The sequence below is a fragment of the Streptomyces sp. NPDC033136 genome, from assembly GCF_055578235.1.
The window spans coordinates 110117-165694 of the sequence record NZ_JBVIPD010000007.1 but is presented as its reverse complement, the minus strand read 5'-3'; the positions used below and the strand labels follow the sequence as shown (position 1 = coordinate 165694).

Genomic DNA, 55578 nt, shown 5'->3' with positions numbered 1-55578 from the left:
TGTCGAAGGCCACTGCCACGGCGTCCTCGCACAGCGGCTGCACGGCGGCGATCCGCAGGGGGTGGAAGACCGGACGTCGGCGGGCACGCGCGCGTGCCGCCGGGGCGGGGGCCGGCTCCATCAGGTCCTCCATCAGATCTCCTTGACGTACTCGAACGGCTCGCGGCAGGCGAGGCAGCGCCACAGGGCCTTGCAGGACGTGGCGGCGAAGCGGGAGGTCTCCTCGGTGTCCGCGCTGCCGCAGCGGGGGCAGGACACGCGGCGGCGGGTCGGCTCGAGCACGAGCGGCACCGGGCCGGTGGCGCGCGCGGGCGCGGCCCCGGGCGGGGCGATGCCGTGCTCGGCGAGCTTGCGGCGGCCGGCCGGGGTGATCCAGTCACTGGTCCAGGGCGGGTCGAGGACGGTGCGGATCTCCACACGCGCGTACCCCGCCTCGCGCAGCCGGGCGGCCACGCCGGCGCGCATCTCCGCCATGGCCGGGCAGCCCGAGTAGGTCGGGGTGAGGCTCGCGACCACCGTCCCGTCCGGGGTCAGGGACACCTCGCGCAGCACCCCGAGGTCGGCCAGCGTGAGCATGGGCAGCTCGGGGTCGGGCACCTGCTCGGCGATCCGCCGGGCGCGCCGCGCGTCCAGGAGCGTCGTCACCATGTCGCCTCCCGCGTGGGCGGTTCATGGCCGTACACCGGCTCGGCGGCGCGCCGCGCTCCTCGTACCCGCATGGATGTCGTCACCATGTCGCCTCCGGGTGGGCCCGGGCCACGCCCTGCAACTCGGCGAGCAGCGGGGCGAGATGCCCGGTGTGGTCGCCGGTGCGGCCCGAGCCGGGCAGGGGGCGGTAGACGGGCATGGGCAGCCCGGCCGCCTCGGTGACCTGGCGCAGGACGGCGACCACCTCGTCGCGGACGTCGTACGCCGTGAACAGCTCGCCCAGGTAGGGCGCCACCTGCTCCTGCGCCTTGCGCATCCGGCGGTGCGACTCCTCGGTGCCGTCGCCGAGGCGCACGGCCCATTCGGCCGCGTACTGTCGGTGGTACGCCAGCTCCTTGACTCCCTTGGCGGCGATCGCCGCGAGCACCGGGTCGCGGTGGGCCGTGAGCCGCTCGAAGTGGGCGAGGCGCCAGCTGGAGAACACCAGCAGCCGGACGACCGAGAACGCGAAATCCCCGTTGGGGAGTTCGGCCAGGCGTACGTTGCGGAAGTCGCCGGCGTCGCGGAAGTAGGCGTAGGCGTCCTCGTCGCGGCCGGTGCCGTCGACCTGGCCCGCGCGGGCGTAGAGCAGGCGGGCCTGGCCCAGCAGGTCGAGTCCGATGTTGGCCAGCGCCACCTCCTCCTCCAGCTCGGGGGCGCGGGTGGTCCACTCGGCGAGCCGCTGGGCCGAGACCAGGGCGTCGTCGGCCAGGGCGACGCAGAGGCGGGCCAGTTCACCGGCGTCGACGCCCTCGGGCACGGCGGTGTCGACGCCGTGCAGCGGGTCCTCGAAGCCGGTGCCGTAGGCCCAGCGGGTGTCGTCCTCGTGTCCCTCGGCGAGGGTCATGTAGACGTGGTCGTCACTCATGCCCTCTCCTTCAGATGTGCGGGACGTCGTCGGGGATGTCGTAGAAGGTCGGGTGCCGGTAGACCTTGTCGGCGCTGGGCGCGAAGAAGGGGTCCTTCTCGTCGCGGGTGGAGGCGGCGATGTGCTCGGAGCGGACGACCCAGATCGAGACGCCCTCGTTGCGGCGGGTGTAGAGGTCGCGGGCGTGGGTGAGCGCCATGCGGTCGTCGGCGGCGTGCAGCGAGCCCACGTGGACGTGGTTCAGGCCGCGTTTGCCCCGTACGAACACCTCGTACAGCGGCCAGTCCTGCTTGCCGGCGGTCATGCCACCGCTCCCTTCCGCTCGCGGGACGCCTGCTTGGCCGCGTGGGCGGTGGCCGCCTCGCGCACCCAGGCGCCCTCCTCGTGGGCCGTGCGGCGCCGCGTCATCCGCTGGGCGTTGCACGGGCCGTCGCCCTTGATGACCCGCATCAGCTCGTCCCAGTCGGGGGTTCCGAAGTCGTGACGGCCCCGCTCCTCGTTCCAGCGCAGCTCCGGATCCGGGAGCGTCACGCCGAGCTTCCCGGCCTGCGGGACGGTCATGTCGACGAAACGCTGGCGCAGTTCGTCGTTGCTGTGCCGCTTGATCTTCCAGGCCATGGACCGCGCGGAGTTGGGCGAGGCGTCGTCGGGCGGGCCGAACATCATCAGCGACGGCCACCACCAGCGGTTCACGGCGTCCTGCACCATCTCGCGCTGCGCCGGGGTGCCGCGCATCATCGTCATCAGCAGCTCGTAGCCCTGCCGCTGGTGGAACGACTCCTCCTTGCAGATCCGCACCATGGCGCGCGCGTACGGCCCGTACGACGAGCGGCACAGCGGCACCTGGTTGCAGATCGCGGCGCCGTCCACGAACCAGCCGATCACCCCGACGTCCGCGAAGCTCACCGTCGGGTAGTTGAAGATCGACGAGTACTTCTGGCGGCCCTCGATCAGCCGGTCGGTCAGATCGGCGCGGTCGGCGCCCAGCGTCTCGGCCGCCGAGTACAGGTACAGCCCGTGCCCGGCCTCGTCCTGGACCTTCGCGAAGAGGATGGCCTTGCGGCGCAGCGAGGGGGCGCGGGTGATCCACTCGCCCTCCGGCTGCATGCCGATGATCTCCGAGTGCGCGTGCTGCGCGATCTGCCGGACCAGTGTCTTCCGGTAGTCCTCGGGCATCCAGTCGCGCGGTTCGATCCGCTGGTCCCGCGCGATCGTCGCGTCGAAGTGCTGCTGGAGAACCGGCTCGCCGCCGTCCGCCCCCGGGGGGCTGGAGTGTGTCGTGTCCATCCGTCCCACTTCCCAACCGACCATTCGTTCGGTCCATGGTATGACAAGCCGGCACGCCGCGGTAGCCCCCGGCCTGACCGAGGAGGCCCTGCCGGTCGTCCGCTACCGCACCCGCGACCTGACCCGGCTGCCGCCCGGCACGGCCCGGCCCGCATCGGCATCTCCGCCGACGTGACGGTCGTCGAACCGGAGCCCCTGGAGCGCTCCGTGGGCAAGATCCGCAGGGTCAGGGACCTGTGCGAGGCGTGGTCCGGGCCGGCCGCGGCGGCTCTCATGAGCAGTACTTCGCCTCGGGCGTCCGAGCGGGAGCGGCGGGGCCGGGACCGCCCGCCTCGAAAGCCCGCGCCCGGTCCGCGGCCGGCTTGCGGATCAGGAGCAGGGCCGCGTCGTCGTGCAGCCGGCCGCCCACGTGGGCGAGCAGTTCGTCGTGCAGGGTGTCGAGGGTGCGGCCAGGCTCGCGGGAGACGTGGCGCTCCAGCCGTTCGGCGAGCGGGTAGAAGGCCCGCCCGCCGTCGCGGGCCTCGGTGACCCCGTCGGTGTAGAGCAGCAGCTGGTCGCCGTCGGCGAAGGGCAGCGTCTGCAGCCCGGGCGGGTGACCCGCGAGGGCGCGCAGTCCGAGCGGCGGGGCCGGATGCGGGGGTTCCACCGCGGTGACGGTCCCGGAGGCGCGCACCAGCAGCGGGGGTGCGTGCCCGCAGTTCACGACCTCCAGGTGCCCGGGCCGCGGGTATCCGGCGACCACGGCGGTGACGAAGTCGTCGTGCCCGAGGTTACGGGCGAGGCTCCGCTCGATCCGCTCGACCACGGCGAGGAGATCGGGCTCGTCGTGGGCGGCTTCCCGGAAGACACCGAGCACCAGCGCCGCGGTCCCCACGGCGGGCAGCCCCTTGCCGCGCACGTCGCCGACGATCAGCCGGACCCCGTGCCGGGTGGGGATCAGTGCGTACAGGTCCCCGCCGATCCGGGCCTCGGCCGCCGCCGCGCTGTAGCGGACGGCCACCTGGAACGGCCCCACGACCGCCGGTACGGGCCTGAGCAGCGCGTGCTGGGCGGTCTCCGCGACCGAGCGGACGGCGGCGAGCACCCGTTCCCTTCGCCCGCGCAGGACGCTGGCCAGGCCACTCGCGAGGGTGACCGTCGCCAGGGCCGCCAGCACGGCGGTCAGCTCCCCTCCCGGCATCCCGTCCCGGACCCCGAGTACGGCGCCGAGCACCGCGGTGAGGAAGCCGACCCAGAAGACACCGCGCGGCCCGTTGGTCGTGGCCGCCAGGGCGGGACCTGCCACAAGCAGGGGCAGCCAGATCATCCCGGCTCCGTCGGCGAGGTCGGCGAGCACGACGACGCAGACGACCAGCAGGGGCAGGACGGGCGTACCGGCGGCCAGCTGCGCGAGGGCGCGTCTGCGGGCCGGCGTCCTGGAACCGGCCGCGCGGCTGCCGGGCGGCCGTACCGGCCGGTGGCCGTCACCAAGGTCTCGCTGGCTCATGTTCTCGTCGACGTCCTCACCTGTGAGCGGGGGCGCGATGCTCGGGGCACTCCCACGTAATGTCCGTTTCATCCAGAGAACGGGGTGAGCCGGGGCACGGGCAAGGAGAGGATTTTCAGATAGTGAGCGAGAGGCCCCTCGTCACACGGCTCGCGGTCGGGAGCAGTCGCTCCCGGATCTCCCGCAGCCTGGGGAGCCGGTTCGCCGGCAGGGAGACACCGAGGGAGCCGAGCGTGTCGCCGCTGTAGACCGGGACGGCCACGCAGACCGTGCCGAGGGAGTACTCCTCCAGGTCCGTGACGGCCGGGGCCATGGGTGAGGTGTCCAGCCGCCGGAGCAGCTCCGGCCGGCTGGTGATGGTCCGCGGGGTGAGGTCGGCGAGGTGGTGGCGGGAGAGGTACTCCTGACGGGCCTCCTCGCCCATTTCCCGCAGCACGGACTTGCCCAGCGCGGTGGCGTGCCCCGCGTCCTCGAAGCCCACCCAGAGATCGACGCGAGGCGTTCCGGGGCCGTCGACGATCTCGGCGACCCGGATCTCGCCCTCCTCGTAGAAGGTGAGGTACGCGGCGGTCGCGAGCTCGTCCCGGAGCGCGGCGAGGGTGGGCCGCACGCGGTTGAGGAGGGCCTGCGCCCGCCCCGCGGACTGCAGGGTCTGGAGCTTGTCACCGAGGACGAAGACGCCCTCGTCCAGCTTTCGCACGTACCCGTCGTGCGTCAGGGTCCGCAGCAGGTGGTAGGCGGTGGCCAGGGGCAGCCCCGTCTCGCGCGCCAGCTGCTTGGCCGGCGCGCCGTTCTCGTGCGCGCTCACCGCCTCCAGCAGCCGCATGGCCCGCTGGACAGAGCTGATGAGCGTAGGGCCGTCTCGCGCACCCATGGGAACAGCGTGCGCCAGGCGTGCGGCTGCGGGCAAGGTCCCGGGGCGGCCCCTCCGGCCCGGGCGCCCGTCGCTCGACGCCTCGACTCACGTCACCGGTGTCTCCCCGTGCCGGATGGCCTCGCGCACCCCGCGTTCCACAGCCGTCCGGGTCGGTGACCGGTCCGGTACACCGTCTCGGCGGAGTCCGCGTGGTGGCCGCCCTCGGCGTGCGGCGGTGATCACCGCAGGACCGTGACGTCGCATACGTTCGCGAACAACGCCCCTACCGGCCGTAAGCGGCAGAGAGGGGCGAAACGCCGCCGTGGTCCTTCTCGGCCCTCCCCCGACCGGCGAACATGCCGTGTCATGGACATCTTGCTCGTCGCCAGCGCGTTCAACAGCCTGTCCCAGCGTGTGTACGCCGAACTCTCGGACGAAGGGCACCGGGTGGACGTCGTGCTCGCCTCCCACGGCGCCGACGCGGTCCGGGCCGCCGTACAGGAGGTCCACCCGGAACTGATCGTCGCGCCGATGCTGAAGTCGGCCCTGCCGGAGGACGTGTGGCGGGAGTACACCTGCCTGATCGTGCACCCGGGGCCGCCCGGTGACCGGGGCCCGTCGTCGCTGGACTGGGCGATCGCCGAGGAGGCGTCCGAGTGGGGTGTGACGGTGCTCCAGGCGGAGGCGGCGATGGACGCGGGTGACATCTGGGCCGACGGGCCGTTTGCGGTGCCGCCGGCCGGCAAGAGCGACGTGTACCGCAACGAGGTGGCCGATGCCGCCACGGCCGCCGTGCTGCTGGCCGTGCGGCGCTACGCCGACGGGGCGTTCAAGCCGCGGCCGCAGAGCGACCCGGAGGTCCGCGTCATGTGGCGGGACTTCTTCCGCCAGGAGCAGAGGCGGATCGACTGGGAGAACGACGACACGGAAACGGTCCTGCGTAAGCTCCGCGGGGCCGACTCGCAGCCGGGGGTCCTGGACGAGATCTGCGGCCGGGAGGTGTTCCTGCACGGCGGGCATCCCGAGGACCGGCTGCGCGGGCGGCCCGGGGAACTGCTCGCGACCCGGTCCGGCGCGCTCTGCCGGGCCACACGGGACGGGGCGGTGTGGATTCCGGAGCTGCGCCCGCGCAAGAACTCCGGCGATCCGTCACCGTTCCGCCGCCCGGCCGCCTCGGTTCTCGCCGGCTTCCCGGCGCCACCCGGCAGCGGCCCGGGCATGCAGGGTTCGAGCGACCGCCCGTACTGGCTGCCGGAGATCGCGGTCGCGCTCGAACTGCCCGCGGAGCGCACCACCTGGACCGACATCCGCTACCGGCAGCGGGGGGACATCGGCTTCCTGTCCTTCTCGTTCCCGGGCGGGGCGATGAGCACCGTCCACTGCCGCAGGCTGCTCGCCGCGTACCGGTACGCGCTCACCCGGCGCACCTCGGTGCTGGTGCTCGGCGGTGCCCGCGACTTCTTCTCCAACGGCATCCACCTCAACGTCATCGAGGCGTCGAGCGACCCGGCGGGCGAGTCCTGGTCCAACCTCGTCGCCATGGACGACCTGGTCGAGGCCGTGCTGCGAACGACCGACCGGGTGGTGGTGGCGGCCCTCGGCGGCAACGCGGCGGCCGGCGGTGTCATGCTCGCCCTGGCCGCCGACGAGGTCTGGTGCCGCACGGGCAGCGTCCTCAACCCGCACTACCGGAAGATGGGCCTGTACGGCTCGGAGTTCTGGACGTACTCGCTGCCCCGCCGCGTGGGAGCCGAGACGGCCGAGCGGCTGACGAGCGAGGCGCTGCCGGTGAGCGCGGCGACCGCCGAGCGGATCGGGCTGGTGGACCGTCTGGTGCCGGTCCCCTCCCGGGATCTCGCCCCGGAGGTCGAGCGCCTGGCCGCCGAGGTGGCCGGCGACCCGGATCTCGCCCGCCGGATCACCGCCAAGGCCACGGCCCGGCACGCGGACGAGCTGCAGCGGCCTCTCGCCGAATACCGGCGGGCCGAACTCGCCCGCATGCGCGCCGTCTTCTTCGACCCGCAGGCTTCGTACCACGCGCTGCGGTCCGCCTTCGTCCGCAAGGTCCCGAGCGGCTCCGCCCGGCCGCTGGCCGAAGGCGGCGCGCGATGAGCGCGCGGCTGCTCGTGGCGGGCGTCGGGAACATCTTTCTCGCGGACGACGCCTTCGGCCCCGAGGTGATCCGCGCCCTGGACCGCCACCCGCTCCCGCCGCAGGTGCGGGTGAAGGACTTCGGCATCCGGGGGATGGACCTCGCGTACGCGCTGCTCGACGGCTACGACACGGCCGTCCTGGTCGACGCGGCGGTTCGGGGGCACGAGCCGGGCACCCTGTCGCTGATCGAACCGGATCCACCCGGCGGCTCCGCCGCGGCCGCTCCTCCCGAGGCGCACGGCATGGACCCGGCGAAGGTCCTCGCCCTGGCCGCCCATCTGGGCGAGGAACCGCTCCCCCGCGTCCTCGTCCTGGCCTGTGAGCCCGAGCTGCGGGCGCCCGCGGACGAGGACATCGCGCCGGGCGTCAGCGCGACGGTGCGCGAGGCGGTCGGGCGGGCCGTCGCGGCGCTGCACACCATGGTGCCGGTGCTGCTCGCCGACCCCGCGGCCACTCCCCCGTTGAGCCGCCCGGACGAATCCGCCGCCCTGTCGTCGGCCGGGCTGCCGGGCACGGTGAGCGGCGGCACGGAGGATCGGTAGCGGACCGATTTCCCTACCGACTGCGAGGGGCTGCGCGCATGTGCGATTCCGTGGACGAGGCCACTCAGGCCGTCCTGGCGAAGAACGACGGTCTGGCCGCGGGCCTGCGCGAGGAGCTGGCCCGGCGCGGGGTGAGTGTGGTGAACCTGCTGTCCAGCCCGGGCAGCGGCAAGACCGAACTGCTCGGGCGGGTGCTGGCCAGGGCGGTGGAGCGGAACCTTCCGGTGGCCGCGCTCACCGCCGACCTGGCGACCGAGAACGACGCCGACCGGCTGGCCCGTTCCGGAGCGCCGGTGAAGCAGTTGCTGACCGACGGGCTGTGCCACCTGGAGGCACGGCAGCTGCGCGGGCACGTGGAGAGCTGGCTGCCCGAGGACACCTCGCTGCTGTTCGTGGAGAACGTGGGCAACCTGGTCTGCCCGGCGTCCTACGACCTCGGCGAGCGTCTGCGGATCGTGCTCATGGCGGTGACGGAGGGCGAGGACAAGCCGCTGAAGTACCCGACGGCCTTCGGTTCCGCCCATCTGGTGGTGCTGACCAAGACCGACCTGTCCGGACCCGCCGGGTTCGACGAGACCGCCTTCGACGGCCATGTCCAGCGGGTCAACCCAGGGGTGGAGGTGCTGCGCTCCTGCGCCCGCAGCGGCGCCGGCGTCGACGCCCTGCTGGAGCGGGTGCTCGCCGTGCGGGACGGGGCCCCGGTGCACCGGCCTCCGCTGGCGCCCCGCCCGCACACCCACACCCACGAGGGCGCCGAAGCCGGCCTCGTCTCGTGACCGCGCCCCCCGCCCAGGCGGTGCGCCGCCGCGTCACCGTGCGCGGCACCGTGCAGGGCGTGGGCTTCCGCCCCTTCGTACACCGCCTGGCCACCGACCTGGCCCTCGCGGGCTTCGTCAGCAACACGGCGAACGGGGTCCTCATCGAGGTGGAGGGCCCGCCGGAGGGCGTCGCCGGGTTCTGCGACCGGCTGGCGGCTGAGGCTCCGCCGCTGGCCACCGTCACCGGCGTCGGGGTCGAGGACCTGCCCGTCACCGGCGCCGACGGCGTCTTCGGTATCCGTTCCACCGACCGCTCCCCCGGCCGCACCCTCCTCCCGCCCGACACGGCGACCTGCGCGGACTGCCTGCGGGAACTGACCGATCCGGCGGACCGCCGGCACCGGCACCCGTTCGTCACGTGCACCCACTGCGGGCCCCGCTTCACCATCGCCACGGGCATGCCGTACGACCGGGCGGTGACGACCATGGCCGGCTTCCCGATGTGTGCCGACTGCGCCCGGGAGTACGGCGATCCTCTAGACCGGCGCTTCCACGCCCAGCCCGTGGCCTGCCCGCGCTGCGGCCCCCGGCTGCGCCTGCTGCCGGCGCCGGGGAGCGAGGTCCGCCCGGCGTGTGACGCAGGTGCCCTCGCGGCGGCGCGGGCGCTGCTGGCCGCCGGGCGGGTCGTCGCCGTCAAGGGCCTCGGCGGATACCACCTGGCGTGCGACGCCACCGACGCGCGGGCCGTCGGCACCCTGCGCACGCGCAAGGCCCGCGGCGGCAAACCGTTCGCGGTGATGTGCGCGGACCTGGACACCGTACGGCGGATCGCCGAGCTGTCCGCACCCGAACAGGCCGCCCTCACCGGCCCCCGGCGCCCCATCGTCCTGCTCCGCCGGCGTGCCGGGGCGACGGGTCTCGCGCCCGGCGTGTGCCGCGGCAGCCCGCACCTCGGCGTCATGCTCCCCTACACCCCGGTGCACACGCTGCTGTTCGGCCTGCCCGGTGATCCGCCCGGTCCGCGCGTGCTGGTCATGACCAGCGGCAACCGCTCCGGGGAACCCATCGTCACGGACGACGACGAGGCGCTGACCCGCCTGGCCGGTCTCGCCGACGCCTGGCTCGCCCACGACCGGCCCATCGCCTCGCCCTGCGACGACTCCCTGCTGCGGGTGCGCCCCGACGGCACCGCACAGGTGCTGCGCCGCTCCCGGGGGTACGTGCCCCGCCCGCTGCGCCTGCCGGTCCCGGTGCGTCCGGCGCTCGCCGTGGGCGGCGACCTGAAGAACGCTTTGTGTCTCGGCGAGGGTGACCAGGCCTGGTTCGGCCCGCACATCGGCGACATGGGCGATCTGGCCACGCTGGAGGCGGCCCGGCGGGCAGCGGCACAGATGCGGTGCCTGACCGGCGTCAGCCCCGAACTCGTCGCCGCCGACCGGCACCCCGGGTACCACTCGGCGCGCTGGGCCGCCCGGCTGACCGGGCACGCCCCCGCACTCGTCCAGCACCACCACGCACACCTCGCCTCGGCGATGGCCGAACACGGCCTGGAGGGCACCACCCCCGTGATCGGGGTCGCCTTCGACGGCACGGGCTACGGCGACGACGGCACGGTCTGGGGCGGCGAGATCCTGCTCGCCGACTACCGCGGTTTCCGGCGCTACGCCCACCTCGCCCCCGCCCCGCTGCCCGGCGGCGACGCGGGAGTGGCCAACCCGTGCCGTCTGGCCCTGGCCCGGCTGTGGGCCGCGGGCCTGCCGTGGGACGCCGACCTGCCTTGCGTGGCCGCCTGCACGTCCGAGGAACTAACGGTTCTGGAGCGGCAGTTGCCGAGCGGGCTGGCCTGTGTGGCGACCTCCAGCATGGGCCGTCTCTTCGACGCCGTGTCGTCCCTGGCGGGTGTGTGCCATCGCGCGGGCTACGAGGCCCAGGCCGCCCTGGAGCTGGAGGCGGCGGCCGCTTCGGCGTGGGACGCCGACGGCTCGGCGTACGCCTTCGCCGGTGATCTGGACCCGGCACCCGTGCTGGCCGCGCTGGCAGCCGATCTGCGGCGCGGCACCCCGGCCCCCGTGCTCGCCGCCCGCTTCCACCGTGCGGTGGCGCGGGCCGTCGCGGGGATCTGCCGGCGGGCGCGCCAGGACACCGGCCTGGCCACCGTCGCCCTCAGCGGCGGGGTCTTCGCCAACGCGCTGCTGGAGGAGGAGTGCGTACGGCTGCTGGCCTCAGACGGCTTCGCGGTGCTACGCCACGGCGAAGTCCCGCCGAACGACGGCGGGCTGGCCCTCGGCCAGCTGGTGGTCGCGGCGCACCTACGACAGGAGGAGTGACCCATGTGTTTGGCAGTGCCCGGCAAGGTCGTGGCCATCGACGACAGCGCGGATCCGCTCACCGGGCTGATCGACTTCGGCGGCGTGCAGAAACAGGCGTGCCTGGCGTACGTGCCCGAGGTGCGGGTGGGTGAGTACGTCATCGTGCACGTCGGCTTCGCGCTGCAGCGCCTCGACGAGGAGTCCGCCCTGGCCTCGCTGAAGCTGTTCGAGGAACTGGGGCTGCTGGAGGAGGAGTTCGGCGACGCCTGGGAGCAGGCGGCGAAGGAGGCGGGAACGGCGTGAAGTACATCGACGAGTTCAACGACCCCGATCTGGCCCGGCGGCTGCTGGACGAGATCCGTGCCACCGCGACCCGGCCGTGGGCCCTGATGGAGGTGTGCGGCGGGCAGACCCACTCGATCATCCGGCACGGCATCGACCAACTGCTTCCCGAGCAGGTGGAGCTGATCCACGGCCCCGGCTGCCCCGTGTGTGTCACGCCGCTGGAGGTCATCGACAAGGCGCTGGAGATCGCCGCACGGCCCGGGGTGATCTTCTGCTCCTTCGGCGACATGCTGCGCGTGCCGGGCACCGACCGCGACCTGTTCCGGGTCAAGGGCGAGGGCGGCGACGTCCGCGTGGTGTACTCGCCGCTCGACGCCCTGGAGCTGGCCCGCCGCCACCCGGACCGGGAGGTGGTGTTCTTCGCGATCGGCTTCGAGACCACGGCCCCGGCCAACGCGATGGCCGTGCACCAGGCGAGGCGCCTCGGCCTGACCAACTTCAGCCTGCTGGTGTCGCATGTGCGGGTGCCCCCGGCCATCGAGGCGATCATGACGGCGCCCGAGTGCCGCGTGCAGGGCTTCCTGGCCGCCGGGCACGTGTGCAGCGTGATGGGCATGGCGGAGTACCCGCAGCTGGCCGAGCGGTTCGGTGTGCCGATGGTGGTGACCGGGTTCGAGCCGCTGGACATCCTGGAGGGCATCCGCCGGGCGGTCCGCCAGCTGGAGCACGGTGAGCACCGGGTGGAGAACGCCTACCCCCGTGCCGTGCGCGAGGACGGCAACCCGGCCGCGATGCGCATGATCGAGGAGGTGTTCGAGGTGACCGACCGGTCCTGGCGGGGCATCGGGCGGATCCCGGCCAGCGGCTGGAAACTGACCGACGCCTTCCGCCCGTACGACGCCGAGCACCGCTTCGACGTCAGCGGGATCCGTACCGAGGAGCCGGCCGAGTGCCGCAGCGGTGAGGTGCTCCAGGGGCTGATCAAGCCGACCGAGTGCGCCGCGTTCGGCACCACCTGCACCCCGCGCACCCCGCTCGGCGCCACCATGGTCTCCAGCGAGGGCGCCTGCGCGGCCTACTACCTGTACCGCCGCATGAACGCCCCGGCGCCGCAGGCCGGCGGGGCCGCACAGGAGGAGGTGGCTCCCGTTGGCTGAGCAGCTCGCCGATGTGGTCGACCCTGCCAACTGGGCCTGCCCCGCCCCGCTGCGCGACCAGGGTGTCGTGGTGATGGGCCACGGCGGGGGCGGGGCGCTGTCGGCGGAGCTGATGGAGCAGATCTTCACTCCCGCCTACGGCAACGCCACCCTGGCCGGTCTCGCCGACTCGGCCGTCCTCGAACTGGGCGGCGCGCGGCTCGCCTTCTCCACCGACTCCTACGTCGTGCGGCCGCTGTTCTTCCCCGGCGGCAGCCTGGGCGACCTCGCGGTCAACGGCACGGTCAACGACCTGGCGATGAGCGGTGCGCGGCCCGCGTACCTCTCCGCCGCCTTCGTGCTGGAGGAAGGCGTCGGGCTGGCGGTCGTCGAGCGGATCGCGCGCGCGATGGGTGCGGCGGCCGAGGCCGCGGGGGTCACGATCGCCACGGGTGACACCAAGGTCGTGGAGTCCGGCCACGGCGACGGCGTCTACGTCACCACCGCCGGCGTGGGGCTCGTGCCCGACGGGGTGGACATCCGGCCCCAGCGTGCGCGGCCCGGTGACGCGGTCATCGTCAGCGGGCCGATCGGGCTCCACGGGGTGGCGATCATGAGTGTCCGAGAGGGGCTGGAGTTCGGGGTGGAGGTCGCCAGCGACACCGCGCCACTGGCGGATCTGGTGGCGGCGATGCTGGCCGTCACTGCGGACATCCATGTGCTGCGCGACCCCACCCGGGGTGGTCTGGCCGCGTCCCTCAACGAGATCGCCCGTGCCTCCGGGACCGGGGTCCGGCTGCGGGAGCGGGCCGTTCCGGTGCCGGACGCGGTGGCGAACGCCTGCGGCTTCCTGGGGCTCGACCCCCTCTATGTCGCCAACGAGGGCCGGCTGGTGGCCTTCGTGCCGCAGTCACAGGCGGAGGAGGTGCTGGCCGCGATGCGGGCCCATCCGCAGGGCGCCGGGGCCACGCTGATCGGCGAGTGCGTCGCCGATCACCCCGGGATGGTGGTGGTCGCCACCGGCCTGGGCGGGACCCGGGTGGTGGATCTGCCGCTCGGGGAGCAGTTGCCGCGTATCTGCTGACCGGCGCGACAGGGCCCCGCCGTACGGGCGGGGCCCTTCGTTATGCCGTGGCCGGTGACGGCTCGATCCCGGTGATCTCCAGCTCCCGGCCGCTGCGCAGGTCGTTGGAGGGCTGGTCGCAGCGCGGGCACCAGAAGAACGGGGGCATGCCCACCGGGAACTCCTCGGCGCACGGGCCGCACCAGGCCTGCGCGGGGACCTGTTCGACCACGAGCCGTGCCCCGGCGAGGGACGTGCCGTCGCGGGCCACCTCGAAGGCGAAATCGAGGGCGTCGGGGACGACGCCCGCCAGCTCGCCGACCCGGACGGTCACCGCCGAGACGGCGCCCCTCCCGTCCGCCCGGGCCAGCTCGCCGGCCCGCTCGATGATCGCGGTCGCGATCGACAGTTCGTGCACGGCCGGCTCACGGGTAGCGGTGGCCGGAGCGGAAGCCGCCCGACATCCGCCAGATCCGCAGCTCCCGCCTCAGGCTGGGATACTCCCAGCACAACAGTGCCAGGACCGCACCGCCCACCAGGACGGCCTCGGCCTTCAGCACCCGCTGTCCGCTCATCCCGCCCCGCCTGCGCGCGACGGGTCTGCGTGCTCGTCGGACCTTCATTGCGGCGACTCCCTGTTCTCTGTTCACGGCCCTCATCCCGGCGAGATGTTCGGCATGGTCTCCGCGAGGGCGTCATGCCGCTTCCAGTGGATTCCCGTGGAGCGGCGCGCGTCGGCGGTGCCGTCCTCGTGGTGCCCGACCTGGTCGTCGTACCGGCCCTGGTTGCCCTGGTGCAGGCCGGCGACGTGGCCGGGCGTGTCGGGCCTGGCCTGGGCCCTGCCCACTCTGATGCTGCCCATGGGGTGCTCTCCTTCCTCGCCTCCGACCTGCGGAGTGCGTGGTCATGACCGCTCGGTGAGGTCCTCGAAGAACCGCTCCACGGCCGGCCAGATCCGGCCTCCGCCGGACAGGCCGCGCCACTCCCGGCGTACCACGGCGACCATGCGGTAGCAGTCGTCGATCGGCACGATCCAGTGGTGGTCCAGGCCGTGGACGGTGTTCACCAGCAGCGCCTCCACCTCGGGTGCCACGCCGGCGAGCTGCGGACACGTCCCGGCCAGTTCCTTCCAGGCCGCCGCGTCCACCTCCCACCGCATGGCCCCGGCCGGGCTCGGGCCCTGGGCGGTGACGGTGCCGTCCGCCCGGGGCACGAAGAACACCAGGCCGACGGGTACGCCCAGCACGGCGGTGTCGACGTGGGGCAGGCGGACCCGGCGCCGGGGCACGAGCCGGTACTGCCCGTCCCCGGCTTTGGCCTCGGCGAACAGCACCGAGCAGGGGCCGCAGGCGCAGCGCACCTCCTCCTGCCCGGTGTCGTACAGGTGGGGGTGCTCGTCGGCGACCGGCGCGGCGCACAGGTCGCACCTCTCCAGCGCGGCCGCCGCCGTACGGTCGGCCGCGGAGCGGATGAGGCGGGCCAGTGCCCCGTCGGTGGTCACTGCGCGCCTCGGCGCGTCAGCGTAGTCAGGGGCACGAACGCGGGGTCCGGCGTGCTCGGCAGGGGCTCCACCGCCGTCAGCTCGGGTGCGACGGCGAGCACCGCCTCCCGGACCGCGTCGGTGACCTCGGAGCCCTGGCCGCCGCAGCCGGAACCGCAGCCGCCCGTCGTCAGGCGCACCCGGGCGACCTGGTCCTCGACACCGGCCCACTCCACGTCACCGCCGCGCTCCCGCACGGCGGGACGCAGCCGTTCGACGGCGCGGGCCGCCCGGCGCTCGGCGGGCTCGGGGTGGATGTCGTGCAGCACCAGCAGGTGTCCCAGCAGCTCGTCGTCGGCCAGGCGTTCCGCCAGTTGCTCGTCCGCCTCGTCCAGGACGCGGGCCAGGGCCTCGCCGTAGACCTCGGTCAGCAGCCGGACCGCCTCCGTGGCGGCGCCGGGCAGGGGTGTGAGGCTTTCCAGCACCTCGTCGAGCCGGGCGAGCCGGGCCTCGACGTCCGGGTCCGCCAGCCGTGCGGTGGCGGCCTCAGCCATGGTTCGCCCCGTACGTCGGCGAGTGCAGGGTGGTGAGGGTCTTGCCCTTGCCGACGTACATGTGCACGCCGCACGGCAGACAGGGGTCGAAGCTGCGGACGGTGCGCATGATGTCGACGCCCTTGAAGTCGTCCGGCCCGTTCTCCTCGAAGATGGGCTGGCCCTGGACGGCGTCCTCGTACGGGCCGGGGGTGCCGTACATGTCGCGGGGGCTGGCGTTCCACGGAGTGGGCGGGTACGGGTGGTAGTTGGCGATCTTCTTGTCCTTGATCACCAAGTGGTGGGAGAGGACGCCGCGCACCGCCTCGTGGAAGCCGCAGCCGATCGCCTCGTCGGGCACCTCGTAGTTCTCGAACACCTTGGTCTCGCCCGCACGCACGAGCCCCATGGCCTCTTCGATGAACTGCAGGGCCATCGCGGCCGCGTAGGCGACGAAGTACGGCCGGGCGCGGTCGCGTTCGATGGTGTTGCTCCACCGCGGGATGCGCCACTCCAGGGTGGTCTCCGGCAGGGACTCGCCCTTGGGCAGGGAGATCCGCACGCTGTGGCCGGTGGACTTCACGTACGGGGTGTCGACCAGGCCGCTCAGCGCGGTCGTCCACAGGCGGGCGAGCGGGCCGCCGCCGGTGTCGAGGGCGAGGTGGTCGCCGGTGCGCTGATCGAACCAGCGGGGGCTCATCACCCAGCTGTACTTGTCGTCGAAGTCGCGCTTCTGCGGCACCGGGACGGTGGTCTGGTTCCACGGGTGGCGCATGTCGACGGGGTTGCCGAGCGGGTCGTGCGTGACGAAGGGCTGCTCGTTCACCCAGTCCTCGTAGTACGAGCTGCCGAGCATGATCCGCAGGCCGAGGTTGATGTCGACGAGGTTGTTGGTGACCAGTTCGCCGTCGACGATGATGCCGGGGGTGACGTACATCGCCTTGCCCCAGGTGTTCATCGACTCGTAGCGGTAGTCGACGACCTTGGGGTCCTGGAAGGCGCCCCAGCAGCCCAGCAGGACGCGGCGGCGGCCGACCTCCTCGTAGCCGGGCAGCGCCTCGTAGAAGAAGTCGAAGACGTCGTCGTTCATCGCGACGGCCTTCTTCACGAAGTCGATGACCCGCATGAGGCGGCTGAGGTAGTCGGTGAAGACGGTCGGCTGCGGCATCGTGCCGACGCCGCCCGGGTAGAGCGTGGACGGGTGGACGTGCCGCCCCTCCATGAGGCAGAACATCTCGCGGGTGACCCGGCTGACCTTCAGGGCCTCTTTGTAGACCTCTCCCTCGAAGGGGTTGAAGGCCTTCATGATGTCGGCGATGGTGCGGTAGCCGTGGATGTCGCCGCGGGGGGCCTCGGTGCGTTCGGCGCGGGCCAGGACACCTGGGTTGGTGGCCTTGACCATCGCCTCGCAGAAGTCCACGAAGACCAGGTTGTCCTGGAAGATCGTGTGGTCGAACATGTACTCGGCGGCTTCGCCCAGGTTGACGATGTGCTCGGCCAGCGGGGGCGGCTTGACGCCGTAGGCCATCTGCTGGGCGTAGTCGGAGCAGGTGGTGTGGTTGTCGCCGCAGATGCCGCAGATCCGGGACGTGATGAAGCCCGCGTCGCGCGGGTCCTTGCCCTTCATGAACACCGAGTAGCCGCGGAAGAGCGACGAGGTGCTGTGGCATTCCACGACTTCCCGGTTGGCGAAGTCGATCTTCGTGTAGATGCCCAGGTTCCCGATGATCCGGGTGATCGGATCCCAGGACATGTCCACGAGCTGTGGTGGTTTGCGCTCGGTGGGCCGGGCCTCGGTGGTGGTCATCTGTGGTACTGCCCCTCGCTGTCGGTGGTGTGGGGTGGGGTCGTGACGTGCGTGCCGCCCGGCTCAGGGCCGCCAGCGCGGGTCGTAACCGCTGGTCAGCTTGCGCTTGTTGTGGCGCCACCGGGGTTCGTGGTTGACCAGTTCGTTGGTCATGCCGCGCAGCCGGCGGATGACGGACCCGTACGGCTTGATGACCATGGACGACAGGGTGCTGCCCGGGGGCTCGTCCATGAACGGCATGAACGCGTCGGGGAAGCCGGGCATCGTGCAGCCGATGCAGATGCCGCCGACGTTGGGGCAGCCGCCGATGCCGGCCATCCAGCCGCGCTTGGGCACGTTGCAGTTGACGACCGGACCCCAGCAGCCCGCCTTGACCAGGCACTTGGGTGAGTTGTAGTCCTTGGCGAAGCTGGCCTGCTCGTAGTACGAGCCGCGGTCGCAGCCCTCGTGGACCGTCTTCCCGAACAGCCACTGCGGGCGCAGCATGTGGTCCAGCGGGGGCGGGGGCGCGGAGCCGGCCGCGTGGTAGAGGACCCAGACCAGGGTCTCCATGAAGTTCTCGGGCTGGATCGGGCAGCCGGGCACGTTGACCACGGGAAGGCCGCCCTGGGAGGTGTAGTCCCAGCCCAGGTAGTCGGCCAGGCCCATGCAGCCGGTGGGGTTGCCCGACATCGCGTGGATGCCGCCGAAGGTGGCGCAGGTGCCGGCGGCGACCACCGCCCAGGCCTTGGGGGCCAGTTGGTCGATCCACCAGTTGAGGGTCTGCGGCTCGCCCGTCTCCGGGTCGTTGCCGAAGGACGTCCAGTAACCGTCGCCCTCGATGATGTTCTGGTTCGGGATCGAGCCCTCGATGACGAGGATGAACGGGCCGAGTTCGCCGCGTACGGCCGCCCGGTAGGGGGCAAGGAAGTCCTCGCCCCCCAGGCTCGGGGAGAGCACCTTGTTGACGAGGTTCACCTTGGGCAGGCCCGGGATCAGTCCGAGCACCAGGTCCTCGATGGAGGGCTGGTCGGCGGCGGTGAGGGAGACGGTGTCGCCGTCGCAGCTCATGCCTTCGGAGATCCAGAGGATGTGGATCTCCTCCATGCCCTGCCGTTCCTCGGTCCGGTCGGGTTCCTTGCTGACTTCGGTGGTGCTGCTGTGCGTGGTCATCACTCGGCCTCCGCTGCGGGGGTCTCGGAGTCGGTCGGGTGCCGCGAGGGGGCCGCGGCGGGAGCCGGTGCCGACGGCTCGTCCGGGGAACCGGCGGGCCCGAGGGGTTCGAGCTCGTCGGGCCGGAAGTAGTGGAATCGGCCGTACCAGGTGTGCAGTTCGGCCGCGGGGTCGTCGTCGAGGGTGACGGCGAGGTGCATGCTGCCGTCCACGTCGTGGAAGACGGCGGCGACCTCGGCGGTCCGGCCGGCCAGGAACATGTCCTGGGCGTCGGCGCCGCGTCGCCGGGGGTGAAGCCGTACGCGGCTGCCGCTGCCGAGGGGGACGCCGTCGACGAGCACGGTGTCGGTGGCCGGGGAGAGACCGTCGTCGGCGCCCTCCTGCCACCAGGCGGGGCGGTCTGCGGGTGTGGGAGTCACGGGGGCTGCCGGTGCGAGGGAGCGTACGGCGCCGTGCAGCCGTTCGAAGACCTCCTGCGGCATGGTGTCGACGCGGTCGAGGATCGCCGCCGCCCGCGGGTCGGTGGCCCGCGCCTCGCGCTTCTCCTCGTCGGTCAGCAGCATGGTGCGCAGCGTGAGGATCTCGTCGATCTCGGCGGCGTCGTGCAGGTCGCCCGGGCTCTCGGGGGCCACCTGGGGGTGGTCGGGCAGGATGATCGGCGCGGACAGCAGGACGCGTCCGGGGTCCCCGGCCGCACCGCCGAGGACGGGGAAGGTGAACTCGTTCCGGCAGGCGCGTGCGGGGGCTCGCAGGTCCGCCGGCGGATCGGTCAGGGAGACGAACTCCACGCCGTCGCCGCCGATGAGCGTGTGGGTGGCGATGAGGGCCCGGCGCAGGGCCTCGTCACGCGGGGTGCGTGGTTCGGATGCGGGCGCGGTGTTCGTGGTCCGCACGCGCAGGCGGCAGAGGTCGTCCGCGAGCCGCTCGGCGGTGACGGTGGTCTCGGCCCGTACCTCCTCGCGGCGCCGCACCACCCGCCCGGCGCCCGCGGGCAGCGGCTCGATGTCCGCACCCGCCGGGGCGCCCACGGCGACGGTGCGTCCGCCGCGCAGGAGCTCGTCGAGCGGAACCTCGACGCCGGCTTCACGCGGTACGGCCTCGTCGAAGGTCAGATGCACCGCGCCGTCGTCGGCGCGCAGCGACTCGACGGGGTGGTGGCCGGTGTCCTCCACCTGCTTGCGCTGCATCTGGAGGTATCGGACCCGCACCCGGACACAGGCGCTGCCGGGCCGTCGGAGCCGCAGCAGGCACTCGGTCTGCTGGTACCAGGAGTCGGCGGAGCCGGAGACACCGGGGACGACGGGCCCGTCCGCCTCGGCCCAGTCCCGGGGGAACAGCACTCCGAACTGCCAGCGGACGCGGTTCTTGGCCGAGGAGCGGCGGTAGGGGTACAGGAGGTAGCCCTCGTAGAGGACGGCGTCGGCGACGGCGCTGAGCTGCTCGAAGACGCCCGGGGAACCATCCGCGCCGTCCCTCGGGGCAGCGCTTCCCGTGCCACCCTCGGCCAGTGCCTGCGCCATCGCTCCTCCTCGTCCCGGTGTGCACGCGCATCCCTTCCACCACGGTCACACCGCTCATGCCCTCTTGCCTCCTCAGGCGCAGCGGCAGTGGGCCGTTCGGGTTCATCGCGACGGAGTTGCCCGGGCCCGCGTTGCGGACCCGACGACGGCCTGTCGGCGGCAGGGCGCGCGACGGGCCGGTGCTGTTCCCGGAACCGGTCGGCGCGGCCCGGGTCCGAGGCGTCGTCAACGCATGTCCCCGTCCCCTGTCGGGCGTTGGGGCTCGATGTGCCCTACGGAGGGGTGGACGGGGCGGCACGGCGGAACGCGTCGGTGGCCGAGGGAAGGCTTCGCGGCAGCCCGGCGGTTCATCCGGATGGCACACGTCACTCGCACGAACCGGCCGGTCGCGGGAAGGCGTCACACATGGACCAGCCGAAGAACCTCCCCCGCCCCACCACGAGCCCCGCCGTCACGGCCCTGGCCGACCCGCTGGTCAACAAGGGCACCGCCTTCAGCCGCAGCGAACGCGAGGCACTCGGGCTCGACGGACTGCTGCCGCCCGCCGTGGAGACCCTGGACGAGCAGGTCGCCCGCGCCTACGAGGCGTTCCACGGCTACGACAAGCCCCTCAACCGGCACATCTACCTGCGGCAGTTGCAGGACACCAACGAGGTGCTGTTCTACCGCCTGGTGACCGAGTGCCTGGAGGAGTTGCTGCCCGTCGTCTACACGCCGACGGTGGGTGAGGCCTGTCAGCGGTTCAGCGAGATCTACCGGCGGCCGCGCGGGCTCTTCCTGACGTGGGAGGACCGGCACCGCTTCCGGGACATCCTGCGCAATCGCCCGCACCACGGCCAGGACGTGGACGTCATCGTCGTCACCGATGGCCAGCGCATCCTCGGCCTGGGCGACCAGGGCGTCGGCGGCATGGGCATCCCGGTCGGCAAGCTCAGCCTCTACACGGCGATCGGCGGCATCCACCCGGCCCGCACCCTGCCGGTCCTGCTGGACGTCGGCACCGACAACGAGGACCTGCTCGGCAACCCCCGCTACCTGGGCCGGCGCGCCCGCAGGCTGACCGGCGCCGAGTACGACGAGATGATCGAGGCGTTCGTGTCGGCGGTCGAGGCGGAACTGCCCGGCACGCTGCTGCAGTGGGAGGACTTCGCCACCGCGCACGCCCTCCCGATCCTGGAGCGCTACCGCGACCGGCTGCTCACGTTCAACGACGACATCCAGGGCACCGCGGCCGTCACGCTCGGCGCCCTGTCCACCGCGGCGGATGTGGCCGGCACCCCGCTGCCCGAGCAGCGGATGGTGATCCTGGGCGCGGGGTCGGCCGCCATCGGCGTCGCCGACATGATCCGTACGGCGATGATCGACGAGGGTCTGTCCAAGGACGAGGCCACGGCACGGTTCTGGATCCTCGACGTCGACGGCCTGCTGGTGTCCTCGCGCTCCGGACTGACGCCGCAGCAGCGCGCGTTCGCGCGCGACGACAGCGAGGTGAGCGGCTGGGACGGCACCGGTCTCGCCGAAGTGGTGCGCCGTGTGGAGCCGACGGCGCTCATCGGGCTGTCGACGGCTCATGGCGCGTTCACCGAGGAGATCGTGCGGCGGATGGCCTCGACCTGCGAGCGGCCCGTCGTCTTCCCGCTCTCCAACCCCACCTCCCACTCCGAGGCCGCGCCCGCGGACCTCACCCGCTGGACCGACGGCCGGGCCCTGATCGCCACCGGTTCGCCCTACCCGCCGCTGACGGTGGACGGGCACGAGGTGCCGGTGGCGCAGTCGAACAACGTGTACGTCTTCCCCGCCATGGGCCTCGCGGTGACCGCGAGCGGGGCCACGCGTGTCACCGACCGGATGCTCGTGGCCGCCGCACGGGCCGTCGCCGAGTGCGCGGTGCGGGCGGCGGACGGCGTCGACGGTCCCGTGCCGCTGCTGCCGCCCCTGGCCGGCATGCGCGAGTCCGCACGGGAGATCGCCCTGGCCGCGGCCCTCGCCGCCGTCGAGGACGGGGTGGCCCCGCAGGCCTCTCAGGAGGAACTGCGCGAGGCGATCGCGCGGGCGCAGTGGGCGCCGCGCTACGCGGACTGAGCGCCGCCTGCGTGACCTTCGCCAGGTCGATGACGTGGCCCGCGGCCTCGCCCTGGGCTCGGACACAGCTCAGCCCGCACCTCAGACCTCCTTGTCGGGCAGGTGCGCCTCGGCCGTGTCGGGCCGGTGATCGGGCAGCGCCGAGCGGGCGGTGGCCTCCCGGTGCAGCCGCAGGAACTCCAGGTGCCGCTCGTACTGGTCGAGGATGTTGCCGATGAGCTGCTCCTTGCTGTAGCCCATCACGTCGTAACCCTGGCTGCCCTCGGCGAGGTGGACTTCGAACCGCACATAGGTGTCGTGTTCGGTGACCACTCGGTGGGCGAACGTCGGGGTGGGCACCTCGACCGGCCGCACGCGGTAGGTGAAGACCTCGTTGCCGCCCATCGGGACGCGCAGCTCCAGGTGCGGGAGGCCGTTCGCCTCGTCGGTCCCCTCGACGATCGCCGCCTCCGCGCCCTGCCGGCTCAGCTCCCCGGCGACGTCCTCGAACGCGGGGCGGCATGCCTCCTCGACGAATCTCACCGCCGTCCGGTGGCTGGGGAAGCTCATCGCCCTGGCCAGGCGCTGCCGCCAGGTCCAGTCCGCGCCCCGGCCGGCCTGCACCATCCGCCCGGACAGCGACGACGGCAGGGTGGTGGTGAGCGCGTCCTCCCGCATCCGTTCGATGCGCAACGCCTTGTACAAGCCCCAGATGATCAGGAACATCACGAACGAGAACGGCAGGCCCATGATGATCGTCGCGTCGGTCAGCGCCGCCACACCCCCGACGAGGAGCATGGCCAGGGTCAGCAGGCCGGTCGCTCCCGCCCAGAAGATGCGCACCACGGCGGGCGCGTCGGTGAGCGGGGTGCGCAGGTGCGAGCTGAGGTTGCTCATCACCAGGGCGCCGGAGTCCGCCGAGGTGACGTAGAGCAGCAGGCCGACGAAGGTGGCCAGTCCGGCGCTGAACGTGGCTCCGGGGAACTGCGCGAGCAGTTCGTAGAAGCCCTGTTCGGGGGTGTTGGCGGCGGTCTCGCCGAATTCGGTGTTGCCTGCCCGTACCAGGCCCAGCGCGCTGTTGCCGAAGACGGACAGGAAGGTGAGCGTGAACAGGAACGGGATGACCAGCGTCGCCGCGACGAACTGCCGGATGGTGCGGCCGCGCGAGATCCTCGCCAGGAACAGCCCGACGAACGGCGCCCAGGCGACCCACCAGGCCCAGAAGAACAGCGTCCAGGCATTGAGCCAGTCGGTCGGCTGGTCGTAGGCGAAGGTGTTCAGCGTCATCGAGGGGAAGCGGCTGACGTAGTCGCCGATGTTGAGGATGAGGCTGTTGAGGATCCGGATCGGGCTGTCGACGAACAGCATGTAGAGCATCAGGATGACGGCGAGCACGACGTTGAGCTCGGACAGCCGTCTGATGCCCCGGTCCACACCCGCCACGGCGGACACCGTGGCCATGACCACGGCGACGGCGATCAGGCCGATCTGCGCGGCGGTCCCCTGGGGGATGTCGAAGAGGAAGGTCAGCCCGTAGTTCAACTGCACGACGCCGATGCCGAGCGACACGGAGATGCCGAAGACGGTGCCGATGATGGCCGCGAGATCGACCGCGTCACCGATCCCGCCGTGGATGCGCTTGCCGATGATCGGGTACAGCGCGGACCGGATCGCCAGTGGAAGGTTGTAGCGGAAGGCGAAGTAGCCGAGCGTCATGCCCATCAGCGCGTACATCGCCCACCCGGTGATGCCGTAGTGGAACAGGGTCCACACCACCGCCTGCCGCGCTGCCTCGACGGTCTCCGGGTCGCCCTCCGGCGGGGCGAGGTAGTGGCTGACCGGCCCGGCGACGGAGAAGAACATCAGGTCGATGCCGATACCCGCCGCGAACAGCATGGTGGCCCAGGCGAACAACCCGTAGTCGGGGGTGGAGTGCTGCGGCCCCAGCTTGATGGCTCCGTACCGGGACGCCGCCACGAACACGACGAACAGCAGATACAGGGTGGCGGCGAGGAAGTAGTACCAGCCGAACACCGAGGAGATCCAGTCCACCACGACGCCGATGGTGCTCTCGGCGCCCGACGGGGTGATGATCGCCCAGATCGAGATGGCGAGGATGAGCACGGACGACCCGAAGAAGACGACAGGCTTGAGCCTGCTCTCCCTCCCCGGGCCGGTGACAGCCGCTGCCGGGTCCTGCGGCTCCGGCACGCCGCCGCTTCCTCCGTCGTTCGACACGGTGTCAGCTCTCCTGTGTGCTGTGCCGGTGGAAGCCGGCTGTAGCCGGGGGCAGGGGGGTGTTGCCGAGGATGAGGTCGGCCGACTTCTCGGCGAGCATCATCACCGGCGCGTAGATGTTTCCGTTCGTGAGATACGGCATCGCGGACGCGTCGACGACGCGCAGCCCGTCGACGCCGTGCACCCGCATGGAGGTGGGGTCCAGCACCGACATCTCGTCGACACCCATGCGGGCGGTGCAGGAAGGGTGGTACGCGGTCTCGGCGTCGCGGGCGACCCACTCCAGGATCTCCTCGTCCGTCTCGACCCCGGGGCCCGGTGACAACTCGCCCGCGTCGTACAGGGCGAAGGCCGGCTGGGACAGGATGTCGCGCGCGACGTGGATCGCCTCCACCCATTCCTTCCGGTCGTTGGGGGTGGACAGGTAATTGAACCTCAGCGCCGGATACACCCTCGGATCCCGGGACTTGATTTTCACCGACCCGCGCACATCCGAGTACATGGGCCCGATGTGCACCTGGTAGCCGTGCTCGGCATTCACCGGCGTGCCGTCGTAGCGGACCGCGATGGGCAGGAAGTGGAACATCAGGTTGGGATAGCGCACGACGTCGTTGCCGCGTACGAACCCGCCTGCCTCGAAATGGTTGGTCGCCGCCGGTCCGGTGCGGAAAAGCAGCCACTGGAGACCGATCGCGGGCCGCCGGGACCATTTGAGCGACGGGTTGTACGAGATCGGCAGTTTGCAGGCGTGCTGCACATAGACCTCGAGGTGGTCCTGGAGGTTCTCGCCGACCCCGCGCAGCTCGTGCACCATGTCGACGCCCAGCGGCCGCAGTTCGTCGGGGTTGCCGATCCCGGACAGCTGCAGCAGCTGCGGTGTGTTGATGGCGCCTCCGCAGAGGATCACCTCGCCGCCGAAGGCCCGCCGGCGTTCCCGGCCCCACCTGCGGTAGTCCACACCCACCGCGCGCTTGCCCTTGAACAGCACGCGGTCCACCTGTGAGAAGCACTGCACCGTCAGGTTCGGCCTCTTCTTCACCGGGTGGAGGTAGGCACGGGCGGCCGACCAGCGACGACCCCGCCGGATGTTGCGGTCGAAGCGGGCGAAGCCCTCCTGGCGGTAGCCGTTGACATCGGAGGTCAGCGGGTAGCCGGCCTGCTGCGCCGCCTCGAGGAACGCGGAGAACAGCGGGTTCCCCGCCGGACCGCGCTCCAGCCACAGCGGGCCGCCCTGGCCGCGCCACTCGTCTGCCCCGGCCACGCAGTGCTCCATGCGTTTGTAGTACGGCAGGCAGTGCGCGTAGTCCCAGGTCTCCATGCCCGGGTCGGCCGCCCAGCGCTCCAGGTCCATGGGATTTCCGCGCTGGAAAATCATCCCGTTGATGGAACTCGATCCGCCGAGCAGTTTCCCCCGGCCCTGGGTGACGCGGCGGCCGTTCATGAACGGCTCAGGCTCCGATGCGTAGCACCAGTCGTAGAAACGATTTCCGATGACCATCGTCAGCGCGGCGGGCATGTGCGTGAAGATGTCCCAGATCCAGTCGGGTCGGCCGGCCTCCAGTACGAGGACCTTGTTCTCCCGGTCCGCGCTGAGCCGATTGGCCAGCGCGCATCCGGCCGAGCCGCCGCCGACGATGATGTAGTCGTACTCCGTCCGGCCCATGCCGCTCCTCGGATTCATTCCACTACGTTGCGTCACCCCAAAGCTAAGCGGCGGGGATCTCCGGCGCACCACGGTGCGGCTGCATTCGGCTCAACCGGAAAAGGACCGCAGGACTGCTACGTCCAGCTGTCCGGCCTGATGTGCGGTTGACGCGGAAGACGTTGTCCGGGTCGTACCGCGCCTTGATCTGACGGAGACGCTCGTAGTTGCCCCGGTACGCGTCGGCGGTTCGGGTGGCGTCGTCTTCCGACAGCTGGAAGTTGACGTAGTTCCCACCGGTCGAGAACGGACGGATCCTCTCCCATCCCTTGCGGACGGCGGCCACGACCCCGTCACCCTCGGCCTGCGGAGGCCACACTCCGGAGAAGCCGCTGATGAACCGGGCTTCCCGGTTGCCTACGGCTCCGCCGTCGGCGTCGGCCTCGTTCAGCGCGCCCTCGAGATGGAAGATGACGGAGAAGGACAGGGGGACGCGACCTCCAGCGCCGCGTCCCGGAAGGCCGGGAGGTAGTCACGCCCGGCAGCCGGGGAGGAACTCGGCCTTCCAGTACTGGTTCAGGCCCTTGGGCTCCATCGCGTCGAGCATCGACTGCTGAGCCACGTACGGCTTCGCACCGATCAGGCCGAAGACCGGCTCTCCAAGGGCACGCAGCGGGGCGAGGTCGGCCTCGGCGTTCGCGCCGCTGTGGCACACGAGCAGGGCGGCGACAGGCTTGAGGTGCCACGGCTCCGGGACGAACGGTGCGGGCGGGGCGAGCCGGACGACCGCCACCGCGGTCAGCTCGCGGGGAGCGTCCGCGGTGAGTTCCCGGTAGGCCGCCCGCGCCATCCGGTCGAGGTCCTCCGCCTCCAGCGGGCCCTGCTGGTCGGCGGCCGAGAGGTGCTCGTACGCGTCCCGCCACGCCAGCCGCTCGTACGCCTCGCACCCCTGCGTACGCGGATCAACGGCGGCCATGAGTGCTCCCGCGAGCGGCGACGAGTCCCTGTGGGCAGCCTACGCGGTGACCGCGGACGGCGCCCGTGCCCTCCGGAGAGGTCCGGGACGTGCGGTTCCACGGTGCCCGCCCTGGTTCAGCCGGAGGCCGTGGCGTCGAACCAGGTGGGGGCGTCCGACAGGGCCTGCTTGATCCGGAGCAGGCCGAACTCGTTCAGCTCGGGCAGGGCGTCGATGCCGAACCAGGCCACGTCCAGCGACTCGTCGTCGTTGACCCGGGCCTCGCCGCCGACAGCCCGGCAGCGGAAGGTGATGTCCATGTACTGGCAGGTGTCGCCGTTCTCGTACGTGACGGGGTTCAGTGCCTGGACGACGACGACCCGTTCGGCGACACAGCGCACGGCCGTCTCCTCGTAGACCTCCCGCACCGCGCACGCCGCGGGCTGCTCCCCCGGGTCCGGGATGCCACCGATCACGGACCACCGGCGCGTGTCGGCCCGGCGGTTGAGCAGGACTCTGCCCTCGTCGTCGAAGACGAGGGCGGTGACCCCGGGGAGCCAGAGCAGCTGATGACCGGCCGAGGCGCGGAGGGTGCGGATGAAGTCGGGAGTAGCCATGCCGCCGACCCTAAGGGGTCCTGTCACTATGCCCGCCCGGGTCGCGTGGTCTGGCACCGCGCCTCGCCGCGTTGCCGGAAAACCCTGGTAGCTCCGCTACAAGGGCTTTCCGGCGCCTTGCGATGCACGGCACCAGACCACGCGACCTGACCGGACGCTCATGGTCAAAGGACCCCTGAGGGGCCGGTTCCGGCAGCCCGGCGCGATTCGGGCGGTGTGCGACCGGCGTACGGCTACACGTCACCCGTGCGTCGCCCGCGTAGGCCGGCGCCGACCGCCCAGCCGAGTCCGCCGGCCGCGACCAGCAGGAGGGCGATCTCCGGCAGGACACCGAGCCGCGTGGCGGGGGTCAGCGAGGACCGCAGCGGCACCTTCTGCACCAGCGAGTCGGCCACGAACATGCCGGTCTTCTGGGTGATCCTCCCGTCCGGCATGATGAAGGCGCTGACTCCGCTGGTCACCGGCACCGCCACGGTCCGGCTGTGCTCGACCGCGCGGACGCGGGACATGGCGAGCTGCTGGTAGGTCATCTCGCTGCGGTCGAAGGTGGCGTTGTTGCTGGGCACGGAGATCAGCTGGGCGCCGTCGGTGACCTCGGAGCGCACGGTCCAGTCGAAGGCGGCCTCGTAGCAGGTGACGAGACCGACCTTGGCCCCGGCCATGGTGAACACGCCCGGCTTGGTGCCCCGGCTGAAGTCCTGGCGGGCCATCTCCGTCCAGTTCTTGTTGATCGCCCCGATGAGCGAGCGCAGCGGGAGGTACTCGCCGAACGGCTGGATCTGGCGCTTGTCGTAGGTGTCGCCGGGGCCCTTCACCGGGTCCCACAGGATCTGCTCGTTGTACAGCTTGCCGTCCCGCTCCACGACCCCGCCGACCGAGATGGGCACGCCGATGGCCTCGGCCGCCGACTCGATCACGGCACGGGCGTCGGGGTTGGCGAACGGGTCGACGTCCGAGGAGTTCTCCGGCCACAGCACGAAGTCGGGCCGTGCGGCCTTGCCGGCCTCGACCTCCGCGGCCAGGCGTTCCGTCTCGCGCGCGTGGTAGTCGAGCACGGCCCGCCGCTGGGCGTTGAACTCCAGCCCCGCCCGGGGCACGTTGCCCTGGATCACCGCGACGGTCACGCTGCCGTCCTCTGCCTTGTCGCCGACCAGCGGCCGGGCCGCCACAGCGCCCACCACGGGGACGACCAGACTCAGCAGGCCCACGGCGGCCGCGGCGCGCCGCACCGTCCCGGTCCGCCGCCACGCCACAGCCAGGCGGACGACCTCGAAGAGACCGAAGCCGCACAGGACGACGGCGAAACCGAGCACCGGGGTGCCGCCCGTCGCGGCGAGCGGCAGGAACACCCCGTCCGCCTGCCCGAACGCGACCTTCCCCCAGGGGAACCCCTCGAAGGGCACACGCGCGCGTGCCGCCTCGCCGGCGATCCACACGGCGGCGGCCCACACCGGCCGGCCCGGCAGCTTCGACACGACCGCGACACCCGCGCCGACCAGGGCGACGAAGACCGCCTCGATCGCCACGAGGGCGATCCAGGGGACCGGTCCGACCTCCACTCCGGTCCACACCAGCAGGGGCAGCAGGAAGCCGAGCCCGAAGAGGTAGCCGAGGCCGAACCCCGCCTTCCAGCCGCGGCCGCGCAGCACCCAGGCGAAGACGGCGAAGGCCGGGAGGGCCAGCCACCACAGGGTGCGGGGCGGGAAGCTGACGTAGAGGAGCAGGCCGGAGAGCGCGGCTGCGGCGGCCGGAACGAGACGCACGAGCCGCCGGGCCCACGCCCGCGCCCCGGGCGCGACGCGCCGCTCCAGCTGGTCCGACTCGCCGACGGAGGTTGCGGTGACGGTCACTCCCGGAGTGTAAGTCGCATGACGTCGAGGCCGACAGCGCGGTCCACGGAGGAGCCACGACCACGCCGTACGGAGGCCGGGAGCACGGACCCCGGGCGGTCCGCCCGCGTCACCGAGAGGGCTGGCAGAGCGGATCCCCGGCGGACACCGGCGCGCCGTACGGCCCGCCGTGATCGGGACCTTGTCGGCACCTCCTGCCCCACCCGCACACGGCCCGCCCCGACGCCCCTGCTCATTTCGTCACGACACATCCCCAAACCGTCCACCAGCCGTTACCGTGTGCCAAGCCTCAGTCGCCCGGCCCGTCTCGGTCTGTGCGGCCGGGGTCTTCACAGGTCGGGGGCAACGAGGCGCCGGGGGGCGGGACGGGGTGGGTTCGACAGGGGTGAGGTCCGTGTCCGGGGTGGACGCGGACGGTGAGAGACGCATCGCTCCGGACGTGGCGGGCGTGGTGGTGCTGGGGGCCTGTGCCGGCTGGTCCCTGATCACCGCGGCCGTGCATGACGGCCGGCCCGAGGGTGTGCTCCTCGCGGTGCTGGCCGTGGCCGCCGGATACGCCGCCGGGCGGATCGGCGGGGCGCTGCTGCCGGTCGGCGCGCCCTGTGCCGGGGCGCTGGCGGGTATCGGCCTGACCGTGGCCGTGCCGCATCTCGCACCGGGCCCGCAGATCGCCGCGCCCCTGGGTCACGCCGGGGCCACCGCGGCCGTCCTGACCCTGTCGGCCGGGGCGTCGTGCTGTGCGGCCTGGGCCGCTTCGGCTCCGGCCCTGCGGTTCGCCCTGCGGCTGCCGGCCGCCGGGACCGCGGTACTGGCGGCCTCGCTCGGCTCGACCACCGGCTGTGTCACCTGCGTCGCGGTGCTGCTGTGCTCGCTGGCGGCCGGCCGCACCCGTCATCGTGGCGCCGGTCTGGCCGTACTGGCCTCGGTCGCCGCCCTGGTGACCGGCCTGACCTTGGCGGTCGCGGCGCGGGCCGTGCCGGACGGGCTCGCCGTCGGCCTGCGGGAGCGGCTGACGACGCACCGGGTGGAGCTGTGGCAGGACGCCTGGCGGCTGTTGGCCGAGGACGCCGCCCTGGGTGCCGGCCCGGGCCGGTTCGGGGAGCTGAGCGCGACGTCCGCGCAGTCGCTGCTGTCCGACGGCAAACCTCACTCGGCGCCCCTGCAGCAGGCGGCCGAGCAGGGGATCGTCGGGGTGGTCCTGTTGGCGGCGGCGTTCGGCTGGCTCCTGTACGCGCTGTGGCGCGGGCCGCGTCCGACGCCGGTGGTGCTCACGGCGGGCGCCGCGCTGACGGCCGTCGCCGCGATCGCCGCGATCGGCAACGCGCTGAGCTTCACCGCGGTGTCGGTGGGCGCGGGCCTGCTGGCGGGCGTGGCCACGGCGCGTCCGCTCACCGACGAGCGGGCGAACCACGCTCCGGACACGCACCCGCGCGGCGCGGAACGCACTCCCGCCCGGTGACCGGCTCAGTGCGCGGCGGCGCCCGGCTGGGTGGGACGCAGCCGCGCCTCGATCACCCGTACGGCCGCCTCCGCGTCGTCCACGGTGATCGTGAAGGTGTGGCCGTCCCACAGCTCCAGCTCGACGCCCTCGCCCCGTCGTACGACGACGGCCGTGCCCTTCTCGGGCCGCCACCGGTACCCCCAGCCGCCCCAGTGGCGCGGCGTGACGTGCGAGACGTACGTGGCGCCCGCCACCTGGGAGAGCGGGATACGGCGGCGGGGCAGGCCGATGTGGCCGCAGCGCACCTCGAGGTGGTCCTCGTCGACCCTGAGGGCGACGTGCACGAAGGCGAGGGTTCCGAAGAGGACCAGCAGCCCGGCGGCGATGCACCCGACGACCGCCATGACGAGGGGGGCGATGCCGGACGTCCAGGCCGAGTCGACGGCCAGCTCGATGCCCAGCGCCATGCAGGCGGCCCCGACGAGCGCCAGCAGCCACTGGGCCCGGTTGGTCGCCCGGCCTGTCCAGACGCCGGGGTGCTGATGAGGAGCGTTCTCGCCGTGGGGGTGGTCCCTCATGCATACGAGGTTACTCAGGTTTCGCTCCGCGGGGCCCCCGTGGCAGAGCGTCCCTGCGCCGGTCGGGCGTCCGGGGCTGCCGCGCCCGGTGCCGGTCAGCCGGCGGGAGTGACCGCCTGCAGCAGGCGCCCCTCGCCGTACGCCAGGGCGGGCGTCGGCAGCATGCCCTCGCGTCCGCTCAGCAGCACGGTGAGGGTGCCGTGGGGCTTGGCCCACGGCGCGGGCTGCTCGCCGAGCCGGCGCATCGCCTGGGCGGCCACGGCACCCGCGGAGCCGTGCAGCACGAGAGGCGGGCGGCCGGGGCGCTGGACGGCGGTCCGGATGCGCTCGGCGACCAGTTCGTAGTGGGTGCAGCCCAGGACGACGGTGGTCACCTCGTCGGGGGTGAGGGCGGCGGCCGCGGACACGGCGGCGTCGATCGCGGCCTCGTCCGCGTGTTCCACGGCCTCGGCGAGGCCCCAGCAGGGCACCTCGGTGACGGGCACCCCGCCGGCGAAGTCCCGGATCAGGTCCCGCTGGTACGGGCTGCCGGTCGTGGCCGGGGTGGCCCAGATGGCGAGGTGCCCGCCGCCGGCCGCGGCCGGCTTGATCGCCGGGACGGTGCCGATGACCGGCAGCTCCGGTTCCAGGCGGGCGCGCAGGGCGGTGAGAGCGTGCACGGTCGCGGTGTTGCAGCCGACGATCAGGGCGTCGGGGCAGCGCGCGGCGGCCGCCTCGGCCACGGCCAGGGCCCGCTCCGTCAGGTCCTCCGGCGTCCTCGGGCCCCACGGCATGCCATCGGGGTCCAGGGAGAGCACGAGATCGGCGTCGGGGCGCATCCGCCGCACCGCGGCGGTGGCCGCCAGCAGACCGATTCCGGAGTCCATGAGCGCGATCTTCACCCGATCACGATAGACGATGAGCGGTACCGGGCCGGTCGCGTGGGGCAGACTGCGCGCGTGAGCGCCGTTGTGTGGACTGCCGCCGGATCACTCCTCGCCTGGCTGTGGCTGCTGTTCTGTCAGGGCTTCTTCTGGCGTACGGATGTGCGACTGCCGCGACGCCGGGACCCGGACGCGTGGCCGGCCGTGTGCGTCGTCGTCCCGGCCCGCGACGAGGCGGCGGTGCTGCCCGCCGCGCTGCCGTCGCTGCTCCTTCAGGACTATCCGGGGCGGGCAGAGGTCTTCCTCGTCGACGACGGCAGCACGGACGGCACCGGCCGGCTGGCGCGTGAACTGGCGAACCGGCACCGCGGGCTGCCGCTGACCGTCTCCTCCCCGGGCGAGCCGCCCGCGGGCTGGACGGGCAAGCTGTGGGCGGTGCGTCACGGCATCGGCCTGGCACGCGCGCGTGACCCCGAGTACCTGCTGCTGACGGACGCCGACATCGCGCACGCGCCGGACAGTCTGCGCGAACTGGTGGCGGCGGCCCGCACGGGAGGGTTCGACGCCGTCTCGCAGATGGCCCGGCTGCGGGTCGAGAGCGTCTGGGAACGGCTCGTCGTGCCGGCCTTCGTCTACTTCTTCGCGCAGCTCTATCCCTTCCGCCGGATCGGCAGGGAGGGGACCCGGACGACGGCCGCCGCCGGAGGCTGCGTCCTGCTGCGGGCGGAGACCGCCGAGCGGGCGGGGATCCCGGACGCCATCCGGCACGCCGTGATCGACGACGTGGCACTCGCGCGGGCCGTCAAGCGCCGGGGCGGCCGCGTCTGGCTGGGGCTCGCCGACCGCGTGGACAGCGTCCGGTCGTATCCGCGGCTGCACGACCTGTGGCGGATGGTGTCCCGCAGCGCGTACGCCCAGCTGCGGCACAACCCGCTGCTGCTGGCCGGGACGGTGGCCGGGCTGGTGCTGGTGTACCTGGTGCCGCCGGTGGCCGTGGTCGCCGCTCTGGCCTCGGGCAGTGCGGGGGCAGCGGCCGCCGGTGGGCTCGCGTGGCTCGTCATGGCGGGGACGTATGTCCCGATGCTCCGCTACTACCGGCAGCCGCTGTGGCTCGCTCCCCTGCTGCCCGTCACCGCGTTCCTCTATCTCCTCATGACGGTCGACTCGGCCGTGCAGCACTACCGGGGGCGCGGTGCGGCCTGGAAGGGCCGCACCTACGCGCGCCCGGCGGCCGTGCCCGACGAGAGCTGACGGCGCCGCGGCGGGTCACTTCCGGCCGGGGGTCCAGTTCATGCCCCACCCGTAGGCATGGTCGACGGTCCGCTGCGGGCTCACCCCGCGCTCGGGGACCAGGTAGCGGGCCTCCCGCTGGACGACCAGGTCTCCGCCGGTGTTGGTGATCAATGCCAGCGCGCACACGAGCGAGGGGACCGTGCACTCGTCGAGGGAGAAGTCGATCGGTGCCCCGTGCTGTGGCCGGAGGGTGACCGTCGCGTTCAGGTCGGCGAAGGAGCGGGCGCCTTCGTAGATGGTGACGAAGACGAGGATGCGCCGGAAGGCGTGCTTGTGGTCGAGATTGACGGTGAGGTTCTCGCCGGCCGCCACGGCGCCCGTGCGGTCGTCGCCGTCGAGGTGGATGTACGGCGGCTGGTGCAGCGCTCCGAAGCTGTTGCCGAGGGCCTGTACGACGCCCTTGCTGCCGTCGGTGAGTTCGTACAGGGCGCACAGGTCGAGGTCGAGGTCGGAGTGCATTGCGGTCGGGCGGCCGAACTTGCCGCTCCACCCCGAGAACTGCTTGCGCACCTCCCAGTTGAGGTTCACGTGCAGCGCGCCGGAGGTGCCGCCCTGCTTGGTGAGCGAGACGGAGGGGGAGGCCTTGGTGAGCGTGACCTTGGTGAGGCGGACGGGTGCGGGTGGCGTGGCGGGCGGGGGCGGAGCCGCCTGCTGTGTCCTCGCGGGAGGCGCGGGAGGCGCGGGAGGCGCGGGAGGCGCGGGAGGCGCGGGAGGCGCGGGAGGCGCGACGGACGCCGGGGCCGCGACGGGTGCCGGGCCCGCCTGCTGCGGTTCGTCCACCGTGATGCCGTAGTCCGTGGCCAGGCCTTCCAGTCCGCTGCTGTACCCCTGCCCCACGGCGCGGAACTTCCAGGCGCCCTGGCGGCGGTAGAACTCACCGAGGACGAAAGCGGTTTCACTGGTGGCGCCCGGGTTGTCGAAGCGGGCGACCGGGGCGCCCTGGGAGGCGTCCTGGACCTCGATGTAGAGGCCGGGGATCTTTCCGAAAGTGCCGCCGTCCGCGGAGGCGGCGAGGACGACCGTCTCGATCGCCGGTTCCACGCGCGCGAGGTCGACGAGGAGTGTGTCGGCCACCCGGCCGTCGGCGTTGCGCTTGCCCTCGTGCCGGATCGCACCGGAGGAGTGGGCGGGCTGGTTGTAGAAGACGAAGTCCGCGTCGGAGCGCACTTTCCCGCCCACCAGCAGCAAAGCGGAGGCGTCGGCGTCGGGCACACCCGGTCCGGCCCGCCAGCCCAATTCCACCCGCAGTGCCGCGGTGGGCACCGGAGTATTTGAACCTTTCAGCATTTGCATGTCCGCCCCCATTGCCTGTCGCCGCACCGGGCACCGCCCGGCCGTCCGTCGAGTTCCGTCCGCACAACCTATTCCTCAGCGCGGCGAACTCCCATGCGTGACGGCCGGAAGACCGGGAGCCGACCGCTGGTAACCCGCCCGGAACTCGGCCTTTACACGATCAGGACCCCGTTCGACGCCCCTTTTTGGCCAAGTTCGCTCGTATTGAGGATCCCAGGTCACGGCGGACACGGAAAACAACCCTCTTATCGGTCTCCCCAACCAGCACATCGTGGGCTTAACTTATGTGCCATGACCTCCCCCCGCTCCACCTATGGCGGCGGCTACTACTCCGCCTCCTTCCCGGACACCCCGATCTACGACAAGCTCGTCGCCGAGCGGGGCACCCCGCAGATCGCCCCGATCCGGGTCCCCGCGCAGTACGACATGCCGGGCAGCAGCCTGCCCGCGCTCCCCTCGGCGCTGCCCGCGCTCCCGGCAGCCCCCTCCCAGTCCGCCTATGGCTATCCGCAGGCCCAGCAGCCGGCTCCGCTCCAGCAGGCGCCCGCGGCGTACATCCCGCAGCAGGCCACCGCACCGCGCGGCTACCCCGGCCCACAGCCGCAGCAGCCGCGCCCGGCGGCACCCGCGGGCTACGAGGCGATGCGCCCCGCGGCTCCCCGGCCCGCCCCGGCTCCCTATCAGGACCCGTACAACAACCAGCAGTACCGCGGGTACTGAGAACCAGCAGTACCACGGGTACTGAGCCGGCCTCCGGGGCTGTCGTGCCGGCTGGCACGATGGCCCCATGGGGAACGCTCACCTGCACTCGATCCACGTTCACCCGGTCAAGGCGGTCCGGGGCCTCGCGCCCCAGGAGGCCGCCGTGGAGCCCTGGGGGCTGGCCGGGGACCGTCGCTGGGTGCTGCTCGACGACGGGGGAAAGGTCGTCACGCAACGCCGGCAGCCGCGCCTCGCGCTCGCCGCCGCCGAGCTCCTGCCCGGTGGTGGCGTCCGGCTCTCCGCTCCCGGCAGGGAGCCGCTGACAGTGCCCGTCCCCCGGCCGTTCAGCACGGTGCCGGTGGAGATCTTCCGCGACAAGCTCGAGGCGGTCCCGGCAGAGGACGCGTCCGCGCACGCCTGGTGCAGTTCCTTCCTCGGCATCAACGCGCGCCTGGCGTACATGGACGATCCCGCCACGCGCCGGCCGGTCGCCCCGGAGTACGCGCGGCCCGGCGAGACCGTGTCCTTCGCCGACGGCTTCCCGCTGCTGCTCACCACCACGGCCTCGCTCGACGCCCTCAACACCCTGATCGCGCAAGGCGCGCACGCGGACGAGGGCCCGCTGCCCATGAACCGTTTCCGGCCGAACGTGGTCGTGGCGGGCACAGCCGCCTGGGCCGAGGACGAGTGGTCCCGGCTCGCCGTCGGGGAGGTGACCTTCCGCGTCGCCAAGGCCTGCGGGCGGTGTGTGGTGACCACCACCGACCAGGGCACGGGCGAGCGCGGCCGGGAGCCCTTGAACAGCCTGGGACGGCACCGGCGGCTCGGCGGCAAGCTGGTCTTCGGGCAGAACCTGGTGCCGCTGTCCCGGGGAACGATCCGCGTCGGAGACCCCGTCAGGATCCTCGGCTAGCGGCCGAGGTGGTCTCCCACCGCGACGGGAACCGCGTCACGGGTCCGGGCGTTGGCCTTGAGTGAGAAGTTCATGAGAAGCCCCGGGGAGAGGTGACGTCGCTCTCTCTTCGACGGGTCCGCGGGTGGACGGCTCCGCCGGGGGTGATCACGGAGCGGGAAGGGGGGTGCAGGCGGTGCGGACGATCAGCGGACTCTGGCGCTGGCGGCGCAACCCGCTGTGCCGCGGGACCGATCTGGCCGAGGCCTGGGTGGCGCTGGCGGCCCTGATGCTCATCCTCCTGGCCGCCCCCGTGGCCGGAGCCCTCGTCGGGGGCACCGCGCAGGACACCCTGCAGCGCTCCGTCCAGGCCCAGCACGGGGCCCGCCACCCGGTCACGGCCACGGTGGTCCGCAAGCTCGACCGCTCCCCGCTGGACGCCGACCCGGAGGTTTCCTCGGGCCGGGATCTGCGCACCCGTGTCCTGGCCGGCTGGACCGCGCCGGACGGCACCGGCCGCCAGGGCCCGGTCCTGGCGGGCCTCAAGGACCCGCGGCAGGGCGACGAGTTCCGGATATGGACCGACCGGCACGGCCGGTTGGTGGCCCGCCCCCTCGACCCCGCCACCGCCTCCACGCACGCGGTCCTCGCCGGCATCGGCGCCGCCCTGGCGACGGGCGCCCTCATGGAGGGCGGCAGGCGGCTGATCGTCTGGTGCATGGTCCGCCGCCGGTACGCCCGTTGGGACCAGGCATGGGACAAGGCGGGCCCGGACTGGGGCAGGACGGGCACCGGCAGCTGACGGCCTTCCGGCTCTGGTCAACCCACCACCCGCGCGCACGCTACGGTGGTCCGGCCGAACCCGTTCGGCACAACCCGCGCGCGAGCGAGCAGGAGGGGCGCGCCGGTGCCGATGCCACGTGCGCGCCCAGGCCCCCGGCCGGGCCCGGTCGCGGCGGCGACACCGGCCGGAGCGTCCCGAGGGCGAACGAGCCATCAGTACGACCGAGGTGGGGGCACAGCTACACCATGGCACAGGGCACGGTCCAGGTGACGCACACCGGCACGTCGCGGTGGCGGCGCCGCACGGGTGAGTACGCATCGCTCGCCGCCGCCCTGGAGGCCGCGGCCGACGGCGACGTCCTCACCATCGCCCCCGGTACCTACCGGGAGAACCTCGTCCTGCAGCGTGCGGTGACCCTGCGAGGCCCCGAGAACGCCCCCGGCTCGGTGCGGATCGCGCCCGTGGACGGTGTGCCGCTGACCGTACGCGCCTCGGCGGTGGTCCAGGACCTGCACGTGGAGGGCCAGGACGCGGCCGCCCCGGCCGTGCTGGTGGAGGAGGGCACCCCGGAGCTGCGGGATCTGCGGGTCGTGACCCGGTCGGCGGCGGGCATCGAGGTGCGGGGCAGCGCCCGGCCCACGGTCCGGCGCTGCGCGGTCGACAATCCGGCGGGCATCGGCATCGCCGTACTCGACGGTGCGGGCGGTGTGTTCGAGGAGTGCGAGGTCGTCGCGGCCGGCCAGGCGGGCGTGGCGGTGCGGGGCGGCGCCCACCCCCGCCTGGAGCGCTGCCGGGTGCACCACACGTCGGGCTCTGGCCTGTCGGCGACCGGGGAGAACTCGGCACTGGAGGCGGTGGGCTGCGAGATCTACGAGGTGCGGGGCAGCGGGGTGCAGATCACCGGCCGGGCCACCGCGCACCTCACCGACTGCGATGTGCACCGCACGACGGCCGACGGTGTCACGCTCGACACGGACGCGGTGCTGACGCTCGCCGACTGCCGTATCCACGACATCCCGGAGAACGCGGTCGATCTGCGCTCCCGGTCCGTCCTCACCCTGACCCGTACGACGGTGCGGCAGTTCGGGCGCAACGGCCTGTCGGTGTGGGACCCGGGCACACGCGTGGACGCCAACCAGTGCGAGATCTTCGACAGCACGGGCGACTACCCGGCGGTGTGGGTCAGCGACGGCGCCACCGCCGTCCTGGACTCCTGCCGGGTGCACGACGTGCCGGACGCCCTGTTCGTGCTCGACCGGGGCTCGCGCGCGGACGTCGTCGACAGCGACCTGTCGCAGGTGCGCAACACGGCCGTGTCGGTGAGTGACGGCGCGACAGCCCAGCTCGACGACTGCCGGATCCGGGACGCGGCGACGGGCGCCTGGTTCCGAGACCACGGCAGCGGCGGCACGCTGGGCAACTGCACGTTGACCGGCACCCAGACCGGCGTGATCGTCACCAAGGGTGCCGACCCCACGGTGGAGCGCTGCACGGTCGACTCCCCCGCGGAGGCGGGCGTCTACGTCTCGGCCGGAGGCCGGGGCAGCTTCCTGAACTGCCGGGTGACGGGCAGCGGCGGCTACGGCTTCCATGTGATCGACGGCAGCCGTACGACGCTCAGGAAGTGCCGCACGGAGCGGTGCGCGCGCGGCGGCTACGAATTCGCGGACAGCGGCGCGGACGCGGCGTCCGGGGCGGGCCCGCTCGTCGAGGACTGCACCAGTGACGAGAGCGGGGGGCCACGGACGCCCGCGGCGCGGGAAACGGTCGTGCAGACCGTGAGCCACTCCCCCGGCCTGCTGGGCGCGCTCCCGGGACAGCGCGCCGAACCGGAGCCCCCGGCCCCGGCCCCGGCGGCGGAGCCCGAGCAGCCGGTCCGCAGCTCCAAGGACGTCCTCGGTGAACTGGACGCGCTGGTGGGCCTGGACAGCGTCAAGCGCGAGGTGCGCGCCCTCACGGACATGATCGAGGTCGGCCGGCGCCGGCAGCAGGCGGGCCTGAAGGCGGCGTCGGTCAAGCGGCACCTGGTCTTCACCGGCTCCCCCGGCACCGGCAAGACGACGGTCGCCCGGCTGTACGGCGAGATCCTCGCCTCGCTCGGTGTGCTGGACAAGGGCCACCTGGTGGAGGTGTCCCGGGTCGACCTGGTCGGCGAGCACATCGGTTCGACGGCGATCCGCACGCAGGAGGCCTTCGAGAAGGCGCGCGGCGGCGTGCTGTTCATCGACGAGGCGTACGCGCTGTCGCCGGAGGACGCGGGCCGCGACTTCGGCAAGGAGGCCATCGACACGCTGGTGAAGCTGATGGAGGACCACCGGGACGCGGTCGTGGTGATCGTCGCGGGCTACACGGCCGAGATGGAGCGCTTCCTGTCGGTCAACCCGGGTGTGGCGTCCCGTTTCTCACGGACCATCACCTTCAGCGACTACGGCCCCGAGGACCTGCTGCGGATCGTGGAGCAGCAGGCCGAGGAGCACGAGTACCGGCTGGCGCCGGGCGCGCCGGAGGCCCTGCGGACATACTTCACAAAGCTGCCCAAGGGCCCGGCGTTCGGCAACGGCCGTACCGCGCGGCAGACCTTCGAGGCCATGGTGGAGCGGCACGCGAGCAGGGTCGCCCAGTTCACCGAGCCGAGCACGGACGACCTGACGCTGCTCTACGCCGAGGACCTGCCCGAGCTGCTGTGAGGCTCCGGCTACGCGGCGGGCGGCTCGGGCGTGTCACGTGGTGAAGGCACCCCCGGCCGCAGGCGGCCCAGCAGCGTGCGGCGTTCCTCGGCGAAGGCCGGGTCGGCCTGGTAGTCGGAGTGGCCGAGGATCGGCGCGGGCAGCGGAAGCAGGGCGGTGCGGCCGTAGGCCAGGGGGTCCTTCAGGGGGACGTGGTCGACGTGGGGGCCGCCGTCGCCGGGCAGGCGCATCGGGCCGCCGATGGGGTCGGTGAGCCGGTACAGGTTGCGCCAGCAGTCGACCTCCCGGTGCAGCGAGCCGAGCGCGGCGGGCCCGAAGTGCGCCGGGAACCAGCGGCCGTACAGGCGCTCCAGCGGGGAGCCGTAGGTGAGCAGTGCGACGCGTTTGCGGGCGGACGGGGCGAGTTGCCAGGCCGCGGCGGCGGCGAGCACGCTGCCCTGGGAGTGCCCGGAGATGACCAGCCGTCCTCCGGTGTCGTGGGTCCAGGTCGCGATCCGCCAGGTCAGGTCCGGCACGGCGCGCTCGGCGTAGCAGGGCGGGGCGAAGGGGTGTGCGGCGCGCGGCCAGAAGGTGCCGACGTCCCACAGGATGCCGATGGTGCGGCGGGCTGCGGCGTCCTTGTAGGCGCGCCGGCCCCAGGTCACGAACAGTATGAAACCGAGGCCGATCAGCCAGGAGCCGAGGGCCTGGGCGGTCTCCGCGGCGCCGTGGACGACTGGGTGGGTGCCCCGGGCGGCCGCGCCCGGTGTCTCGTCGGTGGTCAGGGCACCCACGAGGGCTCCGGCGCCGAGCAGCAGGGTGACGCCCGAGGTGACGGCGACGATGCGGGGTCCCCGGTCGGTGAGGGAGGCCATCGCGCGGATGTAGGCGATACGGCGGGTGCGGGCGCGGTCGAGTGTCTCGTCCGGGTAGTCGCGTGCCACCGCGTCGCGCTCGGCGCGGGCGAGCTGCCAGGCGCGCTGGGCCAGCCAGCCGAAGAGGCCCAGCAGCACCACCAGCAGCGGCGGGATCACGGACGCCTGCCAGGTCAGCAGGACCGGCGGGCCCGCGATCGACGTCCCGGTGCCGTCCAGCCAGTCGGACACGCGCTGGGACACACCGCCGGACATCACCCCGCCCAGCGCGCAGGCCAGCATCGCCACGGCCGGTCCGCCCAGGCCCCGCAGCACGGCCCGCCGGTCGGGGTCGGTGCGGTGCAGGAGGTGGGCGACGACGCCGAGGACGATCACGAGCAGACCCTGCACCAGGGCGAGTCCGCCGAAGGTCGCGTCGCCCGGCAGCCGGCCCTCCGACCGCCAGCCCGGGCGCTCCCACCCGGCGTACAGCACGGCGAGGGCGAGCAGGACGAGCGCGGCGAGCGGCAGACGCCGTACAACACGCTCGTCGAGTTGCCGGTCGAGGCGCTTCTCGCTGCGGCCCCGGCGGCACACCACCCAGACCACGGCGACCGCGCAGGCCGCGAGGGCCGCTTCCAGGAGCAGGCCCAGGTGGTTCAGTACGGCGGGGCCGCCGGGCCCCCGGTCGTGGCGGGCGGCGGCGCTGCCGACGGCGGCGGCCACCGTGATCAGTCCGGCGGCGGTGTGCGCGGCGCGCAGCCGGGCGACCAGTCGGCGTCCGTACCAGAAGCCGGGCCTGCCGAGCGCGCTGGTCCCGGGGCCTTCGTCGGGTTCGGGGTCGCGGGCGAGCGGCTGCTGGGACTCGTAGTCGCTCCAGGTGCGCCGGGACAGATACCACAGCAGGACGGTCAGCACCGTGGGGACGGCGGCGGCGAGAGCCAGCCTGCGGCCGGGCGCGCTCCACCAGCCGCCGTCCGAGACGGTGGGTGAGAGGAAGCCCAGCCAGGAGTGGCGCTCGGCGCACGCGACGGTGCCCGCGCACTGCCAGGCCGCCAGGTCGAGGGCGACCTCGCAGGCCGCCGCCACGAGCAGCACAGTGAGGGTGAGGCCCGCAAGGCGCACGAGGAGGCCGTACAGACGCACGGTGCGGGCGCGACCGCGCGCGGTGGGGCGCATCCAGTGGGCGAGGTTGACGACCATGAAGGGCAGCAGCAACAGCCACAGTGCGCGGGTGCCGTTGCCGGACGTGAGGTTGCACCAGACGTAGGCCTCGGGCACCGGACCGTCGCGGTGGTGGCCGCCCGGGCGGTTCTCGGCGTCGACGTCGTCGGTGCGCCGGAAGACGGCCGCGATGTCGTCGCCGGTGATCCGCACCGTGCGCGGATCGTTGAGCATCTCCTGCGGCGTGGTGCCGCCCACGCCGTGGACCAGGAGTTCCAGGGCGGTGCCGGTCTCGCCCGCCCACGCGGCGGGGCCGTCCGGTCCGCCGGTCGACGCATGTTCCTGCGTACGTTCCACTGATTCGCACTTCCCCCGTGACACGCCGTCGGCTCTGTCCGTGCGGGCACAAGGATCTCCACTTCCGCGGGGCCGCACACGTCCTGTCACTGAATCTCCCCGATCCGTGATACGGCGAAGCGGCGGATGCTCCCTCGGTGCCGTGTGGGCGCCACGAGCGGTCGGTGGCGCCGTCCGCTGCCCGACATGCAAGGATGGGACGTCCGCGCACAGGAGCCGGGGAATATGTCCTAGTCGGGCAGGGTGTGCAGGGCGTGTCGGACGGCAATGAGGCGAAAGGACCGGAGCGTACGTGAGCGAGAATCAGAACCTCCTCGCGGAGCAGCGGCGATCCCTGATCCTCGACGAGGTCCGGCGCCGGGGCGGTGTCCGGGTCAACGAGCTGACTCGCAAGCTCGGGGTGTCGGACATGACGGTCCGCCGCGACCTCGACGCGCTCGCCCGCCAGGGCGTGCTGGAGAAGGTGCACGGCGGTGCGGTCCCGGTGGTCGAGGCGAGCACCCACGAACCCGGCTTCGAGGCCAAGTCCGGCCTGGAGCTGACCGCCAAGGAGGACATCGCTCGCGCCGCGGCCAAGCTGGTCGCGCCGGGCGCGGCGATCGCCCTGTCGGGCGGTACGACGACCTACGCGCTGGCGCACCAACTGCTGGACGTGCCGGACCTCACGGTGGTCACCAACTCGGTGCGGGTCGCCGATGTCTTCCACTCGGCGCTGCGCACCTCGGGTCCGCGGCAGGGCGCGGCCACGGTCGTACTGACCGGCGGTGTGCGCACGCCCTCCGACTCGCTGGTGGGGCCGGTGGCCGACCAGGCGATCGCGGCGCTCCACTTCGACCTGCTGTTCCTGGGTGTGCACGGCATATCGGTCGAGGCCGGCCTGTCGACGCCGAACCTCGCGGAGGCCGAGACCAACCGGCGGCTCGTACAGTCCGCCCGTCGGGTCGTGGTGGTGGCGGATCACACCAAGTGGGGCAAGGTGGGCCTGAGTTCGTTCGCCTCACTGGAGCGGATCGACACGCTCGTGACGGACGCCGGGCTGCCGGAGGAGGCGCGCGGGGTGGTCACGGAGCATCTGCGGCGGCTGGTGGTGGCCGGGGAGCCCGAGCCCGACGAGGGTGGAGACATCTGACGGAGCGCCAGCTAGTGCCGCGGCAGGCAACGTTTGCCCGTCAAGGAGCGGCGTCCGGTGCTTGCTCTCGGCGTGCCGGCCGGAAGTCCTCGTACTGGATGTACCTGGGCTTTCGGCCGGTGCGGCGAGTGGGGGCACCTCCCACGCCTTTCGGGCAGTGGGGGAGCGTGCCGGGCGTCGCGACGGGGCGAACGTTGCCTGTCGCGGCACCAGGGTGACGCTTCCGGGGGCGTCCGCTTCCGCGAGTCGATCCTCGCCGCGAAGGAACCCGGTCTGTACGCCTACCGTGCCGACGTCACCAACGTGCCCGGGGTGCGGGCGATGGCCGAGGAGTGGCGGCTCACGCCGGCCGGCGCCGGCACCCGGGTGCGGTGGGTCTTCGCGACCGACGGGACGGCAGCGTACCGGCTGGTCATGAGGGCGGCCCGGGCGGCCCAGGCGCGCGCGTTCCGGGAGGCCGTGAGGGCGCTGGAGCGGCGGCTGACGGCTTGAGGCCCGCGCCTCAGCCGGGCCACACCCCCGTCTCCAGCAGCGAGTCGATCGCGGCGGCGCAGGGCTCGATGTCCAGCCCCTGTTCAGCCAGCCAGAGATCCGAGTAGTACTTGTCGAGATACCGGTCCCCCGGGTCGCACAGCAGCGTCACGACACTCCCCTGCCGGCCCTCGGACACCATCTCCGCGACGATCTTCAGCGCGCTCCACAGGCCGGTTCCGGTCGAGCCGCCCGCCTTGCGGCCGATGGCCCGCTCCAGCGCCCGGACGGCGGCGATGCTGGCCGCGTCGGGCACCTTCATCATCCGGTCGATCGCGCCGGGCACGAAGCTCGGTTCCATACGGGGCCGTCCGATGCCCTCGATACGGGAACCGCAGTCGCAGGTGACGTCCGGATCGCCCGTCGTCCAGCCCTCGAAGAAGCACGAGTTCTCCGGGTCGGCCACGCAGACGCGGGTGTCGTACTGCATGTAGTGGACGTAGCGCGCGAGGGTCGCCGAGGTACCGCCGGTGCCCGCCGTGGCGACGATCCACGCGGGTTCGGGGAACCGTTCCAGGCGCAGCTGACGGAAGATGGATTCGGCGATGTTGTTGTTCCCGCGCCAGTCCGTGGCCCGTTCGGCGTAGGTGAACTGGTCCATGTAGTGGCCGCCGGTCTCGGCCGCGAGGCGGGCGGACTCCTCGTACATGGTGCGGGGGTCGTCCACGAAGTGGCAGCGGCCGGAGTGAAACTCGATGAGGCGGATCTTCTCGGCGCTCGTCGTGCGCGGCATGACGGCGATGAAGGGCACGCCGATCAGCTTGGCGAAGTACGCCTCGGAGACGGCCGTCGAGCCGCTGGAGGCCTCGATGACGGGTCTGCCGGGCCGGATCCAGCCGTTGCACAGGCCGTACAGGAAGAGGGAGCGGGCCAGGCGGTGCTTGAGGCTGCCGGTGGGGTGGGTCGACTCGTCCTTCAGATAGAGGTCGATGCCCCACCGCTCCGGCAGCGGGAACTGGAGCAGGTGTGTGTCGGCCGAGCGGTTGGCGTCGGCCTGGACTCTGCGGACGGCTTCCTTCAGCCACGCGCGGTAGGCGGTGTCGCTGTGGTCGACGTCGAGGGTGACGCCGGTCCGGGTCTGGCTCACGAGGGGGCTCCTAACGCTGCGCGCCGTCGACGCTTCACGCGGCCGACACCCCGATCATAAGCACTCGGCGCACGCTTCTCACCTGCATAAACGCATCTTTGAGCCCCTCAAAGCGCCCCCAGGAGCAGAGCCGGAGCAAGGGGGCGCGCGGTCCCGGGGGCGCTTTCGTGAGTGTGCTGCGGGCGCCCCCGGAGAGGGGGTCGCGAACTCTGGTGCTCGACGCCGGGTGGGGGCAGACTTCACGGCGGGACCAAGGCTCCGGGCGGGGCGGCACAGGGGTACGAGGCATCGCCGGAGCGGGCCTGTTCGCAGGACCGGGCACGACCTGAGCGGGCTCGCCGCAGTGCCGGAACGGGGGCCGCCGCGCCGGACCGCACCGCCGGGCCGGGTTCCGGCGAGGCACGACGCACCACCGGAGCAAGGGCCGGCACGGCACCGCGCACGGCCGGGGCGAGGCTCCGGGATACGACGCACCAGACGCACCACCACCGGAGCAAAGCCCCGGCAGGGGCGGTGCACCGCCGGGGCCGGACTCCGGCCGGGGCACGCGCGCCGCCACGGGTACGGCGACGCCGCCGCGGGTACTGGAACGCCGCCCCGAGGAGGAGCAGCCTGCCGGACGGGGCACACTGGATCGGGGCACGAGCCCGTATCGGGCACCGCGCGAAGCGGGCCGGTACACCGAAGCGCACAAGGGGGCGGGTGGCATGGCGGAGCCGGAGTTCAAGGCCACGGGCGTGCGGATCGGGAAGCGGCTGCGCTCGCTCACCCGGGCCGGCCAGGTCCGGATCAGCGACGGCCGGCTCGAGCTGCTGACCAGCTACGGCAGTGAGATCGACAGCGCGCCGGTGCAGGCCGTGCGCGCCTCCAAGCCCTGGTTCGGCCCCGATGACCGGGCCACGGCGGATCTCAACGGCAAGCGGTACCTGCTCACCCTGGGCGATCACGACCCCGCCCCGGGCGAGCCGGGACCGCCGGCCGCGCGGCGCTTCATCGAGGCCGTGCGCCGGGCGGCGGGGCGCGGCGACTGAGATGCCCGCGACTTGCGGTCCCTCACCCCCTGCGTCACTCTGGTCTCACGTCACTCTGGGTTTACCGGCGATAACGCTGCGAACCAGCCCGCCGGCCATGACAGCGGGCGGCAGTGTCACGAAGGCGCCCTGCTGGATCCGAACTCCGTGTTCTTCCGGACCTCACGTCGGGGAGTCGCAGCCGTGATCAGCTACCCAAGCAGGCACTGCACGGTGGAGCTCCAAGCCCTGCCGTCGCGGATCGGCCAGGTCCGCAGAATCGTATCTGCGCAATTGCGCTACTGGCATCTGGACGCCCTGATCGACCGGGCCTCGCTCGGTGTGACGGAGCTGTTGTCCAACGTCCACCGGCACGCTCAGCCGGACAAGACGTGCACCGTGGAGATAGAGCTGCTGCTCGACCGGCTCACGGTCTCGGTGCGCGACGGCGATCCGCGGATGCCCGTGGTCGGGGACCCTCAGGACATCGCGCCGCTGGCGACCTGCGGGCGCGGGCTGGCGATGGTGGCCGCCATGAGCGAGAGCTGGGGCGTCCGGCCGGACGGCGAGTCCGGCAAGGTCGTCTGGTTCACCCTGCCGACGTCCTCCACCGCACTGGCGGCGCCGTCGCGCCGGACGCGGCACGCGGTCCTGGAGAAACCCGCGCGCAGGTTCGCGGAGGTCGCGCACTCCACCGACGGGCTCCTGCCCGAGCATGCTCCCGCCCGGTCCGCCGTTGCCGGTTGACCGGGCGGTGACCACCGTGCGCACGGCGGTTGCCGCCGGGTGAGGTACGCCGCGACGCACGCCTCACCCGGCGGCGACGGCCACGCCGCTCCGCCCGGCGTGCGTCCGCCGCCTTCGCGGTGTGGCGGAATCCGGCCCGGCGAACGCGTCGCGTCCGGCCGCGTCCTCTCGAAGCACCGCCCACGGCTGTGCGCCGGGCTCTCCGTCCAGCGCGGACAGTCGGCGCCGGGCGGCCATCCGCGTGACCGTGGACGGGACCGGCGTACGAGGAAGGGGCGGCGGCGCCGGCCTCAGGGCGAAGCCTGGTCGCTGTCCTTCATCGAGCCCCAGCCGTGCCAGCGGTCGACCTCGATCCAGGCGCTGACCCGGGGGCGGACACGGTCCGGGTAGGGCTTGCCGATGTAGTGCCGGGCGAGGAGGTCGATGTCGGCCAGGTCCTCGTCGTCGTACATCTCGGTGACGCGGCCGATGAGGGTGACGTGGGTGTACCAGTCGTCACCGGCGAGGACGGTGAGGGTGACGCGCGGGTCACGGCGCAGGTGCTTCAGGCGGACGCGGCCCTGGTCGAGGTTGATCAGCACCCGGCCGTCCTGCCACGCGTACCAGGTGGCGGTGGAGACCGGCGCGCCGTCGGAGCGCACCGTGGCCATGACGCAGGGGTTGGGCCTGCTGAGCAGGGCGTCGGCCTCGGGCGGCAGCGGCGGCTTGGACATCCGGGAAACCTCCGGGGTGTTCAGGCGGACGTGTCGTCGAAGCTGGCGAAGTAGGCGGCGACCATGTCCTCGCCGGCGTGGCCCTGCGCGGCGGCCCGCTCCATGCGGGCGGCGGCCGCTTCGGCGACATCCAGGCGGACGCCGTTCTCCGCGCCGGCCCGGACGATCAGACGGGCGTCCTTGGCGGCGGTGCTCACCGCGAACTGGGGTGGTGTGAGCCGCTCGTCGAGGACCAGGTCGGACTTGGCGCGCAGGTAGCCCATGTCGAGCGGGCCGTCGGCGACGAGGTCCAGGAACCCGTGCGGATCGACGTCGAGTGCCTTGGCCAGCGCCAGGGCCTCGCCGGCCGCGGCCGTCACGGCGAGGACCCAGCTGTTGGCGACGAGCTTGAGCCGGGTCGCGCTGCCCGCCGCCCCGTCCTCGCCGGTCCACACGGTGCGGACGCCGACGGCGTCGAAGACCGGCGTCACCCTGTCCCGCCCCTCGGCGGGGCCGGCGGCGAGCACGGTCAGCTTCCCCGCCTCGGCGGGCTGGCGCGTGCCCAGGACGGGGGCGTCGTAGAAGACCAGGCCGTGCTCGCGGGCGAAGGCGGCCAGGTCGGTGATGTCCTCGACGCCGGCGGTGGTGGACTGCGCCCACGCCGTGCCGGCGCTCAGGGCCGGGGCGGCCTCGCGCATGGTGTCCAGGACGGCGGCGCCGTCGTAGAGCATGGTCAGGACGACGTCGGCCCCCTGGACGGCCTGGGCGGGGGTGCCGGCGATGTGCGCGCCCTCGGCGGCGAGCGGCTCGGCCTTGGCACGGGTGCGGTTCCAGACCCGGACGGTGTGTCCCGCGCGGGCGAGGTTGCGGGCCATCGCGGCGCCCATGATGCCGGTGCCCAGGACGCTCACGGTGAGATTGTCGGTCATTGCGTCAACTTCCTCGGTGGTGCGGTGCGGACGTGCTGCCTGCAAACCAGCCTGCCCGCTCGGCGGCGAGCCTTCCCGGAAGCGACGCGGGCACGCCTGATCCCCGCCAGCGCATGGGAGCCGACGGCCCTCCGGGCCGACTCGAGGGGCGCCGCCTCACCGCTGTGCGGTCAGCGCTCCCAGGGGATCGTCGAGGACCGGCTGCCAGGCCAGTTCGGCCGCGCCGACGAGGCTGTTGTGGTCGAGGGTGCACGCGAGGATCGGGACGCCGCCGCTCTGGCCCCACAGGCTGCGGTCGGCGACGACCGCGCGGAGGCGGCCGGGGTCGGCGTCCAGGAGGGTGCGGTGGAGGCCGCCGAGGATGATGCGGTCCGGGTTGAGGAGGTTGACCAGGCCGGCGAGTCCGAGGCCGAGCCGGTCGATGAGGGCCTCGGCGGCGGTGCGGACGCCCGGGTCGGCGTAGTGGTGGCGGACGAGGTCGATGGACTGCTGGAGCAGGGACACCTCGGGGCCCGGCTCGCGTCCCGCCTCCGTGAGGAAGGCCAGCGGGTCGGTCTCCACGTCGAGGCAGCCGCGGCTGCCGCAGTGGCAGGGACGGCCCTCGGGGTGCACGGTGAGGTGGCCGACCTCCAGCGCGAGACCCGAACTGCCCCGGTGCAGACGGCCGTCGAGGACGAGCGCGCCGCCGACGCCCCGGTGGCCGGTGGCCACGCACAGCAGGTCGCGGGAGCCTCGGCCGGCGCCGTGCCGGTGCTCGGCGAGCGCGGCCAGGTTGACGTCGTTCGCGGCGAACGCGGGCCCGTCGATGCCGGCCGCGCGCACCTGCTCGGCGAAGATGTCCCGCACGGGCGCGCCCGCGGGCCAGGCCAGGTGCAGGGGGTTGAGGGCGAGGCCCTCGGGTTCGGCGACGGCGGACGGCACGGCGAGGCCCGCGCCCACGCACCGGCGCCCGGTCTCGCGCAGCAGTCCGGCGCCCGCCGTGACGACGGAGGCGAGCACCTTGGACGGGTCGGCGTCGACGGTCTCGCAGCCGGGCGCGGTGGCGACGATCCGGCCGCCCAGTCCGACCAGCGCCGCCCGGAAGCCGTCGGCGTGCACCTGTGCGGCGAGCGCGACGGGCCCGTCCTCGGCGACGGCCAGCTTGTGCGAGGGCCTGCCCTGCGACCCGGCGGCCGCGCCGGGCCGGGCGTCGACCCGGATCAGCCCGAGCGCCTCCAGTTCGGCGGCGACGGCGCCGGCCGTCGCCCGTGTCACCCCGAGCTCGGCGGTGAGCACGGCACGGGTCGGGGCGCGTCCGGTGTGCACGAGTTCCAGCGCGGGTCCGAGCGCTCCGCGCCCCCGGTCCAGTCGCGTCCTCGATGTGTTCCCGTCCCCCGCCGGCCGGGGATCCGCCTTCCCGCTCATGAGGGCGAGTCTCCCATGATCCGCCGGAGCGGCGGCCTACAGACCGCTGACCCGGAGCGTGATGTTGAGCCGTCCCGTCAGGCCGAGGCCGGGCGGTGCCGTGCCCGCGTGGACCCGCGGGACCCCGTGGTGGGCGAGCCGGGACGGGCCGCCGAAGACGAACAGGTCGCCGCTGCGCAACTCCACATCGGTGTAGGGCCGGGTGCGGGTCTCGGTGTTGCCGAAGCGGAAGACGCAGGTGTCGCCGAGGCTCAGCGACACCACCGGCGCGTCCGACTTCTCGTCGCTGTCGCGGTGCATGCCCATGCGGGCGGCGGCGTCGTAGAAGTTGATCAGCGCGATGTCGTAGGCGGGCACCGGGCCCCCGAGGGTGTCCCGCACCGCCCGGCGGCCCAGCTCCCCCAGCCGGTCCGGGAAGGGCTTCACCGGGGCGCCGTCCCCGTCGACGACGGTGCGGGCGTAGGCGTACGGGTACCAGTGCCGGCCAGGGCACCCGGGGTTGTCCCGTGCGGCCCGGCCGCAGTTCGGGCACGTCCGTACGGGAGCCCAGTGCCAGCCCAGGCACACCTGCCGGGCGGTCATGGTGCCGCCGCCGGGGGTCCGGACCGTGCGCAGACCTGCTGGTGGACGTGCCCACGCGCGGCAGGCCTCCAGCAGGTCGCGCTGCTGCCGCCCGTCCAGCCAGCCGGGCAGATGCACCGCTCCCGGTGCGACCTCCGTACGCTCCCGGGGGAACAGCTCGACGTCCATGCGTCCCATCCTCCCCCACCGGTCTTGAGCTGCGGCTCGGCTAGCCTGGTCGCACGATGAGCGACCGTATGACGACACCGTGGGGCGAGCCGGAGCTGAGCCGCTTCCCCGAGGACCCGCGTGACAGGCTGCGCGCCTGGGACGCCTCCGACGAGTACCTGCTGAGGCATCTGGCCGCGGAGCGGGTCCCGCTGTCGGGCACGGTCGTGGTGGTCGGGGACCGCTGGGGCGCGCTGGTCACGGCGCTCGCGGCGCACCGGCCGACGCAGATCACCGACTCCTGCCTGACGCAGGAGGCGACACGCGCCAACCTCGCCCGTGCCGGGGCGGAGCCGGGCGCGGTGCGGCTGCTCACCACGCAGGATCCGCCGCCGGGTCGCGTCGACGTGCTGCTGGTGCGGGTGCCGAAGAGCCTGGCGCTGCTGGAGGACCAGTTGCTGCGGCTGGCGCCGGCGGTGCACGCGGGGACGGTCGTCGTGGGCACGGGGATGGTCAAGGAGATCCACACCTCGACGCTGGAGTTGTTCGAGCGGATCCTCGGCCCGACCCGCACCTCCCTCGCCGAGAAGAAGGCCCGGCTGATCTTCTGCACCCCGGACCCGGCGCTGGAGCGGCTCGCCGGTCCGTGGCCGTACGTCTACACCCTCCCGGACGGCGTCGGCCCGGTCTCGGGGCGCACCGTGGTCAATCACGCGGGAATCTTCTGCGCCGACCGGCTCGACATCGGCACCCGGTTCTTCCTGCGGCACCTGCCTCAGGGCCGGGGTGGCCGGGTGGTGGACCTGGGGTGCGGCAACGGCGTGGTGGGGACGGCCGTGGCGCTGGCCGACCCGGACTGCGAGGTGCTGTTCGTGGACGAGTCGTTCCAGGCCGTGGCCTCGGCGGAGGCGACGTACAAGGCGAACGGCGGGCCGGGGCACGCCGAGTTCCGGGTCGGCGACGGGCTGGCGGGCGTGCCGTCCGGCAGTGTCGACCTGGTCCTGAACAACCCGCCGTTCCACTCCCACCAGGCGACGACGGACGCCACGGCCTGGCGGATGTTCACCGGGGCGCGGCGCGCGCTGCGGCCGGGCGGTGAGCTGTGGGTGATCGGCAACCGGCATCTGGGCTATCACGTGAAGCTGCGGAAGCTGTTCGGCAACAGCCGGCTCGTCGCGAGCGACCCGAAGTTCGTGGTGCTGAAGGCCGTCAAGCGGTAGCCGCGCCGAGGGTGTCGAGGGTCCTCGCCACGGCCCGTGTCATCGCCTCCCGCGCGACTGTCAGGTAGCCGCGCGGGTCGACGGTCTCGGGGCGCTCGGCGAGGAACTCCCGGATCGCGCCGGTCAGCGCGATGTTCAGGGCCGTGCCGATGTTGACCTTGGTGATGCCGCCCGTGATCGCGGCCGTGAGTTCGTCGTCCGGGACGCCGGAGGAGCCGTGCAGGACGAGGGGGACGTCCAGTGCGGCGGACAGGCGTGTGAGCAGGGGGTGGTCGAGGGTCGCGGTGCGGGTCGTCATGGCGTGGGCGCTGCCGACGGCGACGGCCAGGGCGTCCACGCCCGAGTCGGCGACGAAGGCCCGGGCCTCGTCGGGGTCGGTGCGGGCGCCGGGGGCGTGGGCGTCCAGCGGGGGTCTGCCGTTCTTGCCTCCGATCTGGCCCAGCTCGGCCTCGATCCACAGGCCTTGGGCGTGCGCCCGGTCGACTGCCGCCCGGGTCGCGGCGAGGTTCTGCTCGTAGGGCAGCCGGGCCGCGTCGTACATGACGGAGCTGAAGCCTGCTTCGGCCGCCTGGTGCAGCAGGGCGTCGCTCCGCACGTGGTCGAGGTGCAGCGCGACCGGTACGGCGGCGTGTTCGGCGGCGGCGACGGCGGCACGGGCGAGCGGGAACAGCCGCCCGCCGCGGAACTTGACCGCGTTCTCGCTGACCTGGAGGACGACGGGGGCGTGCGCGGCCTCGGCGCCCGCGATGACGGCCTCGACGTGCTCCAGCGTGATGATGTTGAAGGAGGCGACGGCCGAACGGGCCGCGGCGGCACGGGTGACGAGGCCGCCGGTGGTGGTGAGGGGCACGGTGACTCCAGGGTCGGGAAGCGGGGCACCAGGCGTCAGGGCGCGAGGATCACCGAGCGTGTGAGGTGCCGGGGAAGGTCCGGGTCGAGGCCGCGGGACGCGGCGACGGCGACCGCGAGGCGCTGGGCGCGGACGAGTTCGGCGAGCGGGTCGAGGCCCCCGGCGATCCACAACGCGCCTGTTGCGCGCACCTTTCGGCGAGCCCGCCGGGCGCGTCCCCGAGCATCCAGGTCGCCGTGCCCGAGGTGCTGACGCTGATCGGGCCGTGCCGGTACTCCATCGCCGGATAGGCCTCCGCCCAGGCCAGCGCGGCCTCCCGCATCTTCAGCCCGGCCTCGTGGGCCAGGCCGACGGTCCAACCACGGCCCAGGAACGTGAACTGCCCGCACTCCACCAGTTCTTCGGGCAGCGGCTCCGACAGGGCGGTGCGCGCGTCGGTGACGGCGGCGGCGGGGTGGAGGCCGAGGTGGGCGCGGAGCAGGGTGAGGGCCGTGGTCGCGAACCGGGTCTGCACGACGGAGCGTTCGTCCGCGAAGTCGAGGACGGCGAGTTCGTCGGCGGCCGTCCGTACGGGCGTGTCCGGGTCGGCGGTGACGGCGGTCGTGCGGGTGCGGCCCTTCAGCCGGCCGAGCAGGTCGAGGACCTCGGTCGTGGTGCCGGAGCGGGTGAGGGCGACGACCCGGTCGTAGTCGCGGCCGTGGGGGAACTCCGAGGCGGGGAACGCGTCGGTCTCACCCTGGCCCGCGCCCTCCCGCAGGACCGCGGCCGCCTGCGCCATGAAGTACGAGGTGCCGCAGCCGACGATCGCGACCCGCTCCCCCGGCGCCGGCAGCACCCGCGCGTGGCCCGCCGCCTCCGAGGCGGCGCGGGCCCAGCACTCGGGCTGGCTGGTCAGCTCATCCTCGGCATGCGTCATGCGGCACCCTCCAGGTCTGACTGTTTCTGCAAGATATCGCCAGCTTTCGAGCATCATCAAGCATCTGGTCTGATCGGGTGCGCTAGGGTCGCCGGAGATCGACAGGTGGAGGTCCGGATGTCGCGCGACGCCCGCTGGAAGGCGCTGCTGGAGCTGCTCGTCGAGCGCGGCCGGCTGGACGTCGAGGACGCGGCCGGGGAGCTCGGCGTGTCGGCGGCGACGATCCGCCGTGACTTCGACCGGCTCGCCGAGCAGCAGATGCTCGTCCGTACGCGGGGCGGCGCGGTCGTGCACGGGGTGTCGTACGAGCTGCCGCTGCGCTACAAGACGGCCCGCCACGCCTCCGAGAAGCAGCGCATCGCGAAGGCGGTGGCGGGTCTCGTGGCGCCGGGTGAGGCGGTCGGGCTGACCGGCGGCACGACCACCACGGAGGTGGCGCGGGCCCTGGCGGTGCGCGGGGATCTGGCGTCGGGGCCGCCCGCGCTGACCGTCGTGACGAACGCGCTGAACATCGCCAACGAGCTGGCCGTGCGGCCCCAGTTCAAGATCGTGCTGACCGGCGGGGTGGCACGGGCCCAGTCGTACGAGCTGGTCGGGCCGCTCGCCGACGCGGTGCTGGGGCAGATCACCGTCGATGTGGCGGTGCTCGGCGTCGTCGCCTTCGATGCCACGCACGGCGCCGCCGCGCACGACGAGACGGAGGCCGCGATCAACCGGCTGCTGTGCGAACGCGCGGAGCGCGTGGTGGTGGCCGCCGACTCCAGCAAGCTGGGGAAGCGGGCGTTCGCCCGGGTCTGCGCCGCCGAGGCGGTGGACGAGCTGGTGACGGACACGGCGGCCGACGCGGAGACCGTGCGGCGTTTTGAGGAGGTGGGAGTGCGGGTCGTCACGGTGTGAGACCGCGACACTGGGATCGCGGTTCGCCGGACCGGGGCCCCTCGGCCGAAGGGCAGCACGATCAGCCGGTCACGATCGGCGCCGACGACGCCGGGCCGACGTGGAGAGCGCCTGAGCGGGGGGCCGCCGGCAGTCCTAGGCTGGGGCTGAGGCGCCTACCGGGCAGGGAGGCTGTCATGGGCGGAGCGGCGGACGACCACGGCGCGCCGGGGGGCCGGCGGTATCTGCCGATCGCCGAGCACGGGCTGATCGGCGATCTGCGCAGTGTGGCCCTGGTCGGGACCGACGGCACGATCGACTGGTACTGCTGCCCGGCTTTCGACGCCCCGAGCGTGTTCGCCTCGATCCTGGACGCGGAGCGCGGCGGCTGCTTCGAGCTGGCGGCAGCCGTGCCGGCGCGGACCAAGCAGTTCTACTTCCCCGACACCAACGTCCTGATCACCCGGTTCTTCACCGAGGACGGCGTCGGCGAGGTGCAGGACTTCATGCCGGCCGGCGGCGAGCCTGCCGAGGCCGAGCGGCACCGGCTGATCCGGCGGGTGATGTGCGTACGCGGCTCGATCCCGTTCCGTACCCGCGTCGCTCCCCGGTTCGCCTACGGCACCAAGCCCCACACCGTCCGGCTGACCGGCGAGGTGGCGGTCTTCGAGGCCGAGGGCCTGGCGCTCGCGCTGACCGCGACCGTTCCGCTGGAGGTCGGCGGGCCGGACGTGTACGGGGACTTCAAGCTCTCCGAAGGCGAGTCGGCGGTGTTCGCGCTGGACAAGGTCGGCGGCGACGTGGCGCCCCGCCGGTGCGCCCACACGGACGCGGAGCAGCAGTTCGCGGCGACCGTGGCCTACTGGCGGCGCTGGCTGTCGGCGTCACGGTACAAGGGCCGCTGGCGGGAGATGGTGCACCGCTCGGCCCTGACGCTGAAACTGCTCACGTACGCGCCGACCGGGGCGATCGTGGCCGCGCCGACGACGAGTCTGCCCGAGCAACTCGGCGGCGAACGCAACTGGGACTACCGGTACGTGTGGGTGCGCGACGCGGCCTTCTGCGTCTACGCCCTGCTCAGGCTGGGTTTCACCGGCGAGGCCGAGGCGTTCATGCAGTTCGTGACCCGGCACGTCAGCCCGGGCGACAGCAAGCCCTCCGGTCCGCTGCAGATCATGTACGGCATCGACGGGCGCACCGAGCTGCCCGAGCGGACCCTGGACCATCTGGAGGGCCACCAGAATTCCGCGCCCGTGCGGGTCGGCAACGCGGCGGCCGACCAGCT

52 protein-coding genes and 2 pseudogenes (2 of these 54 only partly in view) are annotated in these 55578 nt (G+C 73.0%); 22 read left to right on the top strand and 32 right to left on the bottom strand.

The window, feature by feature from the left end:
• The 5 genes from paaE to paaA form a co-directional block, all read right to left on the bottom strand.
• Positions 1–133: the start of a 1,2-phenylacetyl-CoA epoxidase subunit PaaE gene (gene paaE, locus ACZ5TL_RS15775; RefSeq protein WP_468590243.1), read on the bottom strand. Its footprint begins 983 nt before the window's first position; 133 of the gene's 1116 nt are visible here — the first part of the coding sequence; its start codon is at positions 131–133; its stop codon lies beyond the left edge, outside the window.
• Positions 133–648 carry a 1,2-phenylacetyl-CoA epoxidase subunit PaaD gene (gene paaD / locus ACZ5TL_RS15770; RefSeq protein WP_468590241.1) on the bottom strand — a complete coding sequence of 172 codons (516 nt, stop codon included), beginning with the start codon at positions 646–648 and terminating at the stop codon, positions 133–135. The genes paaE and paaD overlap by 1 nt, the downstream gene beginning before the upstream one ends.
• Before the next feature lie 79 nt (positions 649–727).
• Positions 728–1555: a 1,2-phenylacetyl-CoA epoxidase subunit PaaC gene (gene paaC / locus ACZ5TL_RS15765; RefSeq protein WP_468590240.1), complete on the bottom strand. Its 828-nt coding sequence runs from the start codon at positions 1553–1555 to the stop codon at positions 728–730.
• 10 nt (positions 1556–1565) lie between these two features.
• Entirely contained in the window at positions 1566–1859 is a 294-nt protein-coding gene (gene paaB, locus ACZ5TL_RS15760) for a 1,2-phenylacetyl-CoA epoxidase subunit PaaB (protein WP_356447577.1), read from the bottom strand.
• Positions 1856–2842: a 1,2-phenylacetyl-CoA epoxidase subunit PaaA gene (paaA, locus tag ACZ5TL_RS15755; RefSeq protein ID WP_468590239.1), complete on the bottom strand. Its 987-nt coding sequence runs from the start codon at positions 2840–2842 to the stop codon at positions 1856–1858. The genes paaB and paaA overlap by 4 nt, the downstream gene beginning before the upstream one ends.
• Before the next feature lie 40 nt (positions 2843–2882).
• Between paaA and ACZ5TL_RS15750 the strand changes: the two genes are divergently transcribed.
• Complete coding sequence (locus ACZ5TL_RS15750; RefSeq protein WP_468590539.1) at positions 2883–3017, top strand: hypothetical protein; 135 nt, start codon at positions 2883–2885, stop codon at positions 3015–3017.
• A 96-nt stretch (positions 3018–3113) separates the two neighbouring features.
• Here ACZ5TL_RS15750 and ACZ5TL_RS15745 read toward each other — a convergent pair whose 3' ends face one another.
• Together ACZ5TL_RS15745 and ACZ5TL_RS15740 are read right to left on the bottom strand one after the other, a co-directional pair.
• Positions 3114–4328: a PP2C family protein-serine/threonine phosphatase gene (locus tag ACZ5TL_RS15745; RefSeq protein ID WP_468590237.1), complete on the bottom strand. Its 1215-nt coding sequence runs from the start codon at positions 4326–4328 to the stop codon at positions 3114–3116.
• A gap of 115 nt (positions 4329–4443) precedes the next feature.
• On the bottom strand, positions 4444–5202 hold the full coding sequence (locus tag ACZ5TL_RS15740) for an IclR family transcriptional regulator (RefSeq protein WP_468590235.1): 759 nt from the start codon (positions 5200–5202) through the stop codon (positions 4444–4446).
• 348 nt (positions 5203–5550) lie between these two features.
• Between ACZ5TL_RS15740 and ACZ5TL_RS15735 the strand changes: the two genes are divergently transcribed.
• From ACZ5TL_RS15735 to hypE, 7 genes are read left to right on the top strand one after another with little or no spacing between them, the layout of a single operon-like run.
• Positions 5551–7296, top strand: a complete 1746-nt coding sequence (locus ACZ5TL_RS15735) for an enoyl-CoA hydratase-related protein (protein ID WP_468590233.1) — start codon at positions 5551–5553, stop codon at positions 7294–7296.
• Positions 7293–7880, top strand: a complete 588-nt coding sequence (locus tag ACZ5TL_RS15730) for a hydrogenase maturation protease (protein ID WP_468590232.1) — start codon at positions 7293–7295, stop codon at positions 7878–7880. The genes ACZ5TL_RS15735 and ACZ5TL_RS15730 overlap by 4 nt, the downstream gene beginning before the upstream one ends.
• 38 nt (positions 7881–7918) lie before the next feature.
• Positions 7919–8656: a hydrogenase nickel incorporation protein HypB gene (gene hypB, locus ACZ5TL_RS15725; RefSeq protein ID WP_468590230.1), complete on the top strand. Its 738-nt coding sequence runs from the start codon at positions 7919–7921 to the stop codon at positions 8654–8656.
• Positions 8653–10965 (top strand): carbamoyltransferase HypF, encoded by a 2313-nt coding sequence (hypF, locus tag ACZ5TL_RS15720; RefSeq protein WP_468590229.1) that lies wholly within the window; start codon positions 8653–8655, stop codon positions 10963–10965. Before hypB ends, hypF begins: the two co-directional genes overlap by 4 nt.
• 3 nt (positions 10966–10968) lie before the next feature.
• Positions 10969–11250 carry a HypC/HybG/HupF family hydrogenase formation chaperone gene (locus tag ACZ5TL_RS15715; RefSeq protein WP_468590228.1) on the top strand — a complete coding sequence of 94 codons (282 nt, stop codon included), beginning with the start codon at positions 10969–10971 and terminating at the stop codon, positions 11248–11250.
• On the top strand, positions 11247–12389 hold the full coding sequence (gene hypD, locus ACZ5TL_RS15710; protein ID WP_468590226.1) for a hydrogenase formation protein HypD: 1143 nt from the start codon (positions 11247–11249) through the stop codon (positions 12387–12389). Before ACZ5TL_RS15715 ends, hypD begins: the two co-directional genes overlap by 4 nt.
• Entirely contained in the window at positions 12382–13452 is a 1071-nt protein-coding gene (hypE, locus tag ACZ5TL_RS15705) for a hydrogenase expression/formation protein HypE (RefSeq protein ID WP_468590225.1), read from the top strand. Before hypD ends, hypE begins: the two co-directional genes overlap by 8 nt.
• Positions 13453–13492: 40 nt before the next feature.
• On the opposite strand, the gene hypA is transcribed toward hypE, so the two are convergent.
• The 8 genes from hypA to ACZ5TL_RS15665 all read right to left on the bottom strand — a co-directional run bounded on the left by hypA (position 13493) and on the right by ACZ5TL_RS15665 (position 19923).
• Entirely contained in the window at positions 13493–13849 is a 357-nt protein-coding gene (gene hypA, locus ACZ5TL_RS15700) for a hydrogenase maturation nickel metallochaperone HypA (RefSeq protein ID WP_468590224.1), read from the bottom strand.
• Between the two features lie 7 nt (positions 13850–13856).
• Positions 13857–14006, bottom strand: a complete 150-nt coding sequence (locus tag ACZ5TL_RS15695) for a hypothetical protein (RefSeq protein WP_468590223.1) — start codon at positions 14004–14006, stop codon at positions 13857–13859.
• Positions 14007–14086: 80 nt separating this feature from the next.
• Positions 14087–14293: a hypothetical protein gene (locus tag ACZ5TL_RS15690; RefSeq protein ID WP_468590222.1), complete on the bottom strand. Its 207-nt coding sequence runs from the start codon at positions 14291–14293 to the stop codon at positions 14087–14089.
• Positions 14294–14335: 42 nt separating this feature from the next.
• Positions 14336–14932: a DUF5947 family protein gene (locus ACZ5TL_RS15685; RefSeq protein ID WP_468590221.1), complete on the bottom strand. Its 597-nt coding sequence runs from the start codon at positions 14930–14932 to the stop codon at positions 14336–14338.
• Entirely contained in the window at positions 14929–15465 is a 537-nt protein-coding gene (locus tag ACZ5TL_RS15680) for a NifU family protein (RefSeq protein WP_468590220.1), read from the bottom strand. The genes ACZ5TL_RS15685 and ACZ5TL_RS15680 overlap by 4 nt, the downstream gene beginning before the upstream one ends.
• Entirely contained in the window at positions 15458–17251 is a 1794-nt protein-coding gene (locus ACZ5TL_RS15675; RefSeq protein ID WP_468590218.1) for a nickel-dependent hydrogenase large subunit, read from the bottom strand. The genes ACZ5TL_RS15680 and ACZ5TL_RS15675 overlap by 8 nt, the downstream gene beginning before the upstream one ends.
• Before the next feature lie 63 nt (positions 17252–17314).
• On the bottom strand, positions 17315–18403 hold the full coding sequence (locus tag ACZ5TL_RS15670; RefSeq protein WP_468590217.1) for an NADH-quinone oxidoreductase subunit B family protein: 1089 nt from the start codon (positions 18401–18403) through the stop codon (positions 17315–17317).
• Positions 18403–19923 (bottom strand): hypothetical protein, encoded by a 1521-nt coding sequence (locus tag ACZ5TL_RS15665; protein WP_468590216.1) that lies wholly within the window; start codon positions 19921–19923, stop codon positions 18403–18405. Before ACZ5TL_RS15665 ends, ACZ5TL_RS15670 begins: the two co-directional genes overlap by 1 nt.
• Before the next feature lie 405 nt (positions 19924–20328).
• Here ACZ5TL_RS15665 and ACZ5TL_RS15660 point away from each other — a divergent pair, with 405 nt between their 5' ends.
• Positions 20329–22005 carry an NAD-dependent malic enzyme gene (locus ACZ5TL_RS15660; RefSeq protein ID WP_468590215.1) on the top strand — a complete coding sequence of 559 codons (1677 nt, stop codon included), beginning with the start codon at positions 20329–20331 and terminating at the stop codon, positions 22003–22005.
• 81 nt (positions 22006–22086) lie between these two features.
• Here the strand turns inward: ACZ5TL_RS15660 and betT are convergent, their stop codons facing one another.
• From betT to lnt, 6 genes are all read right to left on the bottom strand, one after another.
• On the bottom strand, positions 22087–24222 hold the full coding sequence (gene betT, locus ACZ5TL_RS15655; protein ID WP_468590214.1) for a choline BCCT transporter BetT: 2136 nt from the start codon (positions 24220–24222) through the stop codon (positions 22087–22089).
• Between the two features lie 4 nt (positions 24223–24226).
• Positions 24227–25885, bottom strand: a complete 1659-nt coding sequence (gene betA / locus ACZ5TL_RS15650) for a choline dehydrogenase (RefSeq protein WP_468590213.1) — start codon at positions 25883–25885, stop codon at positions 24227–24229.
• A 43-nt stretch (positions 25886–25928) separates the two neighbouring features.
• Positions 25929–26210, bottom strand: coding sequence for a BBE domain-containing protein (locus tag ACZ5TL_RS15645; protein ID WP_468590211.1), 282 nt, complete (start codon positions 26208–26210; stop codon positions 25929–25931).
• 186 nt (positions 26211–26396) lie between these two features.
• Positions 26397–26840, bottom strand: a complete 444-nt coding sequence (locus ACZ5TL_RS15640; protein WP_468590209.1) for a hypothetical protein — start codon at positions 26838–26840, stop codon at positions 26397–26399.
• A gap of 116 nt (positions 26841–26956) precedes the next feature.
• Positions 26957–27436, bottom strand: a complete 480-nt coding sequence (locus tag ACZ5TL_RS15635) for an NUDIX hydrolase (protein ID WP_468590207.1) — start codon at positions 27434–27436, stop codon at positions 26957–26959.
• A gap of 233 nt (positions 27437–27669) precedes the next feature.
• Positions 27670–29286, bottom strand: coding sequence for an apolipoprotein N-acyltransferase (lnt, locus tag ACZ5TL_RS15630; RefSeq protein WP_468590206.1), 1617 nt, complete (start codon positions 29284–29286; stop codon positions 27670–27672).
• A 394-nt stretch (positions 29287–29680) separates the two neighbouring features.
• Here lnt and ACZ5TL_RS15625 point away from each other — a divergent pair, with 394 nt between their 5' ends.
• Positions 29681–30745 carry an O-antigen ligase family protein gene (locus ACZ5TL_RS15625; RefSeq protein WP_468590205.1) on the top strand — a complete coding sequence of 355 codons (1065 nt, stop codon included), beginning with the start codon at positions 29681–29683 and terminating at the stop codon, positions 30743–30745.
• 5 nt (positions 30746–30750) lie between these two features.
• On the opposite strand, the gene ACZ5TL_RS15620 is transcribed toward ACZ5TL_RS15625, so the two are convergent.
• Positions 30751–31305: a hypothetical protein gene (locus ACZ5TL_RS15620; protein WP_468590203.1), complete on the bottom strand. Its 555-nt coding sequence runs from the start codon at positions 31303–31305 to the stop codon at positions 30751–30753.
• A 95-nt stretch (positions 31306–31400) separates the two neighbouring features.
• On the bottom strand, positions 31401–32186 hold the full coding sequence (locus ACZ5TL_RS15615) for a glutamate racemase (RefSeq protein ID WP_468590202.1): 786 nt from the start codon (positions 32184–32186) through the stop codon (positions 31401–31403).
• A 39-nt stretch (positions 32187–32225) separates the two neighbouring features.
• On the opposite strand from ACZ5TL_RS15615, the gene ACZ5TL_RS15610 reads away from it, so the two are divergent.
• Entirely contained in the window at positions 32226–33419 is a 1194-nt protein-coding gene (locus ACZ5TL_RS15610) for a glycosyltransferase (RefSeq protein ID WP_468590201.1), read from the top strand.
• Positions 33420–33434: 15 nt separating this feature from the next.
• Here the strand turns inward: ACZ5TL_RS15610 and ACZ5TL_RS15605 are convergent, their stop codons facing one another.
• Positions 33435–34748, bottom strand: coding sequence for a TerD family protein (locus ACZ5TL_RS15605; protein ID WP_468590199.1), 1314 nt, complete (start codon positions 34746–34748; stop codon positions 33435–33437).
• Positions 34749–35045: 297 nt separating this feature from the next.
• Between ACZ5TL_RS15605 and ACZ5TL_RS15600 the strand changes: the two genes are divergently transcribed.
• The 4 genes from ACZ5TL_RS15600 (at position 35046) to ACZ5TL_RS15585 (ending at position 39819) form a co-directional block, all read left to right on the top strand.
• Positions 35046–35474: a DUF6643 family protein gene (locus ACZ5TL_RS15600; RefSeq protein WP_388165257.1), complete on the top strand. Its 429-nt coding sequence runs from the start codon at positions 35046–35048 to the stop codon at positions 35472–35474.
• A gap of 67 nt (positions 35475–35541) precedes the next feature.
• Positions 35542–36369, top strand: a complete 828-nt coding sequence (locus ACZ5TL_RS15595) for an MOSC domain-containing protein (RefSeq protein WP_468590197.1) — start codon at positions 35542–35544, stop codon at positions 36367–36369.
• Between the two features lie 175 nt (positions 36370–36544).
• A complete protein-coding gene (locus ACZ5TL_RS15590) occupies positions 36545–37150 on the top strand; it encodes an Rv1733c family protein (protein ID WP_468590196.1) in 606 nt (201 codons plus the stop codon).
• Positions 37151–37377: 227 nt separating this feature from the next.
• Positions 37378–39819, top strand: a complete 2442-nt coding sequence (locus ACZ5TL_RS15585) for a right-handed parallel beta-helix repeat-containing protein (RefSeq protein ID WP_468590195.1) — start codon at positions 37378–37380, stop codon at positions 39817–39819.
• Between the two features lie 8 nt (positions 39820–39827).
• Here ACZ5TL_RS15585 and ACZ5TL_RS15580 read toward each other — a convergent pair whose 3' ends face one another.
• Positions 39828–42173 carry a hypothetical protein gene (locus tag ACZ5TL_RS15580; protein ID WP_468590194.1) on the bottom strand — a complete coding sequence of 782 codons (2346 nt, stop codon included), beginning with the start codon at positions 42171–42173 and terminating at the stop codon, positions 39828–39830.
• 292 nt (positions 42174–42465) lie between these two features.
• Here ACZ5TL_RS15580 and ACZ5TL_RS15575 point away from each other — a divergent pair, with 292 nt between their 5' ends.
• Both ACZ5TL_RS15575 and ACZ5TL_RS15570 read left to right on the top strand, forming a co-directional pair.
• The gene (locus ACZ5TL_RS15575) at positions 42466–43302 is read left to right on the top strand and encodes a DeoR/GlpR family DNA-binding transcription regulator (RefSeq protein WP_468590193.1); all 837 of its coding nucleotides are present in this window, start codon (positions 42466–42468) and stop codon (positions 43300–43302) included.
• A 198-nt stretch (positions 43303–43500) separates the two neighbouring features.
• Positions 43501–43794, top strand: a pseudogene (locus ACZ5TL_RS15570) (SRPBCC family protein); the annotation flags it as partial.
• Positions 43795–43804: 10 nt separating this feature from the next.
• Here the strand turns inward: ACZ5TL_RS15570 and cds1 are convergent.
• Positions 43805–44920: an L-cysteine desulfhydrase Cds1 gene (gene cds1 / locus ACZ5TL_RS15565; RefSeq protein ID WP_468590191.1), complete on the bottom strand. Its 1116-nt coding sequence runs from the start codon at positions 44918–44920 to the stop codon at positions 43805–43807.
• 707 nt (positions 44921–45627) lie between these two features.
• Here cds1 and ACZ5TL_RS15560 point away from each other — a divergent pair.
• Together ACZ5TL_RS15560 and ACZ5TL_RS15555 are read left to right on the top strand one after the other, a co-directional pair.
• The gene (locus ACZ5TL_RS15560) at positions 45628–45951 is read left to right on the top strand and encodes a hypothetical protein (protein WP_468590189.1); all 324 of its coding nucleotides are present in this window, start codon (positions 45628–45630) and stop codon (positions 45949–45951) included.
• Between the two features lie 183 nt (positions 45952–46134).
• Positions 46135–46677 (top strand): ATP-binding protein, encoded by a 543-nt coding sequence (locus tag ACZ5TL_RS15555; RefSeq protein WP_468590188.1) that lies wholly within the window; start codon positions 46135–46137, stop codon positions 46675–46677.
• Between the two features lie 290 nt (positions 46678–46967).
• On the opposite strand, the gene ACZ5TL_RS15550 is transcribed toward ACZ5TL_RS15555, so the two are convergent.
• The 4 genes from ACZ5TL_RS15550 to ACZ5TL_RS15535 all read right to left on the bottom strand — a co-directional run bounded on the left by ACZ5TL_RS15550 (position 46968) and on the right by ACZ5TL_RS15535 (position 50452).
• On the bottom strand, positions 46968–47390 hold the full coding sequence (locus ACZ5TL_RS15550; protein WP_468590187.1) for a PPOX class F420-dependent oxidoreductase: 423 nt from the start codon (positions 47388–47390) through the stop codon (positions 46968–46970).
• Positions 47391–47410: 20 nt separating this feature from the next.
• Complete coding sequence (locus ACZ5TL_RS15545; protein WP_468590186.1) at positions 47411–48298, bottom strand: NAD(P)-dependent oxidoreductase; 888 nt, start codon at positions 48296–48298, stop codon at positions 47411–47413.
• Positions 48299–48454: 156 nt separating this feature from the next.
• Positions 48455–49702 carry an ROK family protein gene (locus ACZ5TL_RS15540; protein WP_468590184.1) on the bottom strand — a complete coding sequence of 416 codons (1248 nt, stop codon included), beginning with the start codon at positions 49700–49702 and terminating at the stop codon, positions 48455–48457.
• 36 nt (positions 49703–49738) lie between these two features.
• A complete protein-coding gene (locus ACZ5TL_RS15535) occupies positions 49739–50452 on the bottom strand; it encodes an alpha-ketoglutarate-dependent dioxygenase AlkB family protein (RefSeq protein ID WP_468590183.1) in 714 nt (237 codons plus the stop codon).
• A gap of 68 nt (positions 50453–50520) precedes the next feature.
• On the opposite strand from ACZ5TL_RS15535, the gene ACZ5TL_RS15530 reads away from it, so the two are divergent.
• Positions 50521–51651: a methyltransferase gene (locus ACZ5TL_RS15530; protein WP_468590182.1), complete on the top strand. Its 1131-nt coding sequence runs from the start codon at positions 50521–50523 to the stop codon at positions 51649–51651.
• On the opposite strand, the gene ACZ5TL_RS15525 is transcribed toward ACZ5TL_RS15530, so the two are convergent.
• A complete protein-coding gene (locus tag ACZ5TL_RS15525; protein WP_468590181.1) occupies positions 51641–52501 on the bottom strand; it encodes a class II fructose-bisphosphate aldolase in 861 nt (286 codons plus the stop codon). The two genes, ACZ5TL_RS15530 and ACZ5TL_RS15525, sit on opposite strands and share 11 nt — an antisense overlap.
• Before the next feature lie 35 nt (positions 52502–52536).
• A pseudogene (locus ACZ5TL_RS15520) lies at positions 52537–53417 on the bottom strand (SIS domain-containing protein).
• Between the two features lie 117 nt (positions 53418–53534).
• Between ACZ5TL_RS15520 and ACZ5TL_RS15515 the strand changes: the two are divergent.
• Complete coding sequence (locus tag ACZ5TL_RS15515) at positions 53535–54314, top strand: DeoR/GlpR family DNA-binding transcription regulator (protein WP_468590179.1); 780 nt, start codon at positions 53535–53537, stop codon at positions 54312–54314.
• A gap of 176 nt (positions 54315–54490) precedes the next feature.
• Positions 54491–55578 carry the 5' portion of a glycoside hydrolase family 15 protein gene (locus ACZ5TL_RS15510; protein ID WP_468590178.1) on the top strand. Its footprint extends 748 nt past the window's final position, so the window shows 1088 of its 1836 coding nt (coding positions 1–1088); it begins with the start codon at positions 54491–54493; the stop codon falls past the right edge of the window.

Coding starts and splice junctions, on each gene's coding strand:
- paaA (WP_468590239.1), bottom strand. CDS start 2,842: ATGGACACGACACACTCCAGCCCCCCGGGGGCGGACGGCGGCGAGCCG.
- ACZ5TL_RS15715 (WP_468590228.1), top strand. CDS start 10,969: ATGTGTTTGGCAGTGCCCGGCAAGGTCGTGGCCATCGACGACAGCGCG.
- ACZ5TL_RS15680 (WP_468590220.1), bottom strand. CDS start 15,465: ATGGCTGAGGCCGCCACCGCACGGCTGGCGGACCCGGACGTCGAGGCC.
- ACZ5TL_RS15560 (WP_468590189.1), top strand. CDS start 45,628: ATGGCGGAGCCGGAGTTCAAGGCCACGGGCGTGCGGATCGGGAAGCGG.
- ACZ5TL_RS15750 (WP_468590539.1), top strand. CDS start 2,883: ATGACAAGCCGGCACGCCGCGGTAGCCCCCGGCCTGACCGAGGAGGCC.
- paaD (WP_468590241.1), bottom strand. CDS start 648: ATGGTGACGACGCTCCTGGACGCGCGGCGCGCCCGGCGGATCGCCGAG.
- ACZ5TL_RS15730 (WP_468590232.1), top strand. CDS start 7,293: ATGAGCGCGCGGCTGCTCGTGGCGGGCGTCGGGAACATCTTTCTCGCG.
- paaC (WP_468590240.1), bottom strand. CDS start 1,555: ATGAGTGACGACCACGTCTACATGACCCTCGCCGAGGGACACGAGGAC.
- ACZ5TL_RS15660 (WP_468590215.1), top strand. CDS start 20,329: ATGGACCAGCCGAAGAACCTCCCCCGCCCCACCACGAGCCCCGCCGTC.
- ACZ5TL_RS15640 (WP_468590209.1), bottom strand. CDS start 26,840: ATGGCCGCCGTTGATCCGCGTACGCAGGGGTGCGAGGCGTACGAGCGG.
- ACZ5TL_RS15540 (WP_468590184.1), bottom strand. CDS start 49,702: ATGAGCGGGAAGGCGGATCCCCGGCCGGCGGGGGACGGGAACACATCG.
- ACZ5TL_RS15530 (WP_468590182.1), top strand. CDS start 50,521: ATGACGACACCGTGGGGCGAGCCGGAGCTGAGCCGCTTCCCCGAGGAC.
- ACZ5TL_RS15535 (WP_468590183.1), bottom strand. CDS start 50,452: ATGGACGTCGAGCTGTTCCCCCGGGAGCGTACGGAGGTCGCACCGGGA.
- ACZ5TL_RS15695 (WP_468590223.1), bottom strand. CDS start 14,006: ATGAGCGGACAGCGGGTGCTGAAGGCCGAGGCCGTCCTGGTGGGCGGT.
- ACZ5TL_RS15595 (WP_468590197.1), top strand. CDS start 35,542: ATGGGGAACGCTCACCTGCACTCGATCCACGTTCACCCGGTCAAGGCG.
- ACZ5TL_RS15690 (WP_468590222.1), bottom strand. CDS start 14,293: ATGGGCAGCATCAGAGTGGGCAGGGCCCAGGCCAGGCCCGACACGCCC.
- ACZ5TL_RS15620 (WP_468590203.1), bottom strand. CDS start 31,305: ATGAGGGACCACCCCCACGGCGAGAACGCTCCTCATCAGCACCCCGGC.
- ACZ5TL_RS15585 (WP_468590195.1), top strand. CDS start 37,378: ATGGCACAGGGCACGGTCCAGGTGACGCACACCGGCACGTCGCGGTGG.
- ACZ5TL_RS15515 (WP_468590179.1), top strand. CDS start 53,535: ATGTCGCGCGACGCCCGCTGGAAGGCGCTGCTGGAGCTGCTCGTCGAG.
- ACZ5TL_RS15600 (WP_388165257.1), top strand. CDS start 35,046: ATGACCTCCCCCCGCTCCACCTATGGCGGCGGCTACTACTCCGCCTCC.
- ACZ5TL_RS15735 (WP_468590233.1), top strand. CDS start 5,551: ATGGACATCTTGCTCGTCGCCAGCGCGTTCAACAGCCTGTCCCAGCGT.
- hypB (WP_468590230.1), top strand. CDS start 7,919: ATGTGCGATTCCGTGGACGAGGCCACTCAGGCCGTCCTGGCGAAGAAC.
- ACZ5TL_RS15665 (WP_468590216.1), bottom strand. CDS start 19,923: ATGGCGCAGGCACTGGCCGAGGGTGGCACGGGAAGCGCTGCCCCGAGG.
- ACZ5TL_RS15545 (WP_468590186.1), bottom strand. CDS start 48,298: ATGACCGACAATCTCACCGTGAGCGTCCTGGGCACCGGCATCATGGGC.
- ACZ5TL_RS15740 (WP_468590235.1), bottom strand. CDS start 5,202: ATGGGTGCGCGAGACGGCCCTACGCTCATCAGCTCTGTCCAGCGGGCC.
- ACZ5TL_RS15675 (WP_468590218.1), bottom strand. CDS start 17,251: ATGACCACCACCGAGGCCCGGCCCACCGAGCGCAAACCACCACAGCTC.
- ACZ5TL_RS15670 (WP_468590217.1), bottom strand. CDS start 18,403: ATGACCACGCACAGCAGCACCACCGAAGTCAGCAAGGAACCCGACCGG.
- ACZ5TL_RS15605 (WP_468590199.1), bottom strand. CDS start 34,748: ATGCTGAAAGGTTCAAATACTCCGGTGCCCACCGCGGCACTGCGGGTG.
- ACZ5TL_RS15745 (WP_468590237.1), bottom strand. CDS start 4,328: ATGAGCCAGCGAGACCTTGGTGACGGCCACCGGCCGGTACGGCCGCCC.
- ACZ5TL_RS15635 (WP_468590207.1), bottom strand. CDS start 27,436: ATGGCTACTCCCGACTTCATCCGCACCCTCCGCGCCTCGGCCGGTCAT.
- betA (WP_468590213.1), bottom strand. CDS start 25,885: ATGGGCCGGACGGAGTACGACTACATCATCGTCGGCGGCGGCTCGGCC.
- paaB (WP_356447577.1), bottom strand. CDS start 1,859: ATGACCGCCGGCAAGCAGGACTGGCCGCTGTACGAGGTGTTCGTACGG.
- ACZ5TL_RS15550 (WP_468590187.1), bottom strand. CDS start 47,390: ATGTCCAAGCCGCCGCTGCCGCCCGAGGCCGACGCCCTGCTCAGCAGG.